The following is a 42,794-nucleotide window of genomic DNA, read 5'->3' on the forward strand; positions in this document are numbered from 1 at the left end:
GCGCGGCGGAGAGGTGCACGCCGAGGGGAAGTCCGGTCGAGGTGGTGTGCAGCGGCAGCGAGATCGCCGGGGTTCCGGCCGCGTTGTTCAGTGGGGTGAACGCCGTGTAGCGGATGATCTTCTCGAACAGTTCGTCGAATGGTTGTGTGGGGGACAGGTACCCGAGTTCGGGTGTGGTGTGGCCGAGGACCGGCGACAGGACCACGTCGTAGGTTGAGAACAGGTGCTCGGCACGCTGCGCGGTGCGCTGCAACCGGTAGAGGACCCGGGGTGTCTTCGCGATGCTGCGCCGGTACAGCGCATCCAGTCCGCGGGTCAGGTTGTCGGTGCGGGATCGGTCGAAGTCCGGTCCGAGCATTCGCTTCCCGCCCGCGCACAGCGCGAACGATAGGAAACCCCAGTAGATGCTGAAGTCCTCGACGAACTCCGGCCCCACCGGCAGCGGGGCCTGCGTGACGTGGTGCCCGAGTTCGGCGAGCAGGTCGGCCGTCGCGGTCACCGCAGCCCTGGTCTCGTCGTCGGTGGGGGTGCCGTTGACGGAGTCGGTGACGACGCCAACCCGGAGCCGCGTGCTGCTCGGACCCTCCACCAACCGGATCGGCGGCAGTTTCGGGTTCCGGTAATGGGATTCGGCCGCGGCGTAGTAGCGGGCGGTGTCCCGCACCGTGCGGGTCACCACTCCCTGCGTGACGATCCGGATCGGCATCGACCGGTCCTGCGGGTCCGCGCACATTCGGCCCCGTGACGGTTTGAGTCCCACCAGGCCGCAGGCCGCTGCCGGGATCCGGATCGAGCCGCCGCCGTCGTTCCCGTGCGCGATCGGCACCACCCCGGACGCCACCAGCGCGGCCGCGCCACCCGAGGACGCGCCCGACGAGTAGGCCGGGTTCCACGGATTGTGCGTCGGTTCCGCGCCAGCGAACTCGGTGGTCGGGCTGAACCCGAACTCCGGCAACCGCGACTTGCCGAGCGCAACCAGACCGGTGGACAGCAACTGTGTCACCGACGGGCCGTCCGCGGCAGCGGGCCGCGCGGTGTACGCGGCGCTGCCCTCGCCGGTCGGCAGGCCCGCGACGTCGACGTTGTCCTTCACGAACGTCGGCACCCCGGCGAACGGTCCGGTACCCGGACTATCCGACCGGTGCCGAGCGCGGTCGAAGTCGGGGGTCTCGACGGCGGCCAGCGCGGTCACCGCCTCGGCCCTGGCGATCGCGGCGTCCACCGCCTCCCGCGAGCTGATCTCGCCCGCCGCGATCCGGGCCGCGACCCCGGTGGCGTCGAGGTCGCCGAGGGCGTCGTCGCGGAAGGCGTGAACTGCGCCGGTGCTCACCGTCATGCCTCGACCCTAGAGCGGATCGACCTCGGCGACACCCGACTCCGTCAACTCCAGCCACCGCGTGATCCCGATGTCCCGCAGGAACGGGACGTCGTGGCTGACGACAACCATCGCCCCCCGGAACTGGCCGAGGGCCTCGGTGAGGTGCGCGAGGCTCGGCAGGTCGAGGTTGTTGGTCGGCTCGTCGAGCAGCAGCAGTCGCGGCGCGGGCTCGGCGAGCAGCAGCGTCGCCAGCGCGGCCCGCAGCCGTTCGCCGCCGGACAGCGCCGCGACCGGGACATCGGCGTCACCACCCCGGAACAGGAACCGGGCCAGCTGACCGCGGATCCGTTCGTCGGTGGCGTGCGGTGCCGCGGTGGCCACATTCTGTGCGAGCGTGCGTGCCTCGTCGAACACGTTCAGCCGCTGCGGGAGTAGTCGCCACGGCACCACGGGCGCCGCGTCGACGATGGCCCGCAGCAGGGTGGTCTTCCCGATCCCGTTGCGACCCACCAGCGCGATCCGCTCGGGCCCGGACACCGTCAGCGACACGGTCGGGCCGCACGCGAGGGCGACGTCGGACAGTTCCACCACCCGTTGCCCGGGGTGCACCACCGTCTCCGGGAGGTCGACCCGGATCTCCCGGTCGCCGCGGATCAACTCCTCCGCATCGCTGAGGTCGCGCTTCGCGTCGTCGAGCCGGTCGAGGTGGTTGCCGCGCAACTTGCCCGCCGACATCTGCGCCTGCCGCTTCCGTTCGTGCGAGATGATCCGCGGGACCCGCTTGTTCGCCTCCATTTTCTTCCCGAACCGCAGCCGCCGGTCCAGCTTCGTCTGCGCCTCCACGAGTTCCCGTGCCTGCCTACGCACATCGGCCTTCGCGTCCCGCACTGCGGCGCGGGCCGCCTGCTGTTCGGCGTCGATGGTCGCCAGGTAGCTGCCGAAATTGCCGCCGAACATGCGCAGCTCGCCGTGACGTACCTCGGCGATGTTCTCCACCCGATCCAGCAGTTCGCGGTCGTGGCTGACCACGATCGCGACGCCGGGGAACTGTTCGACGGCGGTGTACAGGCGTCCCTTCGCATCCCGGTCGAGGTTGTTGGTCGGCTCGTCGAGCAGCAGCACGTCCGGTTCGCCGAGCAGGGCAGCGGCGAGCCCGAGCAGCATCGTCTCACCACCCGAGAGGGTTCGGACGGTGCGATCGAGATCCTCTGCGGCAGCGGCGATGTGCGCGAGTCCGAGTCGATTCAGGGTCGCGAGCGCGCGTTCCTCAACATCCCAGTGCACACCGACGATCGCGAAGTCGGCGTCGGTGCCGTCACCGGATTCGATGCGGTGCAACGCCCGTCGCTGCGCATCGATGCCGAGCAGTGCGTCGACCGGCCGCGTCGGGTCCAGCGTGAGGTCCTGCGCGAGGTAGGCCAACTCGCCCGACATCGTGATCGAACCGCGTTCCGGCGTCAACAGACCCGCGATGAGACGGAGCAGCGTGGACTTTCCGGAGCCGTTGAGGCCGACGAGCCCGGTGCGCCCCGCCCCGAACGCGGCATTCACACCGTCGAACACGGTGTCGCCGTCGGGCCAGGCAAAGGTGAGGTCGGACAGGACAACGGAAGACATGATTCTCCTTCGAAGGGTGGGTGCGGTGCGCACGCGAAAAACGCGGCGCGCGGTCACTACCTCCGAATGAGCAATGAACTTCCGATCGTCGACAACAGGTTCACGACCAGGCTACGTGCGGGACGGACGCCCGGCAACGGAATTTCGCCCGTACCCCGTCACCTCACAGTTGCGGACCCTCGCTGCGCAGGCCGTCCACCTTGCGCATCGCCTCCCGCAGCTCCGCCAGCCACTCGTCGGCATGCTGCCCGGCCAGCCGCACCGTCCAGGCGAGTGCATCGGCACGGGAGCGGGCGACGCCCGCGTCGACGAGGGTGTCGAGAACCCGGCGTTCGGGCTGGCGAAGGCGGGTCATCACCGGCACCGCCAGATGAGTGAACAGTTCGCGGTGGTCGCCAATGCGCACCCCCCACGCCACCTTGCGTCCGTAGCGGGCCTCCGCCTCGTCGGCGATCCGCATCCGGTCACCACGGGTGCTCTCACGGAACCGGGAGACCCGCCCCGCGACGGCCGCCGCGGTGGCCTCGTCGGGTGGCGGGAGTTCGCCGGTGACCACGATCTCCTCGCGATCGACCTCGAGGGTCGGCGGTTCGGTGAACCAGTCGTCGGGGAGTCGTCCTGCGAACCAGTCGGCCACGTCGCTGGTGTCGGGGACCTGGGCCTGTTGCCAGCCGCCGCTGCGACCGAATCGGCGATTCGACGAGTATCCCATTGCTCTCACCTCGCAGTTTGCTGGGATTACTTGATTACAACGCTACGCTCGCGGTTCGCTGCGCGCCACGTCGACGAAGCCGCATAGGGTCGGGTGATGCGGATGAGAGCGATGGTCGCGGTGATCTCGGTGTCGGCACTCACGCTCGGGGCGGTGGCATGCAGCAGCGGGCCGACCGCGACCGAGACGGCGGCGCAGGAGTTCGCCGACGCCCTCACCCGCCGGGACGTGCAGGCGGCGGCAGCGCTGACCTCCGACCCCGTGGCGGCGGCCGCCGCGATCGAGCAGATGTTCGGCGGACTCGATCCGACGGACGCGCAGTTCACCGTCGCGGGCACCGACAGCGACGCGGGAACCTTCACGCTCGAGGCGGACTGGACCTTCGGTGACGACGCGACCACGGACCCGACCGGGACGGCGACCGCGACCCCCACCGCGGCAGCAACGGCAGCGTCGAACACCTGGGACTACACCACCACCGGAGGCGGGCAGGCCGTTGCCGACGGCGGCGCCATCCCGTGGGAACCTGCCCTGCTCGCGCCGGATCTCACCGCGGACACCACCCTCCGCTACACCACCCTCGCGGGTGGATCGCCAACAGTGCTCGCCGCCAACGGAACTCCGCTGATGACCGAGCAGACCGTCACCCTCGTCACGCTGGACCCGGCCACCGTCGGCGATCCCGCGGCAGCAACGGCCGCACTTGCGCCGCTCCTCGCTCCCCTCGCCCCGACGATCACCGAGGCCTCCCTGAGCGCGGACCTTGCTGCGGCGCAAGGCCGCCCGCTCACCGTCATCACGCTCCGCGATGCCGACCTCGCGCCCATCGAGGCGGGGCTTACCGCGATCCCCGGAGTCCGGCTGGTCAAGCAGACCCGGCTGTTGACCGTCGACAAGGCGGTGCAATCCCCGGCCCTGGAGGGGCTGCGAACGATGTGGGAGCAGGGCCAGGCGGACACCGCGGGCTGGGCGGTGCAGCTCGTGCGGTCCGACGGGACGGCGGAACGGCTGGCCGGACGCGACGGCACCGCAGCCCCCGACATCGCCACCACCCTCGACCAGGCCGTGCAGACGGCCGCGCAGGCGGCGATCGCGGACCTACCGCAGCAGGCGGCCATTGTTGCGATCCGGCCGTCCACCGGCGGGATCCTCGCGGTCGCGCAGAACGCGGAGGCCAGCGCGCAGGGACCGATCGCGCTCACCGGGCTGTACCCGCCGGGCTCAACCTTCAAGACCGTCACGACATCGGCTGCGCTGCAACAGGGCTCGGTGACCGCGGACACCGTGTTGCCCTGCCCCGGCAGCGCGAACATCGAGGGTCGCACCATCCCGAACGACGACAACTTCGACCTCGGGTCGGTGCCGCTGCACACCGCGTTCGCCCGTTCCTGCAACACCACGATGGGGCAGCTGGCTGTGGCGATGACCCCGATGGCCTTGCACGACGCCGCGCAGCAGTTCGGGCTCGGCGTCGACTACGTCACCCCGGCCCTGACGACGGTCACCGGCAGCGTGCCGCCCGCCGACACCCCGGCCGAGCGGGTGGAGTCCGCGATCGGGCAGGGCCGGGTGACCGCGTCGCCGTTCGGGATGGCGCTGGTGGCGGCCTCCATCGCGCGGGGGACCACCCCGGCGCCGATGCTCGTCCAGGGGCAGCCCGGGATCGCGGACGCGACCCCCGCCCCCGCGCCGACGGCGGTCACCGACGCGCTGAAGGCCATGATGCGGGAAACCGTCACCGCGGGCACCGCCACCCAACTCGGCGACATCGCGGACGTGCGGGGCAAGACCGGCACCGCCGAGGTCGCGGGCCAGCCGTCGCACGGCTGGTTCGTCGGCATTGACCAGGATGTGGCGTTCGCGGTGTTCATCGCCGGGGCGGACAGTTCCGGGCCGGCGGTCGACGCGGCCGGTCGGTTCCTGCGACCCATCCAGGGCCAGCTGCCGCGGTGAGGCGCACCCGCGGTGTCAGTGGACGCCGCGCATCATTCGGCTGATCCACGGTGACAGCACGACCATGAGCACCCCGACCGCGATCGACCCGAGCCCGATCCACAGGAAGTACGGCGCCTGATTCGTCGTGTCGTAGTGCTTGGCCAGAGTGCCCGCCATCGACGAGCCGAGCGCCAACGACAGGAAGAACAGGGCCACCATCTGGGTGTGGAACGCCCGTGGCGCCAACTTCGTGGACAGGGACAGCCCGACCGGGGACAGGAACAGTTCCGCGAACGTGAACAGCAGCAGGATGAACACCAAGCCCAGCAGAGGCGTGCTGTTTGCGGCGCCCCCGGAGAACGGCAGGAACGCCAGGAACGCCAGCCCCATGATCGCGGTGCCCGCCGCGAACTTCAACGGCGACGAGGGTTGCCGCGGACCGAGTTTCGTCCACATCGCGGCGAACACACCGGAAAAGACGATGATGAACACCGGGTTGATCGACTGCACCCACGACGGCGGGAAGTCCCAGCCGAACAGGTTGCGGTCGAGGAACTTCTCGGCGTAAATCGGGACGACGGTGAACTGCTGCTGAAACAGCGACCAGAACGCGGCGCTGGCGAGAAACATCGGGATGAACGCAACGACCCGGCTGCGTTCGGTGCTGGTGATGGCGCGGCTGGAGAGGATCACCGCGAAGTAGCCGATCGCCGCGACGACGGTCAGCGCAACCACCATGTCGGACAGGTTGCCCGCCGTGATCACCCCGGCCAGCGCGAGGGCGATCACCACGACGACCGCGGCGCCGGCACCGACGGCGTACTTCCACAGCACCGATCCGGGCAGCGGATTCGTCGGGGCCGCACCGATGGTCCCGAGCCGCTTGCGTCCCAGCGTGTACTGGATGAGCCCGAGGGCCATGCCGACCGCGGCCAGCCCGAATCCGACGTGGAATCCCCAGTTGTCCTCCGCCCACCCGGTGAGGAGGGGGCCGAGGAACCCGCCGATGTTGATGCCCATGTAATACAGCGAGAACCCGGCGTCGCGGCGCTCGTCGCCCTCCTCGTACAGATCCCCGACGAGGGAGGTGGCGTTCGCCTTGAGCCCGCCGCTGCCGACCGCGATCAGCACCAGGCCGACGCCGACCCCCGCCAGCCCGGGGATGAGCGCCAGCGCGATGTGCCCGAGCATCACCAGCACCGCGCTATAGAACAGCGTCCGCTCCGCGCCGAGCACCCGGTCCGCGATCCAGGCGCCGAGGATCGTCGACAGGTAGACGGTTCCGCCGTACGCACCGACGATCGAGACCGCCGATGCCTCCGAGATGCCGAGTCCCCCGTCGGCGGTGGAGTAGTACAGGTAGTAGAGCAGGATGCCCTGCATCCCGTAGAAGGAGAACCGTTCCCACAGTTCCACCGAGAACAGGTTGGCCAGCGCGAACGGCTGGCCGAAGAACCCGCGGTCGGACCGCGGGTCGCGGGGCGGCGACACGAGTTCGCTCATGAGAGAAACTCTGGCACGTGGGTCGGTGGTCCGCGCGCCGACGACGCCAACTTGTTAGCGGCGCGCGATTCGCGGCGCGACCAGTGCGTACAGTGCGCGCCAGCCGAGCAGGAAGATCGCCAGCGAGGTCGCCGCGACCAGGATGAAGGAGAACGCGGTGCCCTGCCCGGACACCACCCGCAGCAGCATGCCGCCGACGAGGGTGCACACCCAGATCACGATTCCGGCGGGAACTACGGAGACCGGGACCGACTTGGTCCGGTACAGCGCCTCGTTCGCGATCCAACCGAGCGCGAGGCCGCCGAGGAACGGCCACGCCGTCGTCAGCAACCCGGCCAGCGCGTTCGCCTCGTCGTGGCTGCGCCTGCCGATCGCGCAGAACACGATCACCAGGACGATGTCGACGAGCAGGACCGGCAGCACCTTCTTCACGGCATCCAGGGTAGGCGGGCCCGAGCCCGCGCAATCCGTTAACCGATTTGGCCGACGCGGGGCGTCGCGACGGCCGATACTTCGACGACAACACGATCATGGGGAGGCAACGGGCGATGACGCAGTGGAACGACGAGTGTGACGTGCTGGTGGTCGGATCCGGTGCCGGCGGCGTGACCGGCGCCTACACCGCCGCGCGGGAGGGCCTCGACACCCTCCTGATCGAGGCAACCGAGTACTTCGGCGGTACCACCGCGTACTCGGGTGGCGGCGGAATGTGGTTCCCGTGCAACGCCGTCCTGCGGCGGGCCGGCGACGACGACACGATCGACGACGCCCTCACCTACTTCCACGCCGTCGTCGGCGACACCAGCCCCACCGACCTGCAGGAGACGTACGTCCGATCCGGTGCCCCGCTGATCGACTACCTCGAGACCGACGAGCATCTCGTCTTTCAGGTGCTGCCGTGGCCCGACTACTTCGGCAAGGCCCCGAAGGCCCGCGCGGGTGGGCGGCACATCGTCCCCAAGCCGGTGCGGGCGGTGAAGCTCGGCGACCTTGCCGACGCGGTCCGCGGCCCGCTCGGTCGGGACTGGGCCGACGAGCCGGCCGGGGACTACCTCGTCGGCGGGCGGGCGCTCGTCGGTCGCTTCCTCTGGGCGATGCAGGACATGCCGAACGCCCGCCTGCACCGCGGCACCGCGCTCGAGGACCTCGTCGTCGAGGACGGCGCGGTGGTCGGCGCGATCGTCGCCCACGACGGGGAACGGCGCGCGATCCGGGCCCGCCGCGGTGTCCTGCTCGCGGCGGGCGGCTTCGAGCAGAACCAGGAACTGCGCGACAGGTACGGCGTCCCCGGCGAGGCCCGCGACACGATGGGCCCGTGGGGCAATCTCGGCAAGGCGCACCGGGCAGGCATCGCCGCGGGCGCCGACACCCGACTGATGGACCAGGCGTGGTGGTCACCGGGCCTGACCCACCCCAACGGCCGGTCCGCGTTCGCGCTCTGGTTCACCGGCGGCATCTTCGTCGACGCGTCCGGCAGGCGCTTCGTCAACGAGTCCGCGCCGTACGACCGGCTCGGCAGGGACATCATCGACAGCGCTGTGCCGCTGCCGTTCTGGATGATCTACGACGACCGCGAGGGCGCCGTGCCGCCGGTGAAGGCCGCGAACGTCCCGGTCTCCGCGACCGAGGACTACGTCGCCGCGGGCCTGTGGAAGACCGCGGACACCCTCGAGGACCTCGCCGACCTGATCGGTGTTCCCGCCGACGCCCTGACCGGGACGGTGCGGCGGTTCAACGAGTTCGCCGCGACCGGTGTGGACGCGGACTTCGGCCGCGGCGACGAACCGTACGACCGATCGTTCTCCGGCGGGCAGTCACCGTTGGTGCCGATCGAGAAGGGGCCCTTCCACGCCGCCGCGTTCGGGATCTCGGACCTCGGCACGAAGGGCGGGCTGGTCACCGACACCGCCGCGCGGGTGCTCGACGCGTCGGGCACGGTCATCGCAGGCCTGTATGCGGCGGGCAACACGATGGCCCCGGCGAGCGGCACCGTCTACCCGGGCGGCGGCAACCCGATCGGCGCGAGCATGGTGTTCAGTCATCTGGCCGTGCGGGACATGATCGGGCGCGACTGAGACGTGGACGCGCCCGGCGCAGCTCGGAGGGGGGATACGAGCAGCGCCGGGCGCGAGTGCGTGGGGCGATCAGGCCTGAAGGCCCGCCTCGATCTCCAGGGTGATGGTGATCTTGTCGCCGACGACGGCGCCGCCGCCCTCGAGCGGCATGTCGATGGTGATGCCGAAGTCCTTGCGGTTGAGTACGGTGCTGGCCTCGAAGCCGGCGACCGGGCCGTTGCCCATGCCCGGGTTCACGCCACCGAACTCCAGCTTCAGTTCCACCTGGTTGGTGACGCCGCGCAGGGTGAAGTCGCCGACCAGGACGTAGTCGTCGCCGTCCGCGCGGACCGCGGTGGAGGTGAAGGTCGCGGTCGGGAACTGCTCGGCGTCGAAGAAGTCGGCGGACTTGATGTGGCCGTCGCGCTGGTCGTTCTTGGTGTCGATCGAGGCGACCTGGATCTCGGCCGTGACGGCGGGGGTGCCGTCCTCGGCGACGGTGATCGCGCCGGTGAAGTCGTTGAACGTGCCGCGGACCTTGCTGACCATCAGGTGCCGGACGCTGAATCCGACGGTCGAGTGGGCCGGGTCGATGGCCCAGGTGCCTGCGGTGAGGGTCGGCAGGGCGATGGCGGTGGTCATGGGAGCTCCTAGGCGAGTAGTTGAATGTTCAAGCACTGGCAGGGTCAACGGTGCCATCGGGCGAATGCTTCCCGCAACCTGATGTGAGGTCCGTCACACTCGGTGTCGTGAGGTGTCGGGTGAAGGGCACCCTCGCCCGGTCTGACCGGTCGGAGGTGCCCTTCACCCTGGGGTGGGTTGGCTCAGGCGCGGGCGACCGCGGCCAGGACGGCGCGCAGGCTCGACGCCGTCACCGAGTGGGCCAGGCCGACGCCCCACGTGGCCCGGTCGCCGACCCGGCAGTGGGCGAACGTCACCGCCTCCGCGTCGCGTCCGGAGCCCACCGACTGCTGCGTCAGTGTCAGGACCTCGACCTCGGTGCCGTGCTCGGCGAGGATTCGGGTCATCGCGTCGACCGGGCCGGACGCGGTGGCGTCGCCGACGACGTCCCGGCCGTCGATCGTCGCGCGGATGCGCAGCGCGTCACCGCCCTCGATATGCTCCACCGCCCACCAGTGCAGATCCTCGCTCCGGGAGTAGTTGTCCCGCAACAGTTGCCAGAGCTGCGCGGCGGTCATCTCGGTACCGCTGCCGTCGGTGGCGTGCTGCACCCGCCGCGCGAAGTCAATCTGCAGTTCGCGAGGCAGGTCGACGCCGTAGTGTTCCTGCAGCAGGTGCGCGACGCCACCCTTGCCGGACTGGCTGTTGACCCGGATCACCGCTTGGTAGTCGCGACCCACGTCGTGTGGGTCGATCGGCAGGTACGGCACATCCCACGGGGCCGCGTCCGGGTCGACGCCGGCAGTCGCGGCCGCCGCGCGGTGGTGTGCGAACCCCTTTCGGATCGCGTCCTGGTGCGTCCCGGAGAAGGCGGTGTACACCAGGTCGCCGCCGTAGGGGTGTCGGGGATGGACGCCGATTCCGTTGCAGTACTCCACTGTTCGTCGGACCGCGTCGATGTCGGAGAGGTCGATCATCGGGTTGACGCCCTGCGCGTGCAGGTTCAGGGCGAGCGTGACCAGATCGACGTTCCCGGTGCGCTCACCGTTCCCGAACAGGCAGCCCTCCACCCGTTGCGCTCCCGCGAGCACCGCGAGTTCGGCGCAGGCGACGCCGGTGCCGCGGTCGTTGTGGGGGTGCACCGACAGGATCACCGACTCCCGACGGGCGAGATGGCGATGCATGTACTCGATCTGGTCGGCGAATACATTCGGTGTCGAGATCTCCACGGTCGCAGGGAGGTTGTGGATCACCGGCCGATCCGGGCAGGCGTCCCACAGCTCGGTCAGGCTGTCGCAGACCTGCAGCACAAAGTCCGGCTCGGTCAGGTTGAACACCTCCGGAGAGAACTCGAACCGCACGCCGGGTCGCGCGTCGGCGCCGCGGGCAACCTCGCTGGCCGCGGCGACGATCAGCCGGTGCAGTGATCCTCGGTCGTGGCCGAGGACGACCTCGCGCCAGGTCGGTGCCGTTGCGGTGTACATGTGCAGCACCATGTTCGGTAGTCCGCGCACCGATTCGTAGGTGCGGGCGATGAGGTCGGTACGGGCGGCGGTGAACACCACGATCGTGACGTCGTCGGGAACGAGATCCTGCTCGGCGAGTGCCTGGTTGCCGTCCCGCAGGTCGACCGGAACCCACAGCGGCGCTGCGGTGAGTTGCCCTGCGGGCCAGTTCCGTTCGGGGAGGGTGACGGTCACGCGGTCGGTGTGCGGACGGTAGCGATGCGACGGCATCGCGGAGAGGGTCTGGCGATTCCAGTTCATGGCGGTGCTCCGGGGTCGGATCGGGCGACCGGCACGATCGAACCCCGCGGCGGGGAGCCGGTCCGGTCAGACCCCGCCGCGGCGGACGAGGAGCAGTCCACGAACGGCCACGGGCGGTACGCTAGACGCACAGAGCTTGTCTGACAACCCGAGGAGTCGTTCGTGACCGCGCCGCTGCGCCGTAACCTGCTCGCCGACCAGGCCGCCGCCCAACTATTGCGCCGGATCTCCGACCAGGAATGGGAGGTCGGCGCGAAACTGCCAGGGGAAACCACGCTCGCCGCCGAACTCGGAGTCGGGCGCTCCACCATCCGCGAGGCCCTCCGGATGCTCTCCGGGCAGGGGTTGCTCCGGGCCAGGCAGGGCGCGGGCGTGTACGTCGAACGCACCACACCCCTGGTCACCTGGGAGGCGGTGCTGCGGGGCCGGGCCATCGCCGAGGTGGTCGAGGTCCGCAATGCGCTCGAGGTCGAGGCCGCCCGCCTCGCGGCGACCCGCGCCACCCCCGACGACGTGGCCGCGCTGCGCGGGACGCTCGCCCGCCGCGCCGAGGCATTCCCGCTCGGCGACCGCGCCTTCGTTGAGGCCGACATCGAGGTCCATCGTGCCGTCGTCACCGCCGCCCACAACACGGTGCTGACCGAACTGTTCGAGACCTTCGTTCCCCGACTGACCGAGGCGATGGTCGACATGGTCACACTGCTCGGGACCCGCGCCAACGACCCCGGACCGGACGCGGACGATCACCGCGCGATCGTCGACGCCATCGTGGCCGGCGACCCCGAGGCCGCGGTCGCGTCCGCCCGCGCACACCTCGACGCCATGCTTACCGCCGTTCACAACCCAGGGTGAAGGGCACCTTTGCCCCGTCAGACCGGGTGCATGTGCCCTTCACCCGGGTTGGGCTGGCGGGCCGTCGTCGGGGGAGGAGCGTCGGCGCTCGCGCTGTTCGCGGCGTTCGAGTTCGACGTCGAACTCCAGGTCCTCGTGCTGGTGGCCGCGGAACAGGAACGCGAACACGATCCAGCCGACGATCGCGACCAGGATGAAGCTAACGCCGCGGTAGACGAAGGCCGCCGCGACCGCCTCCGATGCGCTGATCCGCGCCGCGGTCGTCAGGGTCGCGATCAGGGTGGCGTCCACGAACACCAGGCCGCCCGGCGCCAGCGGGATCGTCGCCACCGCCTTGCCCGCCGCGAACGCGATCAGCACCCCGGACAGTGTCGGGTCCGCCCCGATCGCCAGGCAGGCGAGACCGAGGCAGGCGATGTCGGCGACCCGGTGCACCGCCGACCAGCCAGCGGTGATCGCCCCGTCCCGCTTGCCGAGCCGCACCGACTCGAGCTGGGTAAGGGTCTCCCGGACGGTGCGCAGACCGGTGCTCGCCGGCTTCGATCGCAGCCGGTTGACCCGCACCAGCACCCAGGTCGCCGCCTTCTCGATCGCGCCGGGATGCGCGGACGCGTAGCGGATCGCGACGACCAGCGCGACCAGGCCGACAACGGACAGCACCAGCGTCACCGGGCTGACGGAGCCGCCGACGAGCAGCGCACCGCCGAGCCCGATCAGCGCGAGGCCGATGCCGGCGATCACCCCGGAAATCGCCAGCTGCCACGACGCGACGACGGGGTTCGCGCCCCAGCGGCGGGTCTCGCGGTAGGTGAAGGCGGTGGAGAACACCTGCCCGGCGGGCAGCGTGACCGCCATCGCCGTCGCCGCGTACACGACCGAGACCGACGTGCGTTGGTCGACGTCGACCCCGCCCGCGTGCAGCAGCTGTTTCTGCACCCGGCCGTAGCCGCTGAGCGAGACGGCCTGCGCGACGACGCACGCCGCGAGCCAACCCCAGTGGATCTCCGTCAGCGCAAGCCAGGAGTCGTGCAGCCGGGGCCACAGGTAGACGCCCTCACCGACGAGGAGGGCCACGACCGCGACTCCCGCCACCCACTTCACCCACCAGAAGCGTCCGCGGGCACGCGCGGTTGGAGGCGCCTCCCTGATGCGGGGGACACCCCCACTCGGGTCGGGCTGCGGCGTTACCACCCAGTCAGGGTAGCCAATCGGTGCCGGATCGCCGCGGATCGCCGAACCTGCGGTTATGGGTACTGCACCGGCGACGCGAGGTGGGTGACGCGATTGCGGCCCCGTAACTGCACCTGATCGCCGAGCTCCCACTCGGACTGTTCCTCCTCGTCGGCGAAGTACAGGGCACTCGTCGACGCCAGCACCCGGCTGGGATGGATCTTCGCCAGCTCGGTCAGCCGCGACGCCTCGTTGACCGGATCGCCGATCACCGTGTACTCGAACCGCTCCGACGCGCCGATGTTGCCAGCGACCGCCAGTCCGGCGGACACCCCGATGCCGATGTCGAGTCCGGTGATGCCGGACAGGGCGAACCGGAGCTCCCGCGCGGCGGCGAGGGCAGCGGTCGGCGCGTCGGGCCGGTCCAGCGGAGCCCCGAAGATCGCCAGCGCCGCGTCGCCCATGAACTTGTTGACGAAGCCGTTGTGCTGGTCGACGACGTCGACGACGACGCGGAAGAACTCGTTGAGCAGGCTGACGACCTCGCCAGGTGGGCGTTCCGCCGCGGCCCCGGTGGAGCCGACCATGTCCACGAACAGCACCGCGACGAACCGGGTCTCGCCGCCGAGTTCGGTGCCGAATTGCAGGGCCCGCCGGGCCACGTCCTCGCCGACATGCTGACCGAACAGTTCCCGCAGCACCCGGCGTTCCGCCGATTCCTGCATCATCCGGTTGAACCCGACCTGCAGCCTGCCGATTTCCGAGCCGTCGAACACCTCGACCTGCACGCCGGTCGCGCCGCGCTGCACCCGTTCGATCGCGCGCCGCAGCTGCCGGATCGGATCGGACACCTGGCTCGCGGTCAGCATCGACAGGACGAACGCCGTCGTAATCGTCATGCCCGACAGCAGCAGCACCGCGATCGCCAGCGAGTTCGTCGAGAACTGCAGATTGGTGCTCAGCTGTGTCGCGCACAGCAGGATGATCCCGATGACCGGCATCAGCGTGCCCAGTCCCCAGGTCATCGCCATCCGGGTGCCGACACCGGGCGCGAGGGTGCGGTCGAAGCGGCCCTCGGACAGCGCGCGCGCCGCGACCGGTCGCAGGATCCGTTCGCCGAGCATGTAGGTGAACCCGAACGTGGTGGTCGCGGCCATGCACACGGTGACGATCACCGCGACCGCGAGCTCCGGCATCTCCGCGACGGTGAGGATCACGAACAGGACGCCGCCGATGATCCACAGGATCAGGTGCACGATCGCCTGGCGCAGCGGAGCGTGCAGCGCAGCCATCTGCTCGGTGCGGGTCGGTGGCCCGCCGCGCAGTTGCCAGCGGATCACCGATCGCAGCATCATTGCCGCGGCGCCGAGGCTGACCACGCCGGCCAGCGCCAGGTAGATCCCGAAAATGACGACATTGCGGACCCGGTCGTCGAGAATCTCCTGCGATTCGCTGATCGGCAGCCCGTACCGGATGAAGGCCAGCACCAGAACCGCGCCGATGAAGTTGGCCAGAATCATTGACCCCATGTAGAGCGGCCAACGACTGCGCATGGTCAGCGCGACCGCTCGATAGGAAGATGCCAGCACAGCGACCAATTTAGCGGTGATGCCCGCACCGCAGCAGAGTCGGAGGGCCCACCGCGTCGCGTCGCGCGGCTCGTCCCGCGAATCGGGGCGGTGCGCCGTAGGCTCGCCGAGGTGACCTCGAACGACCCGGAGCGGGCCGTCCCGGTGCCCCCGCTGCTGCGCGCCGCCACCGAGTGGACGTGGCGGCTGCTGGTGCTGTTCGCCGGGGTCCTCGCGCTCGCCTGGATCGTCGCGAAACTCGACACCGTCGTCATCCCGGTCGCGTTGGCGCTGCTCGCGGCCGCGCTACTGCATCCCGTGGTCGACTGGATGCACGGCAAGGGAGTGCCGCGCGGGGCGGCGGTCGTTGTGGTGCTGGTCGCCGCGATCGGCATCGTCGCGGGCATCATGACCTTCGTCGTCGAGCAGTTCGTGGTCGGGCTACCCGAGCTGACCGACCAGTTCACCGCGTCCGTTCATCAGATTCAGGACTGGCTCACCGTCGGCCCCTTCCACTTCTCCGAGGACCAGATCCGCCGCGCAGGCGACTCGATCGTCGAGACGATCCAGGACAACCGGGAGGCCGTCACCAGCGGCGCCGTCGCGACCGGCCGGGTGATCGGCGAACTGTTTACCGGTGCCGCGCTGACGCTGTTTACGCTCGTCTTCTTCCTCTACGGCGGCGCCCAGATCTGGGAGTTCGTCACCCGGCTCGTGCCTACGGGGTCACGGGCGCGGGTCCGGCTCGCCGGGAGCCAGGGATTCGGTTCGCTCGTCGGGTACGTTCGCGCGACCGTTGTCGTTGCGGCGGCCGACGCCATCGGGATCGGCGCCGGGCTCGCGATCCTCGGTGTCCCGCTGGCGCTGCCGCTCGCGTCACTGGTGTTCATCGGCGCGTTCATCCCGATCGTCGGTGCCTTCGTCACCGGCTTCGTCGCGGTGCTCGTCGCCCTCGTCACCAAGGGGCTGGTGACGGCCCTGATCACGCTCGGCATCATCATCGGCATCATGCAGCTTGAGGGCCACGTGCTGCAGCCGCTGCTGCTCGGTCGGGCGGTGCGGCTGCATCCGGTGGCGGTGGTGCTGGCCATCACCACCGGCATCGTGCTGGCGGGCATTGTCGGGGGCCTGCTCGCCGTCCCGATCGTTGCCGTTCTCAACACCGCGATCCGGTCCCTGCTGGCGCGGGACCCGATCGAGGTTCCCGGTGAGGTGGATGTCGACGATCCGGCGCTGCCACTGTTCCCGGCCAGCCCGGACCCGCAGCCGTGAGCCGACCGACGGGGCAGAGCCGACCGACGGCTCCACCCGGGCGCGCAGCGGAGCGGAGCCGACCGACGGCTCCACCCGGGCGCGCAGCGGAGCGGAGCCGACCGACGGCTCCACTGTGGCGGGCGGCGCAGGTGTTCCGGCTGGCGACGCTGGCGTACGCGGTCGGCTATCAGCTGACCGCGGTCGCCGAGTACACCCGCCCGACCCTCAGCTGGGTGCTGGTCGCGTCGATGGCTGTCTGGTCGGGGGTGGCGGCGGTCGCGCTGTCGCGGGACACGGGCGCGCGGCGCGGCTGGGTGATCGCGGATCTCGTGGTGGTGCTCGCGGTGATGGGGGCGACGCGGCTGGTGGCGGACCCGGGCTGGTACTCCACCCATCAGACCCTTCCGACGACGCTGTGGGCGACGAATGCGGTGATCTCGGCGGCGATCCTGCGTGGCCCGGTGGTCGGGGTGGTCGCGGGGTTGCTCGTTGCGGTGACGGATGCGGTGGTCAGCGGACGATTCGACCTGGATCTGGCGCGGGACGCGACGGCCCCGGTGCTGGTGTCGGTGGGGCTGGCGGTCGGGATGGCGGCGAACACGGCGCGGCGGGCGCAGGCGCAACTGGAGCGGGCCGCCCATCTTGCCGCGGCGACCGAGGAACGGGAGCGGCTCGGTCGGGAGGTGCACGACGGGGTGCTGCAGGTGCTCGCGTATGTGCGCCGCCGGGGAAGTGAAATCGGTGGCCCGGCAGCGGAATTAGCGACCCTGGCCGGTGAGCAGGAGGTGGCGTTGCGGGAGCTGATCTCGGAGCAGGCGGCACCGTCCCTCGCGGGCGATGCCGCAGAGGTGGACCTGCGCGCGCTGCTGCGCGTCGAATCCAGCACCGCCGTGTCGGTGTCGGCGCCCGCCGAGCCGGTGGTGATGCCGCGTCGGCGGGCGGAGGAGGTGGCGGCGGTGGTGCGGACCGCACTGTCGAATGTGGAGCTGCACGCCGGCGCGAGCGCGAAAGCGTATGTCCTGCTGGAAGATCTGGGTGGCGAGGTGATCGTGTCGGTGCGGGACGACGGTGTCGGGATCGCGCCGGGGAGACTCGAGGTGGCGGCGTCGGAGGGCCGGATGGGGGTGTCCCGGTCGATCCGGGGCCGGGTGGCTGCGCTTGGCGGGACCGCCACGCTGGACACCGCGGAGGGGGAGGGCGTCGAATGGGAGATCCGGGTGAGCAAGGAGGGGCTGGCGTGACGGAGTCGGTGACGGTGATGGTGGTCGACGATCACCCGATCTGGCGGGACGGGGTCGCGCGGGACCTGGCCGAGCACGGGTTCGAGGTGGTCGCCACCGCGGATGGGGTGGACGCCGCGCGCAGCCGCGCCGGGGCGGTCCGGCCCGCGGTTGTGCTGATGGACATGCAGTTGCCTGACGGCAACGGGGCCGAGGCGACGGCGGCGGTGCTGACGGTCTCGCCCGCGTCGCGGGTGCTGGTGCTCTCCGCGTCGGCGGAGCGGGCGGACGTGCTCGATGCGGTCAAGGCCGGTGCCGTCGGCTACCTGGTCAAGAGCGCGTCCGTTGCCGAATTGGTCGCGGCCGTCGAGGCAACCGCGGCCGGGCAGGCCGTGTTCACGCCGGGGCTGGCTGGCCTGGTGTTGGGGGAGTATCGACGCATGGCGAGCGCGCACGCCGCCGGACCCGATTCCGGCGTCCCCCGGCTGACCGACCGGGAGACCGAGGTCCTGCGGCTGGTGGCGAAGGGGTTGAGCGCCAAGCAGATCGCCACCCGGCTCTCGTTGAGTCACCGGACGGTGGAGAACCACGTTCAGGCCACCCTCCGGAAACTGCAGCTGGCGAACCGGGTCGAATTGACCAGGTATGCCATCGAGCGGGGACTGGACTGAGCGCACCGCCGGGTGCATCAGGAAAACCCCCGGCCGGGCCGGGGGGAACTACTCATGCGCATGGCGTGCCGACGCGACGATGCTCGGATCATGGTCAATGACGGTGGTTCCCAGATCGATCCGCAGTTGATGGGTCGGCTGCCCGGCGAGCTTGCCACGCTCGGGCAGCGGATGCACGAGGTCGCAGCGGACCTGGCCCGGTTCAGGGCGCAGGTGGATGCGTGGGGCGCGGCGGGGCAGGTGCCTCCGGCCGCACCAGCGCAACCGGTGTACCCGCATCCGCCGGGGTACCCGCATGCGTGGCACTCGGCGCCGCCACTGCCAGCAGTGCCGGCAGCGCAACCCGCGCCCGCGCGGGAACCCTGGTGGCAGCGTGACGGACTGGTGAGTCGGGTGCTGGCGGTCGCGGGCGGCGCGGTCACCGTGATCGGTGTCGTGATGCTGCTGGTGCTCGCCGCGCATGCCGGGTATTTCGGGCCGGCCGCGCGGGTGGTGGCGGGTGGGGTGTTCTCCGCGGCGTTGATCGCGGCGGGTCTGCGGATGTCCGGTCGCCGCGGCGGCCGGGTCGGCGCGGTCGCGGCGGTCGGCACCGGCATCGCGGGCGGATTCCTGGACGTCGTCGCCGCGACGTCGTACTACGGGTGGCTGCCGCCCGCGGTGGGCCTCGCGGTGGCGGCGGTGATCGCCTGCGGCGGCATGGTCATTGCGACGCGGTGGGATTCGCAGCCGATGGCGGCGCTCGTCGTGCTGGCGGTGGCGGTCCTTGCGCCGGTCCTCGCGGACGGTGTGACGCCGACACTGCTCGCCTTCCTGCTGCTGGTGCAGATCGCCGGTTTCGTTCCGCAACTCGGCAGGGACTGGCCGTATCTGCATGCGGCGCGCACCCTTCCGGTGGTATTCGCCCTCCTCGCCGCGTTCGCCGCCGCTGCCGTCGGCTCCGATCCGATCGGCCAGCACGGCGGGGTTGCCGCGTCGACGCTCGTTGCGCTTGCCGTGGCGGTCGCCGTTGTCGGTGTCGGCACGGCATTGTCGATGGTCCACCGCCGCGCCGGTGACGGGACCGCGACCGCGATGCTGGCGACGTCGACGGTTCCGCTGTTGTTGTCCGGTGGGGTGCTGGCACGCTGGCCCGAGGTGGCTGTGCAGTGCTCCCTCGCCGCCGCACTGCTCGCCCTCCTCGTTGCCGCGCCCCGACTGCCCGGCCACACCCGCGCAGCCATTGCTGCGGTGGCGGCGGCGGCGACGCTGCAGGCGAGTGTCGGTGCAACGCCGGACGATGCGTTGCCGGTGACGCTGTTGGTGTTGGCGCTCGGCCTGGTCACGATCGCCGGTCGTGCCGGATCCCGGATCGCGTTCGCCGCGGCGGCGGGGTTCGGGATCCTCGGCGCGGCGCAGTTCCACGCCGAGCTGCCGCTCACCGCGCTGGTGAGCGCGGACGGCGTGACCAGCTCGTTCCCGGTGCTCGTCGCGGGAGTGTTGCTGTCGGTGGTCGCGGTCCTGCTGACGGTCACCGCCCGATCTCTCGGCCTGCTCGGCGGTGACCGGGTGGACGCCGCGTGGATCGGGTGCGGTGTGGTGATCGTGTACGCGGGCACGGCCGTCGTGGTGACCGGCGCGGTCGCGATCCTCGGCACCGACCCGGGATTCGTTGCGGGCCAGTGCGCCGCGACGGTGGCCTGGATGGTGCTGGCGTCGGCCCTGCTGCGTTGGGGCCTGACCCGTCCGGATCGCGCCCACCTGGCGCTCGGTTCCGGGCTCGCCCTCGCCGGTGCGGCGCTGACCAAGCTGTTCCTCTTCGACCTCGCGACCCTCGACGGGGTGTTCCGGGTGCTCGCGTTCATCGGTGTCGGACTGCTGCTGTTGGCGGCGGGCGCCCGGTACGCACGCGCGTTCGCGACCGGACCTCGGCCCGGGGCCTGACGGGCACCGGGGGCGGTGCATATCCTGTCCGGTATGGAGGCCAGGGATCTGCGGGTGTCGGATGCGGAACGCGAGTACGTGGGGCAACTGCTCCAGCGGGCGGTGGGGCAGGGGATGCTGTCCCTCGGGGAGTTCAGCGAGCGGATGGACACCGCGCTCGCCGCCCGCACCCGTGGAGAGCTGAACGCGGTGCTCTACGACCTGCCGGGCATCCGCGCGGTGGGGGAGGAACCCGCGGCCGCGCCCACCGCCCCGGCCGCGCCCACCGCCCCGGCCGCGCCCGCCTACGCGGCCGCCGCGCCGCAGGTCATCCCGCCGCAGAACGTGATCCGCGCGAAGATGTCGAGCGTCACCAGGAAGGGCGTCTGGCATGTGCCGCCGACGCTGAGGGTCGAGAACTGGCTGTCCGACGTCACCCTCGATTTCACGTCGGCGGTGATGCAGTCTCAGGTGGTGGACGTGACCATCGACGGCTTCTGCGGGTCGATCAACCTGATCGTTCCGGTCGAGGCGACCGTCGACCTCAACGGCGTCGACACGGTCGGCGGCAGCGCAACCAACAAGGTGCGCAGCGGCCCGCAGTTCGGGCCGCTGCACCTCGTTGTCCGCGGTCGGGTCCGGTTTGGGTCGGTCACCGCGAAGAACCCGTTCGGCACCGGCCTCAAGCGCCTGCTCGGCTGAGCGCGTTTGGCGGCGCCGTCAGTCCCGACGCTGCCTGGCGAGCAGTTCCCGGACGCTGACGGTCGGCGTCCCGTCGGTGCGCCGATGCCTGCCCGCGTTCGCGTCGTCACCCGCCGCGGACGGCGCCGGGTCCGATGTCGCGCTCGGCGGCGGGGTCGGGGTCGGCGCGGGTGCGGGGGCAGGCCACGGCGCCGTCGCCGGGGCAGGAGCCGCTGGCGCGGGACGCGGTGCCTCGGCCGGTCGCGGGGCAGGCGGGCGCGGTGCCTCGACGGGTCGTGGTGCCGCGGCGGGCCGCGGCGCGGGTGCCGGGGGCGGGGTGGGCGCGGGAGCAGGCGGCGTCGGGCGCGCCTGGGGGGCGGGCGTCGCGCCGTTCGCCGCCGCCGATCCGGGCGCCCCACCCGCGGCGGGGGCGGCCGTCGGCGTCCGCAGGCTCGACAGCCAACTCTCGATCGGTCGATCCGTCGAGGTGGGCGGCGGCGTGGGTGTGGGCCGAGGCGCCGGTGCGGTAGGCCGCGGTGCCGGTTGCGGCGGTGCCGGACGGGCATCGCGGGCCTGCGGCGCCGGACCGGGCGCTGCCGGGCCGGGAGCGGGCGCTGCCGGGCCGGGACCCGGCTTGGGCTGCGGCCGTACCTGGGGAATCGGCTCGGTCATCGGCTCGCCGACCAGCGGCTCCGCGGTCGCCGCGATCCGGGACGCGGCGGCGGTCCGCGGCGGCAGCACCCGCTCGACCGCCTCGCGGGTCAGCGGCGTGGTCCGTCGGCGGGCACCGGTCGCCGGTTGCGGCGCTGGGACGCCGACCGCCTCGATCTCGGGGACGTCGTCGGGCATCCGCTCGTCGTCGAGGACCGGCTCGCCGAGGCCGAGGCGCTCCTGGATGCGCTTCATCCAGGCCGGCGCCCACCAGCAGTCGTCGCCGAGCAGCTTCATCACCGCGGGCACCAGGCCCATCCGGATCAGGGTGGCGTCGATGATCAGCGCGGCGATCATGCCGTAGGCGATGTACTTCATCATCACCAGTTCGGAGAACGCGAACGCGCCGGTGACGACGATCAGGATCAGTGCGGCGGCGGTGATGAGGCGGCCGGTGTGCGCGGTGCCGACGCGGACGGCCTCGGTGGTGCTGGCGCCCTGCGCGCGGGCCTCCACCATCCGGGACAGTAGGAACACCTCGTAGTCGGTGGACAGGCCGTAGATGATCGCCATGATCAGCACCAGTACCGGCGCCATGATCGGGCCCGGAGTGAAGTTCATCAGCCCGGCGCCGTGCCCGTCGATGAAGATCCAGGTCAGGATGCCGAGGGTGGCGCCGAGACCCAGCGCGGTCATCAGCACGGCCTTGATCGGCAGCACCAGCGATCCGAACGCCAGGAACATCAGCAGTGTGGTCAGCAGGAGGACCGTGATCACCATCAGCGGCAGGTTGTCGAGCAGCGCGGCGATCGAGTCGTGCTCAAGCACCGGGGTGCCGCCGACCAGCACCGTCACCCCGTCGGGAACGTCCATCGATCGCAGGTGGTCGACGGTCGCTTCCGCGTCGTTCCGGTCGACGAGGCCCGCCTTGAAGACGGTGACGCCGTCCTTGGTCGGGTTATTGATCGTGAACTTCTCGACCAGGCCGGGCGCCTCGCTGGCCTCCTTGACGATCTGGGTCAGCTGCGCGCCCTGCGCGCCCTCGATCACCAGCTTGATCGGCTCGGTGCGGTTGTTCGGGAACAGCTCGTCGAACTGTTCCTGCGCGACCCGGGTCGGGTTGTCGGGCGGTAGATAGGTCTCGTTGATGCCACCGAGTTTGACGTTGGAGATCGGGATGGTCAGCAGCAGCAGGCCGACCACGATCGGGATCGCGACCTTGAGCGGGTTCTTCATCACCCACTGGGTGGTCCGGCCCCAGTAGCTGTTCTCAATCTCCTCGGCGGTCTTGGTCTTGCGCATGAATTTCAGGCCGAGCGCGTCGACCCGCCGACCGAGAATGCCGAGGATCGCGGGCAGCACCGTCACCGAGATCAGGGCGGCTAGCAGCACTGCGGATATGGCACCGTATGCCATCGACTTGAGGAAGCCCTGTGGGAACAGCATCAGGCCGCCGAGGCTCGCGACGATCATCGTCGCGGAGAACACGACGGTGCGGCCCGCGGTCATCACGGTGCGGCGGACCGCGTCCCCGGTGTTGTAGCCCTCGGCCAATTCCTCACGGAACCGGCTCACCATGAACAGGCCGTAGTCGATCGCCAGGCCGAGACCGATCAGCGAGACGACGGAAAGGACGAATGCGTTCACCTCGGTGAACTGGGTGAACAGCTTCACCACGCCGTTCGCGGCGATGATCGTCAGGCCGCCGACGATCAGCGGCAGCGCGGCGGCGACGATGCCGCCGAAGATGAAGAACAGCAGCACACCGACCGCGGGGATCGCGAGGATCTCCATCCGCTTGAGGTCGTTCGCCATCGTGTCGTTGATCGTGCCGCTGACCGGCTGCAATCCGGCCAGTTGCACGTCGATGCCGTCGATATAGAACTGGTCCCGGACCTCGCGGAAGTTCGCCGCGACCTCGGTGTCGTTGGCACCGGCGATCGCGACGCTGGCGACCGCGTGCTCCTTGGTGGCATCGGCCAGCTGCGCGAGCTTGGTGGACCAGTAGCTGCCGTTGAGCTTGAGGATCTGGTCCGGATTGTTCGTGACCACCTCTTCGAGGTTCTTGGTGATCTTCGCCGCGAACGTCGGGTCGTCGACGGTCTTGCCCTCGGGCGCCGTATAGAGGAGCACCACGTCCGCGGTGGTGTCGCGGCCGAAGGTGCCGTCGGCGAGTTCGGCCGCAGCAACGGAGTCCGAGTCGGGGTCGAAGAGACCGCTCTGACTGACGTGCTTGTCTACGCCGAGGCCGTACGCGCCGAGGCCGAGCATCAGCGCGACCATCACCCCGATCACCGAGAATCGGAGGTGGTAGACGAGACGACCCCAGGTAGCGAACACTATTGCACTCCTTGACGTCCGAGGAGCAGGGCGGACAGGGGACGGAACGGCTGCAGCCAGGCACCCTCGTCGGGCAGCGAGTCCAGGCTGACTCGGGGCAGCGGCTCGCGGAACACACCGGGTATGTCCTCGAGATCGACGAACTCGAGGATCTCCGAGGACACCGCCCAGCTGGCATGCTCACGGAAACCGAGCACCTGCACGGGAACACCGCTTGCTGCGATGCCCTCGAGCGGAACCCGGAACGCCTGCCCGTCGGCGGACGCGACCATGACACCGGCCAGCCCGCCATCGCGGGCGCGCAGCGCGATGTGGTCGAGCATGTCGGCGTCGACGTCGCTGTCGTCGTCGATCTTCGGTTTCGCGAACACCGCGAAACCGACGTTCCGCAGTGCCTCGACCCAGGGTCGCACGACGTCGGCGCTGCCGGGCGCGATATTCGTGAACACCGTCGCCTCCGGCTCGAGCCGCACCGGGCTCGTTCCGGCCAGTTCGGCGGTCCGGCCGAGCAGCCAGCGTCCGAGCGCGTCGAACCGGGGCCGGTACGCGGCGGTGGGGCGGCCACCCAGAATTGCGCCGAGCCCCATATCGAGGTTCGGCGCGTCCCAGACCAGCAGTACCCGGCGTGGTGGTCGGGGTTCCCGACCGGTCTCGTCGAGGGCCCCGACCGACTCAGGTAATCGTTCGCTGACGCTCATCCGTTGACCTTTCCCCAGATCATCTCCGTGATCGGACGGCCGACGCGGTGTGCCTTGTCCTCGAACTTCGTGACCGGACGTTCGTGGGTCATCGGGGAGTCGATCACGCCGCTGGCCAGCTCGTCCCAGTCGAGTCGGGTCAACCGCGGTTCGGCGTCGCCTGTCTCGGCTATCCATTCTGCATAGTCGGCGTGGTCGGTGGCCACGTGCAGCAGGCCGCCGGGCGCGAGTCGGTCCGCGAGCAGCGCGAACGTCGGCGGCTGCAGCAGCCTGCGCTTGTGGTGGCGGGCCTTCGGCCACGGGTCGGGGAAGAAGACCCGGGCGCCGATCAGCGACTGCGGTGCCAGCATGTTCTCCAGCACGTCCATCGCGTCACCGCGCAGGACGCGGATGTTGGTGATGCCGTCGCGTTCGATCGACTGCAGGAGTTGGGCGAGTCCCGGCCGGTACACCTCAACGGCCAGCAGGTTGGTCTCGGGTTCGGCCTTCGCCATCGCGGTGGTGGCGGTGCCGGTTCCGCAGCCGATCTCGATGACGGTCGGCGCGTGCCTGCCGAACCACCCGTCGAGATCGAGGGGGGAGTCCGAGACATCGGCGCCGATCGTCGGCCATGTCCGGTCCCAGCACTGTTGCTGGGGGTCCGTGAGGGAGCCGCGGCGGGAGCGGAAACTGGTCACCCGGGGATACAGGCGGGAGCCGCGGTCGGCGGCACCCTCCACCCGGGGTTCGGCGTCATTCACCGGACCATTGTCACGCATGGAGGCCGTTTCCTGCAGCAGGCCCTCAAGGATGGGTTGAGGGTTTCGGGGTCGGCGGCACCGTGGCGCGGGACCGCCGAGGTGGTGCCGCGACCGTCGCTTCGACCACAGAAATTGCCATGACCTGTGACTTTGTTCCCGGCTACGACTGGTCCCTCGGCACCGTCGTGTACCAACTCTTTGTGAACACTTCGACACCGTTCTCGTACGCGACCAGCCGGTCGGCAACGAAGTAGTCGGTCGCCGTGCACGTCATCCGGCTGTAGGTCGCCACCTTCGTGCTCCAGTCGCCCCGGCCGATCGCGTCCGACCGTTCGCACTCGACCACGGTTGCCGTCGGATCGCCCTCCCGGAGGCGGAAGCGGTTCAGTTCGGTTTCGGTGCGGGTCAGCCCGTCGGCCCGGTCGGTGGTGGTGCCGTCCGAGAACGTCATCTCGACGACCTGTGTGCGGGTCACCGGATCCCAGCTGATTGTTCGGGTTGCTGGCACGTCGACGACGTCCAGCGAGCTGGGCGGGTCCGGTGGCGGCGGAGCGGTCGGTTCGCCGTCCGGCGCCGCGTCGACCGGCCGGATCGGCAGCCGCAGCACCCCCGGGTCCGGGGCAACGGTCACCGTCACCGGCTCCGGGGACGGCCACGCCCACGGCCAGAACGAGGCCGAGACGCTGACCCGGACCCGGCTGCCGACCCCGAACGCGTGACCGGTCGCGAACACCGGGACCGTCACCCGGTACACCCGCCCCGGCTCGAGGGGCTCGGGATGCTCGTGACCCGACCGGTGCGTCAGATTGAGCAGGCCCGCCGTCACCAGCCGGGACGTGCCGTCGGGGGTCACCTCGCACAGTCGCACCGCCAGCTGCGCCTGCGGTCGGTCCGCCGAGACCGACAGCTCCACCTCGGACCGCCCGAGGATCTCGAGCCGCTCGGTCAGCGGCGGCGAGTCGAAGGTGTGCGAGCGTCCGTCGTCGGCGGCCTGGTCGCCGGGCCTGCCCGCGAGGTCGCCGAACTGCAGCACGTTGCCCGCCGCCGAGCCGATCGCCAGCGGGGACCGCAGCCGGGTGACCGCGCCACCGGGTTCGGGCGCGACGCCCGACAGGTGCAGGCCGCGGCCGGCGAGCGCGCACTCGTGCGGCGCCCGCCCCTCGGGCGGCCAGACCGGCTCGGTCACCCAGCGCCCCGGCCGCTCGCCCTCGTCGCTGCCGAGCGGGACCGGGTCCGGGATCCAGGCGCGCAGCGCGGGCAGCCGGGTGGCCGCGTCGTCGCTGCCGCGCAGGTGGCAGTCGAACCAGCGCAGGCATTCGCCGATGAAGTCCATCGCCGGCCCGGGGGACGCCTGATGCGGGTAGGTGTGCGCCCAGGGTCCGATCAGGCCCTTCACCGGTGACGAGAGCTCCTCGAGTAGGCGCAGCACCGCGCCGCGGTAGGGGTCGGCCCAGCCGCTGATTGACAGCACGGCGGCGGTGATCGCCCCCGGATTCTCGATCACCGAGCCGTGCTTCCAGTACGCGTCCCTGCGCTGATGCGTGAGCCAGGTGCCGATGAACGACGGCGTCTGCTCCATCCGGGTGAACCACTCGTCCCGCCAGCGGTCCCCGACCACGTCCGGGTCCGGCGGGCGGGCGTTGTAGCAGAGCATGGTCGACGCCCACGGCAGCGCCTCGGACGCCAGCAGCGACCCGCCCAGATAGTGCACGTCGTCGGCGTACCGGTCGTCGGTGGAGCACACCGTCACGATGGCCTTGAGCTGCGGCGGGCCCAGCGCCGCGACCTGCAGTCCGTTGAATCCGCCCCACGACTTGCCGAGCATCGCGACGTTCCCGTCGCACCACGGTTGCGCGGCAAGCCATTCCAGGATCTGCACCGCGTCGTCGAGTTCGGTGGCGTGGTACTCGTCGAGCATGATGCCCTCCGAGTCCCCGCTACCCCGGTTGTCCACCCGCAGTGCGACGTAGCCTGCCTGTGCGAACGCGGCGTGCAGGCTCACGTCGCGGGCGGCGGTGCCGTCGTTCTTGCGGTAGGGGATGTACTCCATCACGGCGGGCTGCGGGTCGGTGACGTCCGCCGGAAACCAGATGCGTGCCGACAGGCGCACCCCGTCCCGCATCGGGATCCACGCAGTGCGCTCGACGCGGACCGGATGGTGCGGACGTGGTGCCGGAATCGGGGTCGACATGGGCACGCCTCCTCGACGGGAACACTCTGCGGGCTCCACCGTCTCACGGCGGGGAGGTCCGCGCCCGCCGAGACGCACTCGGCGGGCGCGCGGCGCTGGCGTCGGCTTTACTGGGACGACCTCACATCAACAGGGACGGGTCCTGCGATGGCACAGTCGAATTCGGAAGACGCGGCGGGCCAGGAGAACACCGGGACCGAGGCGCGGCAGCGGTCCTTCCCCTCCGCGCTGACGGTATTGGCGCTGGTCGCGGTCGTGGTGTGGCTGATCGCCTTCGTCGTGCCGAGCGGGCAGTACCAGCGCGATCCGGACGGGAACCCGATCGCCGGGTCCTATCAGCGGATCGACCCGCCGCTCGACTTCTGGGGCAGGCTCGGCGACCTGCTGATGTCGCCGGTCAACGGCCTCTACGGCATCCAGGACACCGAGACCGGGCAGGTCGCGGCCGACAACACCGGCGACCTGTACGGCAGCGTCGGGGTCTTCTTCTTCGTCCTCGCCATCGGTGCCTTCATCACGGTGGTGTTCGCGACCGGCGCCCTCGATCGCGGCATCGGCAGGCTCGCGCACCGGCTGCGCGACCGGGGTGGGCTGATGGTCGTCGGGATCATGGCGCTGTTCGCGCTGCTCGGCTCCGTGGAGGGGTGGGCGGAGGAAACCCTCGGCTTCTTCGGGCTCATCGTCCCGCTGATGCTGGCGCTCGGCTTCGATCGGCTGGTCGCGGCCGCCGCGATCCTGCTCAGTGCGGGGATCGGCACGCTGTGCTCGACGGTCAATCCGTTCGCGATCGGCGTCGCCTCCTCGGCCGCCGGTGTCTCGATCGGCGACGGCATCGTGCTCCGCGTCGTCATGTTGATCGTCCTCACCACCGTCACCATCGGCTACGTGATGCGGTACGCGCGCCGCGTCCGCCGCGACCCGGAGCGCTCCCTCGTCGGGCTCCTTCCCGGGGACAAGGAGATCGCCGAGCAGGCCGCGACCGCGAAGGTCGAGCCGCTGACCCGGACCCAGCAGGTGGTGTTGTGGCTGCTGCTCGCGACGTTCGTGCTGATGATCTTCTCGGTGATCCCGTGGTCGAGCGCGCTCACCGGCAATCCCGACGCGGAGCCGTACGGGTGGGAGCTGGGGTGGTCGTTCCCGCAGCTCGCGGCCCTGTTCCTGGTCGCGACGATCGTGGTCGGCTGCGTCGCCAGGATGGGGGAACAGAAGGTCAGCTCCACGCTCATCCAGGGCGCGGGCGACTTCATCGCCCCGGCCCTGGTGGTTGCCGTCGCCCGCGGCATCACCGTCATCATGAACAACTCCAAGATCACCGACACCGTCCTGCACTCGCTCGAGAGCGCGGTCAGCGGCGCAACGTCCGGGGTGTTCGTCGTGCTGGTCTGGCTCGTCAACCTGCCGCTGGCCTTCCTGATCCCCAGCACGTCCGGGCACGCGACCCTGGTCATGCCCATCATGGCCCCGCTCGCGGCGTTCGCGGACGTGCCGAGGTCGCTGGTCGTGACCGCGTGGGCGGCGTCGAATGGGTGGATGAACCTGTGGGTGCCGACGAGCGCGGTGATCATGGGCGGCTTGACGTTCGCGAAGGTCGGCTACAACAGGTACCTCCGTTTCATCCTGCCGCTGCTGGCGATCCTGGCGGTCCTGATCTGCGGGTTCCTCGTGATCGGCGCGATGGTGGCCTGACCGGGCGGCCGATTCGAGCGATCGCCGCCGCGTGCGGCGTCGGGCTGCGATCATGGACCCGCGCCGGGGGAGGGCGCGATGTGTCAGTTCAGGGGGTGACGCGATGGCGTCGACAGGTGCCGGTATCGCCGGCTTCGGGGCGCGGATGGACCCGCCCGATCCGGGGATCGCCGCCGACCTGGCGCGCCGCTGGGCCGCGGTCACCGACCCGATCCGGATCGAGGTGACCGGGCGGGCGGGTGTCGGCCGGTCCGCGCTGGTTGCCGCACTCGGCACGATTCCCGGCGCCGACATCGGTGCGACCGCGGCGTGGGACAAACCCGGCGTCGCCGACCCGGTCCTCACCGGTGACGTCGTTGTCCTCGTCCTGCTGGATCCACCGCGCCGGTCGGACCGGGACTGCGCGGCCGCGGCGGGCGCCCGCCCGGTCCTGGTGCTCGGTAAGGCGGACACGGTTGGCGACGCGGCGGGGGCCGCGGCCCGGGTGTCCGCCGAGTTCCGGACCGAGTGCCTGCCGGTCACCGCGGTGGGCGACATCGCCGGGGTCGAGACGCTCCGCGAGGTGCTCGTCCGGCGGATGGCCGCCGCCCGCACCGCTCGGGCCGCCGCCCTGCTGGCCCTGCTGCGCGCGTCGGCGCGGGACGGGAGCCGCCGCGACCACGTCGAGAGCTTCCTTGCCTCCGATGACGGGGTGCGGCTTGCTGCCCTCGCCGCGGCGGTGCCCGATCCGGCCGGGCCCGATGCGGTCGGGACCGGGTCCGACCGGGATCGGGCCCGCCAGTGGCGGGTCCGGCGCAACACCGCGCCCGACGCGGCGTCCGCCCGCGCGGCCCTCGCCCTTCATCGTGCGGCCGTCCGGGACGGTGGTCACCGTGCCTGACCGGGACGCCGCGCACGTGCTGGACCGCTGGCACCCGCAGCCGCCGGGCCCGGTGGTTGCCGTCGTCGGACCACCGGGCAGCGGGGTCAGCGCCCTGGCGGTCCGGTTGCGGGCCGTGTTGCCGGACGTCGACGTCGTGGACGGCCACGACCGCGTCGCGGCGGTCACCGTGTTCGTCGTCGCCGCCGCGGCCCCGATCGGTCGGGACGACCTCGACCTCCTCCGCGCCGTTGCGGGGCGCGGGAGTGCGGTCCTGGTCGCGCTGACCAAGGTCGACGCGCACCGGGACTGGGCGGTGGTGCGCGAGCGCGACACCGTCCTGCTCGCCGACCACGCGCCGGTTGTCGTGCCCGCGTCGATCCTGCCGGTGTCCGCGCGCACGGGCCGCGGTCTGCCGGGCCTGCGGGACGCGGTCGTCGCGGCACTGGCCCGGGTCGACCCCGGTCGTGGCAGACGAGCCGCCCTGGAACGCACCCGGTCGGTGGTGCGGGGGACCGCGGACGACCTGCGCCGCGACGACGACACCCCGCGGCTGCGGGCCCGGCGGGCGGAGCTGATCGCGGGCCGCGACGAGCCGCGGGCGCAGGCATCGGCGGCGCTGCGGCGGCTGACGGCGCTGGCCAGGGTGGATCTCGCGCATCAGGTCGGGGAGCGGGTCCGGGGGACCGCGACAGCGCTGCGGTCGCCCCTCGATCGCGCGGATCGACCCGGTCTCGCCGGATTCGCGCACCGGGTGCGCGCGGAGGTCGCGGCGCTGACCGTCGAACTCGACGCGGCAACGACCACGGTGCTGACCGAGCTGGGGGCGCAGGTGCTCGGCGCGGCGCACCCGGCGCCGGGGCCGCATCGCCCGCCGCCGACGGTCGCGGATCCCGAACCCCGGCACCGGGGTGTCGAGGACCGGATGGTGGTGGTCGTCGGGGCGTCCGCCGGGGTCGGGTTGGGGCGGTTGGTGGCATCGCCGCTGTCGGGGATCGCGGCCCTCGACCTGATCGTGGCCCCGCTGAGCCTGCTGATCGGCGGCGTCGCTGCGTGGTGGCTGACCCGGCTGCGCGGACTCGCTGCGGATCGCGCGCATCTGCGGCAGTGGCTGGCCGAGACGATGGCGCAGGTGCGGTCCGGGCTCGAGCAGCGGTCGCTGACCCGGCTGGTGGAGGCCGAGGCCACGCTCATCGAGGCGATCGGCGCCGCGCACCGCGCGCGGGTGGCGGCGACCGAACCGGTGCTGATCGCGGTGGACCGGGCGCTGCGGGAGAGCGCGACCCGCGCGGCCGGCAGGCTGTCGGCGATCGAGCGGGATCTCGCGGACCTGGACCGCGCGCTGGCGGAACCGGAGGCGGCGCGGGCGCGTCCAATCGGGCAGTGACCGGTCTGCGGGTCGGACCGGCGGGAGCGAGGGGGTCGACGATGCACGACGAGATGCTGGCGATGGGATTTGGCGACCCGCTTCCGGTGACCGTGGACGCGGGCCCGCTCGGCGAGTTCGCGGTCACCGACCCGACCGTCGACCTGAACTCCGACGGTGTTCTCGACACCGCGACGTTCGTCGACTCGGGCGGGGTGACGGTCGCCTCCGACCTCGACGGTGACGGCAGCGCCGACCACCTGACCCGGGTCGAGGGCGACGGCGACTACGCGGCGTGGGAGCCGCGGCGGGCGGCCGACGGCACCGTGCACTGGAGCCGGATCGACGCGGGCCGGTTGTGACCGCGGGACCTGCTGTTGAGCGAATTTCCGAAAACGCACAGCAAACTGGACGAATGTCCGTATAAAGGTCGGGTGCGTGACCCCGATCACGCACATGTCACACCTTCACCGGGCCGACCGCGGTGGGATGCGCGGGGCCTGACCTGATCGAAACGGAGATCTCCATGTCCCGATCCTCGATGCGCCGCATCACCGCAGTCGCCGCCTCCGGTGCCCTCGTCGCCGCGGGCGCGGTCGTCGGCCTCGGCCTCGGAACCGGCGTCGCCAGCGCCGCCGATTGCAACCAGTCCAGCAGTGCCAGCAAGAACGACGCCAGCACCTGGGGCATCACGCACACCTACAACCGCTCGGTCAACGTGTCCGAGGCCGCGGGCGGAACCAAGGTCACCTACAAGACCGTCATCGGTACCACCGGCATCGGCAACCCGTACGTCAACACCATCACCGAGTTCGCGCCGGAGGGCTTCGACGCCCCGATCGAGTCGACGATCACCGCGTACAACGCGGTGGGTGGCCAGCAGCCCGAGCCGGTGACCCCCACGCCGAACGCGGGCGGCTGGAAGTTCACCAGCACCGGCTGGTTCGTGAACTCCGGTAACCCGGTCACCCTCGAGACCACCTACCTCGTCCCGAAGAACGCGGTCCCCGGCTCGGCCGTCACCTCCGGCGGCGTCGGCGTCGCGGGCACCGTCGGCGTCGGCACCGAGCTGCCGGGCCTGACCGCCTGCTTCAAGGTGCGCATCCCCAACGCGGGCGAGTCGGTGCTGTCCGTCGCGGACGAGACCGGGCTCGGCTCCGCGGAGGGCCAGCTCAGCTCCACCGGTTCGATCAGTGACGTCCTCGGCGACGCCATCCTGAACGTGATCGAGGGCAGCCTCAGCTGATTCGAGCGCACGACGCCCGACTGCGGCGGTGACGACCCTGTCGTCACCGCCGCAGTCGTGTCGGGGACCTCGCCCGATCACTGAATCGTTCCTGTGAGCGATCCGACGCGACCCGGTTCCCATCAGACGGACACACAGCGCTAACCTCATAGCAGGACACCCGGCGCCCGCGTCGTCGTCGGCCGTGTGAAACCACTCGCACACGGAGACGGAACAGCGGGTAGCGCCCCGCCGAGAGGGGTCAATCGCGCGACATCGAGCACCGTCGGAGGGCGGGGCGCGGTGACACGATTCCGGAACACCCCAGGGAGAGTTTGATGACCTCAGCGACCATTCCAGGTCTGAATGGCACCGACCCCGCGCCCACCTCGCACGGCGAGCTTCTCGCCTGGGTTCGCGAGGTGGCCGAGCTGACGCAGCCCGACCGCGTCGTGTTTGCCGACGGTTCGGACGCGGAGTGGGACCGGCTGACCACCAAGCTGGTCGAGGCCGGCACCTTCACCCGTCTCAACGACGAGAAGAAGCCGAACTCGTTCCTCGGCAACTCCGACCCGTCCGACGTGGCGCGCGTCGAGTCGCGCACCTACATCTGCTCGCGCAACGAGATCGACGCAGGCCCCACCAACAACTGGATGGACCCGGCCGAGATGCGCGGCCTCATGACCGACCTGTACCGCGGCAGCATGCGCGGTCGCACCATGTACGTGGTGCCGTTCTGCATGGGCCCGCTCGGTGCGGCCGACCCGAAGCTGGGCGTCGAGATCACCGACTCCGAGTACGTTGTCGTGTCGATGCGCATCATGACCCGCATGGGTCAGGCCGCCCTGGACAAGCTCGGCACGGACAAGCCGTTCGTGAAGGCGCTGCACTCCGTCGGCGCGCCGCTCGCCGAGGGCCAGGCCGACGTGCCGTGGCCGTGCAACGACACCAAGTACATCACCCACTTCCCGGAGGACCGCGAGATCTGGTCCTACGGTTCCGGCTACGGCGGCAACGCCCTCCTCGGCAAGAAGTGCTACTCGCTGCGCATCGCGTCGGCGATGGCCCACGACGAGGGCTGGCTGGCCGAGCACATGCTGATCCTCAAGTTGATCTCGCCGGAGAACAAGAACTACTACATCGCGGCCGCGTTCCCGTCCGCCTGCGGCAAGACGAACCTCGCGATGATCCAGCCGACCATCCCCGGTTGGCGCGCCGAGACCCTCGGCGACGACATCGCCTGGATGCGTTTCGGTGAGGACGGCCGGCTGTACGCCGTCAACCCGGAGTTCGGGTTCTTCGGCGTCGCGCCCGGAACCAACTACGGCTCGAACCCGAACGCGATGAAGACGGTCGAGGCGGGCAACACGCTGTACACCAACGTCGCGCTGACCGACGACGGCGACGTCTGGTGGGAGGGCCTTGAGGGCGACCCGCAGCACCTGATCGACTGGAAGGGCAACGACTGGACCCCCGAGTCCGGCGAGAAGGCCGCCCACCCGAACTCGCGGTACTGCACGCCGATGTCGCAGTGCCCGATCCTGGCCCCCGAGTGGGACGACCCGCAGGGCGTGCCGATCTCGGCGATCCTGTTCGGCGGCCGCCGCAAGACGACGGTCCCGCTGGTTGCGGAGTCGTTCGACTGGCAGCACGGCACCTTCCTCGGCGCGACGCTGTCGTCCGAGCAGACCGCCGCCGCCGAGGGCAAGGTGGGCGCCGTCCGCCGCGACCCGATGGCGATGATCCCGTTCATCGGCTACAACGCGGGCGACTACATCAACCACTGGATCACCCTCGGCAAGAACGCCGACGCGGAGAAGCTGCCGAAGATCTTCTACGTGAACTGGTTCCGTCGCGGTGCGGACGGCCGGTTCCTGTGGCCCGGGTTCGGCGAGAACTCCCGCGTCCTCAAGTGGATCGTGGACCGCATCGAGCACAAGGCGGGCGCGCAGAGCACCCCGATCGGTTTCGTGCCGACCGCGGCGGATCTCGAGCTGACCGGGCTCGACGTGGTCGCCGCCGACGTCGACGAGGCCCTCGCGGTCAGCGTCGACGAGTGGAAGGCGGAACTGCCGCTGATCGAGGAGTGGTTCGAGTTCCTCGGCGAGAAGGTCCCGTCCGGCGTGCGTGACGAGTTCGAGGCCCTCAAGCAGCGCCTCGGCTGAGCCACCTCCCCGTTTCGGGTGAAGGGCACCTGTGATCGGTCTGACCGGTCACAGGTGCCCTTCACCCGTTTCTGGGGTGCGGTGTGGGGCGGCGGGAGTGGCAGTGGTGGAATACACCTAACGAACAGTGACGCCCGGCGTATACGCAAGGGAGAGGACCCGCTATGAGCCAGATCTACAACAACGTCACCGAGCTGGTCGGGCGCACGCCGCTCGTCCGTCTGAACCGCCTGACCGACGGTGCGCAGGCGCAGGTCGTCGCCAAGCTGGAGTTCTACAACCCGGCCAACAGCGTCAAGGACCGGATCGGTGTCGCGATCATCGACGCCGCCGAGAAGTCCGGCGAGCTCAAGCCGGGCGGAACCATCGTGGAGGGCACCTCCGGCAACACCGGCATCGCCCTCGCGATGGTCGCGGCGGCCCGCGGCTACAAGGCCATCTTCACGATGCCGGAGACGGCATCGACCGAGCGCCGCGTGATGCTGCGCGCGTACGGCGCGGACATCGTGCTCACCCCCGGCGCCGAGGGCATGGCCGGTGCCGTGCGCAGGGCCGAGGAGATCGTCGCGCAGACCGACAACGCGGTTCTCGCCCGCCAGTTCGGCAACCCCGCGAACCCGGAGATCCACTCGCGCACCACCGGCGAGGAGATCTGGGCCGACACCGACGGCGCCGTGGACATCTTCGTCGCGGGCATCGGCACCGGCGGCACCCTCACCGGCGCGGGCCGCACCCTGCGCAAGTACAAGCCCGAGGTCACCATCGTCGGCGTCGAGCCCGCCGACTCGCCGATCCTCACCGGGGGACAGCCCGGCCCGCACAAGATCCAGGGACTCGGCGCCAACTTCGTGCCCGACATCCTCGACCGCGAGATCTACAACGAGATCATCGACGTCGAGTTCCCCGATGCGGTCGCCACCGCGCGCAGCCTCGGCACTGACGAGGGCATCCTCGGCGGCATCTCCGCAGGCGCCAACGTGTGGGCCGCCCTGCAGCTCGCGCAGCGCCCGGAGAATGCGGGCAAGACGATCGTCGTGATCGTGCCGGACTTCGGCGAGCGCTACATCTCCACCCCGCTGTTCGAGCACATCCGGGACTGACGGGCATGGGTGTGCTGGGCACGGTTCGGGAGGACCTGCAGGCCGCGCGCGGCCAGGATCCGGCCGCGCGCAGCAACGCCGAGAACGCGCTCGTCTACTCCGGGCTGCACGCCATCTGGTCGCACCGGGTCGCGCACCGGATGTGGGCGGTGCCCGCGCTGCGCGGTCCGGCGCGGGTGCTGGCCCAGTTCACCCGCTTCCTGACGGGCATCGAGATCCATCCCGGTGCCACGATCGGGCGGCGGTTCTTCATCGATCACGGCATGGGTGTGGTGATCGGCGAGACCACCGAGATCGGTGACGACGTGATGCTCTATCACGGCGTCACGCTCGGCGGTCGCTCGCTGGCGCGGACGAAGCGGCACCCGACGATCGGCAACCGCGTCACGATCGGGGCTGGCGCGAAGGTCCTCGGCCCGGTCGTGATCGGGGACGACAGCGCCGTCGGGGCGAATGCCGTTGTCACCCGCGATGTTCCGGCCGACTCGATCGCGACCGGAATCCCGGCGAGCGTGCGGCACCGCAGTGGACGCCAGCACGAGCAGCTCGTCGACCCGAACAGCTATGTCGACCCGGCGATGTACATCTGAGTCGGTTCGGTCTCCGAACGATCACGATCCGGGCCGGACGCCGGTGTGGCGCGGGCCGGTCCGGCCGCGGCGGTGTCACGATCGCGGAGGCCGGCCGCGCCTCGCGGGCGGTGACTTCGGGAGGCGTTGACATGGACGTGGGTAGGACGACGAAGACGGCCGTTGCGGGTGCCGCGGTGGCCGTGATGGCGACCGGTGCGGTGCTGGCCGGTGCGGGCACCGCCGCGGCGGCCGACCGCTATTCCGGCCCCGAACTCTCGGTCGACCAGGGCGACATCGATGGCAAAAACGTGAAACTGAACCTGACGAACCCGAACCGGGTCAACGGACTCCTCGACGTCAGCACCTGCACCTCGGCGTTGCTCAACGGGCAGCAGGCGCTGGCGGCGTTCATCGCGTACAACACCCGCGACTACGCAGGCCTGGTCCGGATCATGCTCGAACCGGGTCTGACGGCAGGCCCGAGCGCGACCAACTCGGTGCTCGAACCCGGACCCAACGGCGCATCGCGGACCGTCGACGTCGCCGACGGCGTTTACGCCTACCTCGGGACCTGCGGCGGGACCGATACCGTTCTCGACCCCGACAACATCGGGGTCTCGTTCCTGCCGGTTATCGTCCCCGACGGCATCGGCAGCATCGCCCCGGTCCTTGACTTCGGCGGCACCGCCCTCGGCGCAGGCATCGGCAGCGCCGACCTGCTGCCGCTGCTCACCGGTTAACCCCACCCGCCTTCCCGAGTGAACGGAAGCGTTCAGTCGATCAGATCGAATGAATGTGCCGTTCGCTCGGGCGGGAGGGTCAGTCGCCGGGGGTGAGGGCCGGGTCGCCGGGCGTGGACAGCGACAGCACGGCGCGGCGGATGTTCGGGTGTCGCTCCAGGCTGCGCTCACAGTGGTCGAGCAGCTCCGCGACGGTGTGCTCGGCGACGTCTCCGACCAGGTCGACCGCGCCGACGAGGAACACCTGACGCGGACCGAGGTACTCCATCCGCAGCATCGTCACCCGCTCCACCTCGGGCAGGTCGAGCAGGGCCTCAAGTCCGGCGGCACGCAGCCGCGGTGAGGCCTCCTCACCGACGAGGAACCGCCGGTTCCGGTCAATGAGAATCACCGCGATCACCCCGAGCAGGACGCCGACCAGGATCGAGCCGATCGCGTCCGGGACGGGGGATCCGGTCAGCTGGTGCAGCAGCACACCCGCGAAGGCGATCACCAGCCCGATCAGGGCGGCCGCGTCCTCGGCGAACACCGCCCGGACGGTGGGATCCGAGGTCTTCAGCGCGTGCTCGAGGACGTCCCGGTCGGCGGACGCGGCCTCGGACCGCACCTGCCGGAATGCCTGGGCGAACGAGATGCCCTCGAGCACCAGCGCGATGCCCAGGACCGCGTAGGCGACGCCGAAGTCGGACGCCGGTTCCGGGGTGATCAGTTCCTGGATGCCGTGCGTGATTGACACGCCTGCACCGAGCGCGAACAGGCCGAGCGCGGCGAACATCGACCAGATGTACGCCTCCCGTCCGTAGCCGAGCGGGTGTGCCCGGTCCGCGGGATGCCGCGACCGCCTGCCCGCGATCAGCAGCAGCACCTCGTTGCCGGTGTCCGCCCACGAGTGGGTGGCCTCGGCGACCATCGACGCCGACCCGGTCACCACGGCGGCGATCGTCTTGGCGACGGCGATCGCGGCGTTCGCGCCGAACGCCAGCAACACGGTCAGCGTGCTCTCCTGGTCGCCGCCCACCGCGGGGTCGCGTTCGGTCATCGTTGAACGATACGGCGGCGGGAGGTCATTCGGCCGACCGACACGGGTCGGCGGGGGCCGGGACGGGATCGGCGACAATCCTGCGGTCCGCCTGATTCGACGGTGCCCCGGCGCTTATCCTCTGTCCGTTCCCTCGGCGCCGCGTCCCCCTGTGCGGCGCCGTCTCCGTACCTACACCCAGGAAGGGCCACGATGCCCAGTACCACCCCGAACAGGATCGTCGGCGGCGCAGCCGTCGCCGCCGCGACCGCAGCCGCGCTGGCGTTCGCGCTGCCCGCGACGGCCGCGGCCGCGCCGACCACGCAGCCGCCCACCGTCGTCGCGTCCTCGAGCGACACCAGCATCACCATGAAGGTCACCAATACCAACGCCTGGGACATCAACGTGCCGTGGTGCCAGGCGTTTGTCGTGAACGCCGCGGAGGTGCCTGCGGTCGTGGACGATCCGACGCATCTCTTCGATCCGGGTGTGCTGGTCTACCCGGCGCTCAGCGCACCGCTGTCGATGTTCGGCGTCGCACCGAAGTCGACCGTGACGAACACGGTGAACGACCTCGAACCCGGCGTCTACGGGGTGATCGGTGGCTGCGCAAGGGCATTCGACCTGATTCATCCGGTGCTCGGCGAGCCGCAGATGATGCAGGTCGGGCTGCTGCCCGGCGGCAGCAGCGACGGCAGCACCGCGATGACCCTCCCGTTCGGTAGCTGAGCCGGGCGAGACGACGAATGCGCGCCTGCACCTGAGCGGTGCGGCGCGCATTCGCGTCAGGGGTGCGTCAGGCGCCGTAGCCGGCGGGCATCAGCACGGACTTGAGCTCGCAGTACGCGTCGAGACCTTCGGGGCCGTTCTCGCGGCCGATGCCGGAGTTCTTGTAGCCACCGAACGGGGAACCGGGATCGAAGGCGTACCAGTTGATTCCGAAGGTTCCGGTGCGGATCTGCTTGGCGACCTCGAGGCCCTTCTCGATGTCGGTGGTGTACACCGAGCCGGCAAGGCCGTAGTCGGAGTCGTTGGCGATCTTGATGGCCTCGTCGAGGCTGTCGTACGCGATCACCGACAGGACCGGCCCGAAGATCTCCTCGCGGGCGATGGTCATCGAGTTGTCGACGTCGGCGAAGATGGTCGGCTCGACGAAGTAGCCCTTCTCCAGCCCGGCCGGGACGCCGCCGCCCACGACGAGGCGGGCGCCCTCCGCCTTGCCCTTCTCGATGTAGCCGAGCACCTTGTCGCGCTGCGCGGCGGTGATGATCGGGCCGAGCTGCGCGGTCGGGTCGTCCGGCATGCCCATCGGCAGGAACGCGACGAAGTTCTTCATCGCCTCGACGATCTCGTCGTAGCGCGAGCGCGGCGCCAGGATCCGGGTCTGGCCGACGCAGGCCTGCCCGGAGTTCATCAGGCCGGACAGCACCAGCATCGGGGTGGTCGCGGCGACGTCCATGTCCTCGAGCAGGATCGCGGCCGACTTGCCGCCGAGCTCGAGCGAGCAGCGCTTGAGGTTCTGCGCGGCGATGGCACCGATCTTGCGGCCGACCGCGGTGCTGCCGGTGAAGGTGACCTTGTCGACGTCCGGGTGCGAGATCAGGTACTCACCGGTCGCGGCGCCGCCCGGCACGATGGACAGCACGCCCTCGGGCAGACCCGCCTCGGTGAAGATCTCCGCGATGACGTTCGCGCTCAGCGGCGTCTCGGGGGCGGGCTTGAGCACCATCGTGCAGCCGGCCAGGATCGCGGGCGCGAGCTTGTTGATCATCAGGAACAGCGGGACATTCCACGCGATGACCGCACCGACGACGCCGACCGGCTCACGGAACACCTTGGTGGTACCGAAGACGCCGGTGCGCTCCTCCTCCCAGGGGAACGAATCCACCAGGCCCGCATAGGCGTTCAGTGCGGCGAGGGTCGGCGTCTTCTGCATCAGCTCGACACCGGCGCGCGGGGCACCCATCTCGGAGGTGATCACCGTGCACAGTTCGTCGGTGCGCTCCTCGATCAGCTTGGCGACCTTGGTGAGGATCTCGGCGCGCTGCGCGGGCGAGGTCTGCGGCCACGGGCCCGACTCGAGGGCGGTGCGGGCGGCGCCGATCGCGGCGTCGATGTCGGCGGGGGCGGCGACCGGCACGCTGCCGACCCGCTCCTCGGTGGCGGGGGAGAACACATCGAGGCGTTCGGAGGTGGCAGGGGCCACCCACTGGCCGCCGATGTAGAGCTTGTCGTAGTCGGTCATCAGTACTTCCTTGCTGGTGTCGGGTCGGTGGTCGGTGGTGCGCTGTCGGAGCGGGCGTGCCCCGCGTCGGTGGTGGTCACGGCACCCGCTCCCAGTAGGCGCCGTCGAGCATGTCCTCGAGGGTCCTGCGGTGCATGATCATGTCGTCCGGATCGCCGGGGGCCGCCGCCTGGCCGAACGCGATCGCGCGGGACTGCACGCGGAACATGATCGTCGCGTGCCGCAGTGCCGCGTAGACGCTGTAGTAGTCGAGGTGCTCGGGGGTGTGCCCGGTCGCTGCCGCGTACCGGGCCGCGACGTCCTCCCTGCGCAGGAAGTCCGGCAGGCCCGGCAACCCCGCGACACCGGCAAGGTCCTCGAAGAACCTGTGCAGGAACACCATCCACGCCACGTCCATCTCCCGCGGGCCGAGCGCGGCCATCTCCCAGTCCAGGACGGCAACCGGGGTGAAGTCGCGGTACATGATGTTGCCGATCCGCGAGTCGCCCCAGCACAGCACCGCGGGGGACGGGTCGGCGGGCACGTTCGCCTCCAGCCAGTCCAGGGCCCGCTCGATCAGGGGGGACCGCGGTCCCTGCGCGGTCGCCCACTGGTAGTAGCCGCGTTGCCGGGCCAGGTGCGCCCGAAACGATTCCTCCGCGGTGGTGCCCGCGTCGTGCAGGCGGAGGAACGCGAAGTGTGTTGCGGGATCGGGGATCGCGTGCAACTGCGCGAGGATGTCGACGGACGCGTCCTGCAGCGTGCGGCGCTGTTCGGCGCTGGCGTCGAACAGCCACGAGGGCCCGAAGTTGTAGGGCATGACATCCGGTGGGACGTCACCGTCGACCCGCTCCATTACGAAGAATGGCGCCCCCAGCGCGCTGGGGTCCGGTTCGGACCAGTAGACGGCGGGCACCGGGACCGCGGACAGGTCGCCGACGGCCTTCATCACCGCGAACTGGGTGTCCATGTCGTAGCTCGGGAACACCGGCATCGACGTGGTGCCCGGCTCAATCCGGGCCACCAGGTGGTGGCGGCCGCGGCTGCCGTGCTCGGTCCACTCCGCGTCGACGAGGACGGTCTCGCTCGACATCCCGTTGGCGTCGGGGAGGCGGACGCCCCGCACGAGGGCGTCGGCGTCGTCGGGCAGCCTGCCGGTCAGCCAGGACTGAAAGGCCGCGCGGAGGTGGTCGGTGTCGCGTTGGGAGTCCCGCGGGCGGGCGACCTCCGAATAGTCGTCGCCGTCGCCAAACGGGGTTTCTGCTGCGCTCACGGTGCCCTCGTTCCGTCGTCCCCGCGGACGAGGCGGGGCGCCCGGCCATCGAGGCAGAGTGTGGTGAGCAGCACACTAGAACACGTTACAGAGTTCCGGGGCCGAAATCAGCCCCCATTCCGGTTGAACCTGTAACGAAATTGGGAAGGGCTAGTCGACCAGCGTCAACGCGCCTGCACCGATCAGCGTCGCCCGACCGCCGAGCGCCGCGGGCACGATCCGCAGGCCGCGGCTGAACGACAACCGCGCGTGCCGCGCCGCCGCAGCCCGCATCGGCTCCCACAGCGCCGGGCCGGCCTGCCCGAAACCACCGCCGACCACCGCCAGATCCAGATCCAGCAGCGCCGCCGACGACGCGATCGCGGTCCCCACCGCCGTCCCGGCTCGGTGCAGCGCCGCAACGGCGGTCGGTTCGCGGTCATCCGCGGCCCGCGACAGCTCCAGCCCCGTTGACCCCGCCCACCCGCGGGCGTTCGCCCACCGCACCGCGGACGGGCCAGACGCGACCGCCTCCAGGCAGCCGACCCCGCCGCACGCGCACGCGACGTCCTCCGCGCCGGGCACCACCACGTGCCCGATGTGGCCCGCGTTGCCGGTGCGCCCGCCCGCGATGCGCCCGCCGAGCAGGACGCCGCCGCCGACCCCGGTCGAGACGATCATCCCGATCTGGTCCGGTGTCCCCCGGCCTGCACCGAACCGGTACTCGGCGAGCGCGGCACACGCGCCGTCCATCGCGAGGGTGATCTCGGCGTCCGGGAACAGCGACCGGACCGCCTCGACGAGCGGGAATCCGGTGCGCCACTCCGGCACGTTCAGCGGCCCGACCACCCCGGCGTCGACGTCCACCGGCCCCGCAGCCCCGATCCCGACCCGGCGCACCCGTCGGCCGTCCGCGACCTGAACGAGCAGCCGCTCGGCCGCCTCCCACACGCCGACGGCGGGCGTCGCGACGCGCTGCTCGGCGACCAGCGTGCCGTCCGCCCGAACGCGGGCCGCCGCGAACTTGGTGCCACCGATGTCCAACGCGAGAGCCGCCACCCGGGCAGCGTATTCGGCTGCGCCGACCGTGCGTGATGTGCACCCCGACCGGGGTGCACATCACGCA

The 42,794-nt window shown here is 70.7% G+C and carries 35 protein-coding genes (1 of these 35 cut by a window edge); 18 read left to right on the plus strand and 17 right to left on the minus strand.

Features of this window, described 5'->3' with window-relative positions:
* The 3 genes from ACFWPA_RS13285 to ACFWPA_RS13295 all read right to left on the minus strand — a co-directional run.
* Window positions 1-1,336, minus strand: the 5' portion of a protein-coding gene (locus ACFWPA_RS13285; protein ID WP_378509164.1) for an amidase. It extends 77 nt beyond the left edge of the window; 1,336 of the gene's 1,413 nt are visible here — the first part of the coding sequence; it begins with the start codon at window positions 1,334-1,336; its stop codon lies off the left edge, out of view.
* Between the two features lie 9 nt (window positions 1,337-1,345).
* Window positions 1,346-2,935, minus strand: coding sequence for an ABC-F family ATP-binding cassette domain-containing protein (locus tag ACFWPA_RS13290; protein ID WP_378570445.1), 1,590 nt, complete (start codon window positions 2,933-2,935; stop codon window positions 1,346-1,348).
* A 163-nt stretch (window positions 2,936-3,098) separates the two neighbouring features.
* Window positions 3,099-3,647, minus strand: a complete 549-nt coding sequence (locus tag ACFWPA_RS13295) for a hypothetical protein (RefSeq protein WP_378509162.1) — start codon at window positions 3,645-3,647, stop codon at window positions 3,099-3,101.
* A 102-nt stretch (window positions 3,648-3,749) separates the two neighbouring features.
* Here ACFWPA_RS13295 and ACFWPA_RS13300 point away from each other — a divergent pair, with 102 nt between their 5' ends.
* Window positions 3,750-5,600 (plus strand): penicillin-binding transpeptidase domain-containing protein, encoded by a 1,851-nt coding sequence (locus tag ACFWPA_RS13300; RefSeq protein ID WP_378570467.1) that lies wholly within the window; start codon window positions 3,750-3,752, stop codon window positions 5,598-5,600.
* Between the two features lie 15 nt (window positions 5,601-5,615).
* Here the strand turns inward: ACFWPA_RS13300 and ACFWPA_RS13305 are convergent, their stop codons facing one another.
* Together ACFWPA_RS13305 and ACFWPA_RS13310 are read right to left on the minus strand one after the other, a co-directional pair.
* On the minus strand, window positions 5,616-7,085 hold the full coding sequence (locus tag ACFWPA_RS13305; protein ID WP_378509161.1) for a peptide MFS transporter: 1,470 nt from the start codon (window positions 7,083-7,085) through the stop codon (window positions 5,616-5,618).
* A 54-nt stretch (window positions 7,086-7,139) separates the two neighbouring features.
* Window positions 7,140-7,517: a DUF3054 domain-containing protein gene (locus tag ACFWPA_RS13310; RefSeq protein WP_378509160.1), complete on the minus strand. Its 378-nt coding sequence runs from the start codon at window positions 7,515-7,517 to the stop codon at window positions 7,140-7,142.
* Window positions 7,518-7,633: 116 nt separating this feature from the next.
* Between ACFWPA_RS13310 and ACFWPA_RS13315 the strand changes: the two genes are divergently transcribed.
* Entirely contained in the window at window positions 7,634-9,160 is a 1,527-nt protein-coding gene (locus tag ACFWPA_RS13315) for an FAD-binding protein (protein ID WP_378509159.1), read from the plus strand.
* Window positions 9,161-9,229: 69 nt separating this feature from the next.
* Here ACFWPA_RS13315 and ACFWPA_RS13320 read toward each other — a convergent pair whose 3' ends face one another.
* Entirely contained in the window at window positions 9,230-9,781 is a 552-nt protein-coding gene (locus tag ACFWPA_RS13320; RefSeq protein WP_378509158.1) for a YceI family protein, read from the minus strand.
* A 182-nt stretch (window positions 9,782-9,963) separates the two neighbouring features.
* Entirely contained in the window at window positions 9,964-11,526 is a 1,563-nt protein-coding gene (locus tag ACFWPA_RS13325; protein WP_378570448.1) for a 2-isopropylmalate synthase, read from the minus strand.
* 162 nt (window positions 11,527-11,688) lie between these two features.
* Here ACFWPA_RS13325 and ACFWPA_RS13330 point away from each other — a divergent pair, with 162 nt between their 5' ends.
* A complete protein-coding gene (locus ACFWPA_RS13330) occupies window positions 11,689-12,378 on the plus strand; it encodes a FadR/GntR family transcriptional regulator (protein ID WP_378509156.1) in 690 nt (229 codons plus the stop codon).
* Between the two features lie 39 nt (window positions 12,379-12,417).
* On the opposite strand, the gene ACFWPA_RS13335 is transcribed toward ACFWPA_RS13330, so the two are convergent.
* Together ACFWPA_RS13335 and ACFWPA_RS13340 are read right to left on the minus strand one after the other, a co-directional pair.
* On the minus strand, window positions 12,418-13,569 hold the full coding sequence (locus ACFWPA_RS13335; protein WP_378570450.1) for a YbhN family protein: 1,152 nt from the start codon (window positions 13,567-13,569) through the stop codon (window positions 12,418-12,420).
* A gap of 53 nt (window positions 13,570-13,622) precedes the next feature.
* Window positions 13,623-15,077: an adenylate/guanylate cyclase domain-containing protein gene (locus ACFWPA_RS13340; RefSeq protein WP_378509185.1), complete on the minus strand. Its 1,455-nt coding sequence runs from the start codon at window positions 15,075-15,077 to the stop codon at window positions 13,623-13,625.
* A 171-nt stretch (window positions 15,078-15,248) separates the two neighbouring features.
* On the opposite strand from ACFWPA_RS13340, the gene ACFWPA_RS13345 reads away from it, so the two are divergent.
* From ACFWPA_RS13345 to ACFWPA_RS13365, 5 genes are all read left to right on the plus strand, one after another.
* Window positions 15,249-16,388, plus strand: a complete 1,140-nt coding sequence (locus ACFWPA_RS13345; RefSeq protein ID WP_378509154.1) for an AI-2E family transporter — start codon at window positions 15,249-15,251, stop codon at window positions 16,386-16,388.
* Window positions 16,385-17,611 carry a MacS family sensor histidine kinase gene (gene macS, locus ACFWPA_RS13350; protein ID WP_378570452.1) on the plus strand — a complete coding sequence of 409 codons (1,227 nt, stop codon included), beginning with the start codon at window positions 16,385-16,387 and terminating at the stop codon, window positions 17,609-17,611. The genes ACFWPA_RS13345 and macS overlap by 4 nt, the downstream gene beginning before the upstream one ends.
* Window positions 17,575-18,261: a response regulator gene (locus tag ACFWPA_RS13355; RefSeq protein WP_378570454.1), complete on the plus strand. Its 687-nt coding sequence runs from the start codon at window positions 17,575-17,577 to the stop codon at window positions 18,259-18,261. The genes macS and ACFWPA_RS13355 overlap by 37 nt, the downstream gene beginning before the upstream one ends.
* 90 nt (window positions 18,262-18,351) lie before the next feature.
* Window positions 18,352-20,181: a DUF2339 domain-containing protein gene (locus tag ACFWPA_RS13360; RefSeq protein WP_378570456.1), complete on the plus strand. Its 1,830-nt coding sequence runs from the start codon at window positions 18,352-18,354 to the stop codon at window positions 20,179-20,181.
* 33 nt (window positions 20,182-20,214) lie between these two features.
* Window positions 20,215-20,862, plus strand: a complete 648-nt coding sequence (locus ACFWPA_RS13365) for a DUF1707 domain-containing protein (protein ID WP_378570458.1) — start codon at window positions 20,215-20,217, stop codon at window positions 20,860-20,862.
* A gap of 18 nt (window positions 20,863-20,880) precedes the next feature.
* On the opposite strand, the gene ACFWPA_RS13370 is transcribed toward ACFWPA_RS13365, so the two are convergent.
* From ACFWPA_RS13370 to ACFWPA_RS13385, 4 genes are all read right to left on the minus strand, one after another.
* A complete protein-coding gene (locus ACFWPA_RS13370) occupies window positions 20,881-23,832 on the minus strand; it encodes an MMPL family transporter (RefSeq protein WP_378509149.1) in 2,952 nt (983 codons plus the stop codon).
* Complete coding sequence (locus ACFWPA_RS13375; protein ID WP_378509148.1) at window positions 23,832-24,530, minus strand: NYN domain-containing protein; 699 nt, start codon at window positions 24,528-24,530, stop codon at window positions 23,832-23,834. Before ACFWPA_RS13375 ends, ACFWPA_RS13370 begins: the two co-directional genes overlap by 1 nt.
* Window positions 24,527-25,306, minus strand: a complete 780-nt coding sequence (gene trmB / locus ACFWPA_RS13380; RefSeq protein WP_378509184.1) for a tRNA (guanosine(46)-N7)-methyltransferase TrmB — start codon at window positions 25,304-25,306, stop codon at window positions 24,527-24,529. The genes ACFWPA_RS13375 and trmB overlap by 4 nt, the downstream gene beginning before the upstream one ends.
* A gap of 124 nt (window positions 25,307-25,430) precedes the next feature.
* The gene (locus tag ACFWPA_RS13385; protein ID WP_378509147.1) at window positions 25,431-27,461 is read right to left on the minus strand and encodes a CocE/NonD family hydrolase; all 2,031 of its coding nucleotides are present in this window, start codon (window positions 27,459-27,461) and stop codon (window positions 25,431-25,433) included.
* A 147-nt stretch (window positions 27,462-27,608) separates the two neighbouring features.
* Here ACFWPA_RS13385 and ACFWPA_RS13390 point away from each other — a divergent pair, with 147 nt between their 5' ends.
* From ACFWPA_RS13390 to ACFWPA_RS13430, 9 genes are all read left to right on the plus strand, one after another.
* Window positions 27,609-29,147 (plus strand): YfcC family protein, encoded by a 1,539-nt coding sequence (locus tag ACFWPA_RS13390; protein WP_378509146.1) that lies wholly within the window; start codon window positions 27,609-27,611, stop codon window positions 29,145-29,147.
* 103 nt (window positions 29,148-29,250) lie between these two features.
* Window positions 29,251-30,027, plus strand: a complete 777-nt coding sequence (locus ACFWPA_RS13395) for a hypothetical protein (protein WP_378509145.1) — start codon at window positions 29,251-29,253, stop codon at window positions 30,025-30,027.
* A complete protein-coding gene (locus ACFWPA_RS13400) occupies window positions 30,020-31,393 on the plus strand; it encodes a hypothetical protein (protein WP_378509144.1) in 1,374 nt (457 codons plus the stop codon). Before ACFWPA_RS13395 ends, ACFWPA_RS13400 begins: the two co-directional genes overlap by 8 nt.
* Complete coding sequence (locus ACFWPA_RS13405) at window positions 31,390-31,734, plus strand: DUF6802 family protein (protein ID WP_378509143.1); 345 nt, start codon at window positions 31,390-31,392, stop codon at window positions 31,732-31,734. Before ACFWPA_RS13400 ends, ACFWPA_RS13405 begins: the two co-directional genes overlap by 4 nt.
* 164 nt (window positions 31,735-31,898) lie before the next feature.
* Entirely contained in the window at window positions 31,899-32,618 is a 720-nt protein-coding gene (locus ACFWPA_RS13410; RefSeq protein ID WP_378509142.1) for a hypothetical protein, read from the plus strand.
* Window positions 32,619-32,935: 317 nt separating this feature from the next.
* Window positions 32,936-34,762, plus strand: coding sequence for a phosphoenolpyruvate carboxykinase (GTP) (locus ACFWPA_RS13415; RefSeq protein WP_378509141.1), 1,827 nt, complete (start codon window positions 32,936-32,938; stop codon window positions 34,760-34,762).
* A 164-nt stretch (window positions 34,763-34,926) separates the two neighbouring features.
* A complete protein-coding gene (gene cysK, locus ACFWPA_RS13420; RefSeq protein ID WP_378509140.1) occupies window positions 34,927-35,862 on the plus strand; it encodes a cysteine synthase A in 936 nt (311 codons plus the stop codon).
* A 5-nt stretch (window positions 35,863-35,867) separates the two neighbouring features.
* A complete protein-coding gene (epsC, locus tag ACFWPA_RS13425; protein WP_378509139.1) occupies window positions 35,868-36,452 on the plus strand; it encodes a serine O-acetyltransferase EpsC in 585 nt (194 codons plus the stop codon).
* 131 nt (window positions 36,453-36,583) lie between these two features.
* Window positions 36,584-37,174 (plus strand): hypothetical protein, encoded by a 591-nt coding sequence (locus tag ACFWPA_RS13430; protein WP_378509138.1) that lies wholly within the window; start codon window positions 36,584-36,586, stop codon window positions 37,172-37,174.
* A 79-nt stretch (window positions 37,175-37,253) separates the two neighbouring features.
* Here ACFWPA_RS13430 and ACFWPA_RS13435 read toward each other — a convergent pair whose 3' ends face one another.
* On the minus strand, window positions 37,254-38,213 hold the full coding sequence (locus ACFWPA_RS13435) for a cation diffusion facilitator family transporter (RefSeq protein ID WP_378509137.1): 960 nt from the start codon (window positions 38,211-38,213) through the stop codon (window positions 37,254-37,256).
* Between the two features lie 192 nt (window positions 38,214-38,405).
* Here ACFWPA_RS13435 and ACFWPA_RS13440 point away from each other — a divergent pair, with 192 nt between their 5' ends.
* Window positions 38,406-38,921 carry a hypothetical protein gene (locus tag ACFWPA_RS13440; protein ID WP_378509136.1) on the plus strand — a complete coding sequence of 172 codons (516 nt, stop codon included), beginning with the start codon at window positions 38,406-38,408 and terminating at the stop codon, window positions 38,919-38,921.
* A gap of 67 nt (window positions 38,922-38,988) precedes the next feature.
* Here ACFWPA_RS13440 and ACFWPA_RS13445 read toward each other — a convergent pair whose 3' ends face one another.
* The 3 genes from ACFWPA_RS13445 to ACFWPA_RS13455 all read right to left on the minus strand — a co-directional run bounded on the left by ACFWPA_RS13445 (window position 38,989) and on the right by ACFWPA_RS13455 (window position 42,727).
* Window positions 38,989-40,437, minus strand: coding sequence for an aldehyde dehydrogenase (locus ACFWPA_RS13445; protein WP_378509135.1), 1,449 nt, complete (start codon window positions 40,435-40,437; stop codon window positions 38,989-38,991).
* A gap of 76 nt (window positions 40,438-40,513) precedes the next feature.
* On the minus strand, window positions 40,514-41,689 hold the full coding sequence (locus tag ACFWPA_RS13450; protein WP_378570461.1) for a phosphotransferase family protein: 1,176 nt from the start codon (window positions 41,687-41,689) through the stop codon (window positions 40,514-40,516).
* 150 nt (window positions 41,690-41,839) lie between these two features.
* On the minus strand, window positions 41,840-42,727 hold the full coding sequence (locus tag ACFWPA_RS13455) for an ROK family protein (RefSeq protein ID WP_378509133.1): 888 nt from the start codon (window positions 42,725-42,727) through the stop codon (window positions 41,840-41,842).
* Between the last annotated feature and the right edge of the window lie 67 nt (window positions 42,728-42,794).

Source organism: Rhodococcus sp. NPDC058505 (assembly GCF_042720095.1).
In the GTDB taxonomy this organism is placed as follows: domain Bacteria; phylum Actinomycetota; class Actinomycetes; order Mycobacteriales; family Mycobacteriaceae; genus Rhodococcus_G.

Excerpts from the sequence above, each read along its gene's own strand:
- ACFWPA_RS13365 (WP_378570458.1), top strand. The coding sequence starts at position 20,215 with ATGGAGGCCAGGGATCTGCGGGTGTCGGATGCGGAACGCGAGTACGTG.
- ACFWPA_RS13355 (WP_378570454.1), top strand. The coding sequence starts at position 17,575 with ATGGGAGATCCGGGTGAGCAAGGAGGGGCTGGCGTGACGGAGTCGGTG.
- ACFWPA_RS13325 (WP_378570448.1), bottom strand. The coding sequence starts at position 11,526 with ATGAACTGGAATCGCCAGACCCTCTCCGCGATGCCGTCGCATCGCTAC.
- cysK (WP_378509140.1), top strand. The coding sequence starts at position 34,927 with ATGAGCCAGATCTACAACAACGTCACCGAGCTGGTCGGGCGCACGCCG.
- ACFWPA_RS13290 (WP_378570445.1), bottom strand. The coding sequence starts at position 2,935 with ATGTCTTCCGTTGTCCTGTCCGACCTCACCTTTGCCTGGCCCGACGGC.
- ACFWPA_RS13390 (WP_378509146.1), top strand. The coding sequence starts at position 27,609 with ATGGCACAGTCGAATTCGGAAGACGCGGCGGGCCAGGAGAACACCGGG.
- ACFWPA_RS13385 (WP_378509147.1), bottom strand. The coding sequence starts at position 27,461 with ATGTCGACCCCGATTCCGGCACCACGTCCGCACCATCCGGTCCGCGTC.
- ACFWPA_RS13340 (WP_378509185.1), bottom strand. The coding sequence starts at position 15,077 with ATGGGGTCAATGATTCTGGCCAACTTCATCGGCGCGGTTCTGGTGCTG.
- ACFWPA_RS13375 (WP_378509148.1), bottom strand. The coding sequence starts at position 24,530 with ATGAGCGTCAGCGAACGATTACCTGAGTCGGTCGGGGCCCTCGACGAG.
- ACFWPA_RS13360 (WP_378570456.1), top strand. The coding sequence starts at position 18,352 with ATGGTCAATGACGGTGGTTCCCAGATCGATCCGCAGTTGATGGGTCGG.
- ACFWPA_RS13415 (WP_378509141.1), top strand. The coding sequence starts at position 32,936 with ATGACCTCAGCGACCATTCCAGGTCTGAATGGCACCGACCCCGCGCCC.
- ACFWPA_RS13440 (WP_378509136.1), top strand. The coding sequence starts at position 38,406 with ATGCCCAGTACCACCCCGAACAGGATCGTCGGCGGCGCAGCCGTCGCC.
- ACFWPA_RS13320 (WP_378509158.1), bottom strand. The coding sequence starts at position 9,781 with ATGACCACCGCCATCGCCCTGCCGACCCTCACCGCAGGCACCTGGGCC.
- ACFWPA_RS13295 (WP_378509162.1), bottom strand. The coding sequence starts at position 3,647 with ATGGGATACTCGTCGAATCGCCGATTCGGTCGCAGCGGCGGCTGGCAA.
- ACFWPA_RS13300 (WP_378570467.1), top strand. The coding sequence starts at position 3,750 with ATGAGAGCGATGGTCGCGGTGATCTCGGTGTCGGCACTCACGCTCGGG.
- ACFWPA_RS13410 (WP_378509142.1), top strand. The coding sequence starts at position 31,899 with ATGTCCCGATCCTCGATGCGCCGCATCACCGCAGTCGCCGCCTCCGGT.
- ACFWPA_RS13430 (WP_378509138.1), top strand. The coding sequence starts at position 36,584 with ATGGACGTGGGTAGGACGACGAAGACGGCCGTTGCGGGTGCCGCGGTG.
- ACFWPA_RS13395 (WP_378509145.1), top strand. The coding sequence starts at position 29,251 with ATGGCGTCGACAGGTGCCGGTATCGCCGGCTTCGGGGCGCGGATGGAC.
- ACFWPA_RS13435 (WP_378509137.1), bottom strand. The coding sequence starts at position 38,213 with ATGACCGAACGCGACCCCGCGGTGGGCGGCGACCAGGAGAGCACGCTG.
- epsC (WP_378509139.1), top strand. The coding sequence starts at position 35,868 with ATGGGTGTGCTGGGCACGGTTCGGGAGGACCTGCAGGCCGCGCGCGGC.
- ACFWPA_RS13305 (WP_378509161.1), bottom strand. The coding sequence starts at position 7,085 with ATGAGCGAACTCGTGTCGCCGCCCCGCGACCCGCGGTCCGACCGCGGG.
- ACFWPA_RS13445 (WP_378509135.1), bottom strand. The coding sequence starts at position 40,437 with ATGACCGACTACGACAAGCTCTACATCGGCGGCCAGTGGGTGGCCCCT.
- ACFWPA_RS13315 (WP_378509159.1), top strand. The coding sequence starts at position 7,634 with ATGACGCAGTGGAACGACGAGTGTGACGTGCTGGTGGTCGGATCCGGT.